The organism is Alcaligenes sp. RM2 (assembly GCF_052931795.1).
In genome coordinates this window covers 747,502-803,631 of the sequence record NZ_JBRFIO010000001.1, presented here as the reverse complement: position 1 = coordinate 803,631, position 56,130 = coordinate 747,502, and the positions used below count along the sequence as shown (strand labels likewise).

Below are 56,130 nucleotides of genomic sequence, written 5' to 3'. Positions count from 1 at the left end.
TGACACGCATGGCCGCCGCAAAAGCAATCATGGCACCGTTATCGGTACAGAATTCCAGCGGTGGAAAGAACACCTCGCCCTTTAAACGCGCCACGGCTTTCTGTAAATAAGCCCGCAAGTGGCGGTTGGCGCCCACACCACCGGCAACCACCAGACGTTTCAAGCCCGTTTGCTTCAAGGCCTTGATCGCCTTGGCGGCCAGCACGTCCACAATGGCGGCCTCGGTCGCAGCAGCCAGATCAGCGCGTTGCTGTTCAGTAATCCCGCCCTCTTCCGCTTCCAGCTTGCGCAAGCGCGTCAGCACGGCAGTTTTCAAACCACTAAAGCTGAAATCCAGATCCTTGCTGTGCATCATGGGACGCGGCAGCTCGTAGACGCTGGGGTCACCCTGTTCAGCCAGACGCGACAAGGCCGGGCCGCCGGGATAACCCAGGCCCATCAGCTTGGCGCTTTTATCAAAGGCTTCGCCTGCTGCATCGTCCAGCGTTTCACCCAGCAATTCATACTGACCCACACCATCTACACGCATCAGCTGAGTGTGGCCACCCGAGACCAGCAAGGCCACAAAGGGAAAGTCGGGACGCGGCTCGGCCAATAAGGGCGAGAGCAAATGACCTTCCAGGTGATGGATAGCAATCGTCGGTTTTTTCAGCGACCAGGCAATCGACTGCGCCACACTGGCTCCCACCAGCAAGGCACCGGCCAGACCGGGGCCGGCGGTATAGGCAATGGCATCGACCTGATCGAGCTGCATATGGCAAGAAGCCAACACCTGCCGTGTCAAAGGCAGGACGCGACGGATATGATCGCGAGAGGCCAGTTCAGGCACCACCCCACCATATTCACGGTGCATGGCGATCTGGCTGTGCAAGGCATGGGCCAGCAGGCCCTGTTCCGTGCTGACCAGCGCCACGCCAGTTTCATCGCAGGAACTTTCAAATCCAAGAATATTCATGGCGCCTATTTTAGCCTGCTGTATTGGGGAAAATAGGAATTTATCCCCTCAAGACAATCAGCGGATAGTGTCTGGGTTGTGCCGATACATCGCGACAAAGGGGGGCGACGCAGTGGCACACTCGTGGTTAAAATCCCGCATCGATAATTTCACGCTCCAATCGCCTAATAATCACAAGGAGGCTGCCCATGTTTGAACGTCTCTTCAAACTCACTGAGCATGGCACCAACGTCCGTACCGAGGTCCTGGCAGGTATCACTACCTTCCTGACCATGTCCTACATTATTTTTGTGAATCCAGACATCCTGTCGTCCACAGGGATGGATCGCAATGCCATTTTTGTAGCCACCTGCCTGGCTGCTGCTCTGGGCACGTTCATCATGGCCTTTGTGGCCAACTGGCCTATCGGCATGGCACCGGGCATGGGCCTGAACGCCTTTTTTGCCTTCACCGTGGTCGCCACCCTGGGCTATACTTGGCAACAGGCACTGGGCGCGGTCTTTATTTCCGGCGTCATCTTCCTGATTCTGACGGTGACTGGCATCCGGTCCTGGCTGATTCGGGGCATTCCCAAATCCCTGCAAAGCGCCATTGCCGCCGGTATCGGCATGTTCCTGGGCCTGATCGCCCTGATGAACTCGGGTATTGTGGTGGCCCACCCTGCCACCAAGATTGGTCTGGGTGACCTGACCCAGCCCGCAGCCCTGTACGCAATTCTGGGTTTCTTTATTATTGCCGCCCTGGACGCGCTGAAGGTGCGCGGTGCAATCCTGATCGGCATTCTGGCCGTGACCATTCTGTCCATGCTGACCGGTCACAGCGAATTTGGTGGTGTCGTCTCCACTCCACCCTCGCTGATGCCCACCTTCATGCAGCTGGACATCATGGGTGCCCTGCACACCGGCTTTGTGCACGTGATTCTGGTTCTGGTTCTGGTTGAGGTGTTTGACGCCACGGGCACCATGATCGGGGTTGCCAAGCGCGCTCGCCTGATTGAAGAAGGCAAGCCCAATCGCCTGGGCCGCGCCCTTCTGGCTGACAGTACCGCCATTGTGGCCGGTTCCATGCTGGGTACCAGCAGCACCACTGCCTATGTGGAAAGCGCCTCGGGTGTGCAAGCAGGTGGCCGTACCGGTCTGACAGCGCTGACCATTGGTGTCCTGTTCCTGCTGGCCCTGTTTTTCTCGCCACTGGCCGCGACCGTTCCCGGTTACGCCACCGCCCCCGCCTTGCTGTATGTGGCGTGCTTGATGATGCGCGAGATCACTGAAGTGAAATGGGACGACATGACCGAGGCCGTGCCTGCTGCCCTGGCTGCCTTCACCATGCCCTTCACCTACTCGATTGCCAACGGTCTGGCCTTTGGTTTTATCAGCTACGTGATCCTGAAGCTGACAACCGGCCGCTGGCGCAGTATCCACCTGGCCACACTGATTGTCGCCATCTTGTTTGTGATCAAGTACGCAATCGCTACGGAATGAAAAACCTTTTAGCAAACTCGTTTGGCGCTTTAGGGCTGCCTGGAAAACGAGTACACTGATTGCATGTTTAACGAAGCGGCTGAACACCATCAGCCGCTTTTTTATTGCGGAGGCTCCCCCATGAGCATCGTCGAACTGAACGAAGAAACATTCCAGGCAGCAGTAGAAGACGGCAAACCCCTGATCATCGACTTCTGGGCTCCTTGGTGCGGTCCATGTCGCCAATTCGCCCCTGTCTTTGACGCAGCAGCGGCCAAGCACCCCGGCGTGACGTTTGGCAAGGTGAACACGGAAGAAGAGCAGGAACTGGCCGCTGGCCTGCGTATTCGCTCCATCCCTACCCTGATGGTTTTCCGTGAAAACGTCTTGCTGTTCTCGCAAGCCGGTGCCCTTTCCGCTGCCCAGCTGGACGATCTGATCGAACAGGTCCAGGCTGTGGACATGGAAAAAGTCCATGCTGAAATTGCTGCCCAGCAAAACCAGCAGCCTGACCAGGCCTGATTTGCCCGGCCCCAGAAAAAACGCCAGACGATTTGTCTGGCGTTTTTTTTGCATGAATGCGATTTAGTCGCAGTTTTCCAACTCGATAATCGCGAAGCCACTGCGTTTGATTTCATTTTCGACCGGCGCAGAAGCCATTTCCGTATGGCAGAAGCGGCACTCGCGCGAGGTGAAGTTTTCCACATTCACCCCTTTGGCCGCCAGATAGCGCTGACCATAACTCAAGACCTTGTCCATATCCTTGGCATCGTCGCTGACCAAGATATCAAAGTGCATACGACGCCCGTCAGGACGCACAACGTAGGTATCAAACACCGCAATCTTCATGACAAACCCTTTTCAGCAAAAAACCTAGTAGGTACAGGTCGGCCCGCAAGAGGAAGAAGCCTGCTTGTCCGCCACCCCCTCTTTCTTGTCTGCTTGCGCCGGGCGGCGAGCAATCAGCTGGCCGACAAACGCACCCAGACGCAGATCGTCCAGATGGCCCAATTCCTTCAGAGCCAGATTGCCATCACGGTCAAAAATAATGGTAGATGGTGTCCCGCCCAGGCCCCACTCCTTCATGGTGCGCGGCAAGGGGCCGCTGTCTGAAGGCTGATCAATGGCGATGGGGAAATTCAAGCGGTACTCATGGGCAAACGCCTGCAAAGCTGCAGGGCCCATCACGTCGTGATGCTCGAACACGCTATGCAGGCCTATGATGCGCAGATCATCGCGCGAGAACAGCGTATCCAGTTTCTTGGCTTGCGGCAGGCTGTTGATGACACAACCAGGGCAAAGCATCTGAAAGGCCGTGACCACCACCACGCGGCCACGCAAGGACGCCAAGCTTAATGGAGCGGTCGTATTGAGCCACTGGCTGGCATGGATCTCGTAGGACATGGCTTACACCCACAATGCTGACTAAACCCGATCATACCCGCAGGCTGGATACAGACTTAGAAGGAATCAGAGGTATTTAGTATGGCCACTGCCTGGACGGTGCAGAGGGATAATCGTCTGGAAAAGATACCTTTTCGTCCAGAAAGCTCAATCAAGGCGGATGGCGACCAGAGGTCCATTGCAGACCTTGGGCAGAACCGAGGATGACTTAGGCTTGCTCCAGGGGTTCACATTCCCCCTGACCACGCGTCATATTGATAAAGGACTGTTGAAAATCAGCTTTATGCTCGAGCGGCAGATTCAACAGCCACTGCACACCTTCAGCATCGAATTGCTCGTCCTGAACCTGAACGCCAAAGCTGTCGAAACGGGATTGAACCAAAGCCAGATCGGCAAAGGAGCAACGGCAGCGCAAAGCCGCCATGGGAATCAGCTCCTGCTTGTCAGCAAGACGCAAACATTGAGCGGCCACGCCGCCATAGGCACGCACCAGGCCACCCGTACCCAGCTTGACGCCCCCAAACCAACGTATCACCAGTACCGCAACACGGTCGCAATCCTGGCCTTCTATGGCTTGCAAAATGGGACGCCCGGCCGTGCCGCCGGGTTCGCCATCATCGTTAAAGCGGTATTCCGACCCGATCTTGTAGGCCCAGCAATTATGCGTGGCATCGGGCACACCCTTGGCCTGGAAAAAAGCCAAAGCCTGGCTGGCACTGTCTACAGGCGCAGCCAGTGCCAGAAAGCGGCTTTTTTTGATGTCCTGCTCGAAGCTGGTGGGCTCACGCAGGGTAAAGACCGCCACCCCTAGCCTCAGTCCTGCTCGCGGCTAGCCAGATAGTCTTCGTAGCCACCGCGGTAATCCACCAGACGGCCTTCTGGCATCACTTCGATAATGCGGGTTGCCACGCCGGAGACGAACTCGCGGTCATGAGACACGAAGATCAGGGTACCTTCAAACTTTTCCATGGCCATCTGCAAGGACTCGATCGATTCCATATCCAGGTGGTTGGTCGGTTCGTCCAGGAGCATGACGTTGTGACGACCCAGCATCAGACGCGAGAAAGTCATGCGGTTTTTCTCGCCACCCGACAGCACTTTCACGGGCTTGATGATGTCATCGGCCGAGAACAACATGCGGCCCAGCACCGAGCGCAAAGACTGATCGTCGTCGCCGGCCTGACGGAACTGGCTGATCCAGTCAAACACATTGTCTTCGGTATCGAACTCGTCCGAGACGTCCTGAGCCATATAGCCGATATCAGCGTTCTCGGACCAGACCACCGAGCCGCTGTCAGGAGTCAGATCACCGGCCAGCAAACGCAGCAAAGTCGTCTTACCCACACCGTTCGCACCCACAATCGCAATTTTCTCGCCCGCTTCAATCATGGCCGAGAAGTTCTTGATGATGGGATGATCGTAGGACTTGCTCAAGCCCTCGACCGTCACGGCCAGGCGGTGCAGAACTTTTTTCTGTTCAAAACGAATAAACGGGTTCTGACGCGAAGAAGGCTTCACTTCGATGGTCTCTGCCTTCAGGCGACCAATCTGTTTCAGGCGCGAGGTAGCCTGACGGGATTTGGACTTGTTGGCGGCAAAACGGCGCACAAAGTCCTGCAGCTCGCCAATACGCTCTTTGGCCTTGGAGTTGGCCGCCAGCACACGTTCACGCGACTGCACCGACGCCAGCATGTAATCGTCGTAGTTGCCGGGGTAGACACGCAGCTCGCCGTAATCCAGGTCAGCCATGTGAGTGCAGACCTGATTCAGGAAGTGACGATCGTGACTGATGATGATCATGGTGCTCTGGTAGCTGTTGAGCACATCTTCCAGCCAACGGATGGTGTTGATATCCAGGTTGTTGGTCGGCTCGTCCAGCAGCAGGACATCCGGGTTGGAGAACAGGGCCTGTGCCAGCAGCACACGCAGTTTCCAGCCCGGAGCCACTTCGCTCATGGGCAACTGATGCTGTTCGACCGGAATTTCCAGACCCATCAGCAATTCACCGGCACGGCTCTCGGCGGTATAACCGTCGTACTCGGCAAAACGGGCCTCCAGTTCGGCGGCCTTCATATAGTCTTCTTCGGTGGCCTCTGGATTGTCGTAGATGGCATCACGCTCTTGCATGGTGTTCCACATTTCTGTGTGGCCCATCAGCACCACGTCCAGCACACGTTTGTCTTCGTAGGCAAACTGGTCCTGACGCAGCTTGCCCAGGCGCACGCCCGGATCCAGCGATACATTACCCCCGCTTGGCTCCAGGTCGCCGCCAATGATTTTCATGAAGGTAGACTTGCCCGACCCGTTGGCACCAATCAGGCCATAGCGGTTGCCTCCGCCCAGTTTGACACTGACGTTTTCAAATAAAGGCTTGGCACCAAACTGGATCGTTAAATTAGCGGTGGAGATCACGTAAACGTACTTTGAAAAAGGTTGAGTTCAACCCAGTAGTGTATCAAGCAGGCGCGAAATCCGTTAGTGTTCGTGCTCATCCAGAACCAGATAAGCCATACCGTCCTCGGTAGCCAGGCCCACTTCCTTGCCAATAGGCAGGCTGACCTTGACGTCCACATGGCCATAAGGCAGGCCCGTTACGACCGGGACTTTGACGGTTTCACGCAACCAGCGCACCACCGAATCCATATCAAAGCCGTTATCCGAAGCGCCTGTCTTGTAAGCCGTAAAACGGCCCAATACCACCGCCATCTGACGATTGAGCACGCCGGCATGCCAGAGCTGCGTCAACATGCGCTCGACTCGGTACGGTGCTTCACCCACGTCTTCCAGGAACAGGATACCGCCGTTGATATTGGGGAAGTACGGCGTGCCCAGCAAGGAGCAAACCAAGGCCAGATTGCCGCCCCACAGAACACCGTGACCATCGACGGCATCCGAACCCTCGGACTCAAAGCTGAACAGCTCCAGCTCGCCACGCATCAATTCGCCAAACAGTTCGGTCGTCAATTCATCGGTTTCATCGCCACCAAAGTCCGCAATGGCGGTGGGGCCGGTGTAGCTGATGGCGCCAGTTTGCGCCAGCAAGGCCAGATTGAAGGCCGTGAAATCCGACATGCCGACAAAACGCTTGCCACTGTCGGCTACCGCGCGCCAGTCGATCTGGCCCAGAATGCGGCTTAAACCGTAGCCACCGCGTGTCGCCATCACAATGGGCTGAGGCTGTTGCAAGGAACGCTGTACCGCGGCCAGACGCTGAGCGTCCGTACCGGCAAAGCGTTCATCCACCGCCAGGGCGTCCGGGTCTATGTCCACGGCAAAGCCCAGCTGGTTCAGGCGCTGGCTTGCCAGCTCCAGGCGCTTGGGTTCAAGGATCTGGCCAGAGGGCGAAAACAGGTAAATGCCCGAACTGTCCTGCTGCCCACAATGGCACTGGCCATGTTCGTGGTGATGGTGATGATGGTCGTGCTCGGGGCTGCTCATGATTAACCTTGAAAATAAAGTGCTGACATTTTAGCGAGACTACTGGGCGCCATCCAGCGGCGATTGGACTGTTTGAGCCTGCTTTTGCAACTTCTTCTGTTCGCGTCGTTCGCGGAAAAAATCCCGCAAGGCCTGGGCCGCCTCTTCGGACATCAAACCACCCGAGACTCGGGTGTGGTGATTCAGAGTGGAATGCAAATGCAAGGACTCCACACTGCCACACACTCCGGTCTTCGGATCGGCTGCGGCCCACACCACCCGCGACAGACGCGCATGCAACAAGGCCCCCAAGCACATCATGCAAGGCTCCAGCGTCACGAACAGGCTGGCTCCGGGCAAACGGTAATTGCCAACTTTACGCGTCGCGGCGCGCAAGGCCACGATCTCGGCATGCTGGGTGGGATCGTGATCACAAACCGTGCGATTGGAGCCCACAGACAGCAACCTGCCGTCCGCATCCAATAGTACGGCACCTACGGGCACCTCGCCGATGCTGGCCGCCAGTTGAGCCTGCTCCAAGGCTAAAGCCATAGCCTGAGCATCACTCAAAACGTCACTCTCTGTTGGCGGTGGTAAGCTAGTTGGCATCGTCAAATCCATTGCGTTATTCAAACCCTGTCGGCACAGCAAAAGGGTCATTTTACTGTCTATGCAGAACACTCCTGATTCTCACGCTATTTTGCGTGTTCGAGGCCTGAGCAAACAATACGCAAACGGGCATCAAGCCCTGCACGCTTTGGACCTGGATATTTGGCGGGGCGAGATTTTTGCCCTGCTCGGCTCCAACGGCGCAGGCAAAACCACCTTGATCAGTATTATCTGCGGGCTGGTCAATCGCAGCAGCGGCACCGTTCTGGTAGATGGCGCAGACAATGTCGCCGACTACAAGCGCGCCCGCCAGAAAATTGGCCTGGTGCCGCAAGAGCTAAGCGCCGATTCCTTCGAGACAGTCTGGAATACCGTCAGCTTCAGCCGTGGCCTGTTTGGCAAAGCCCCCAATCCGGCCCTGATCGAACAGATTCTGAAGGACTTGTCGCTATGGGACAAGAAAGACAGCCCCTTGATTACGCTCTCGGGCGGCATGAAACGCCGCGTCCTGATCGCCAAGGCGCTTTCCCATGAACCGGAAATCCTGTTTCTGGATGAACCTACCGCCGGTGTGGACGTGGCCTTGCGCCAAGGCATGTGGGCCTTGGTGAAACGGCTGCGCAGCCAGGGGGTCACCATTATTCTGACCACCCACTACATCGAAGAAGCCCAGGAGATGGCCGACCGCATCGGCTTCATCAATAAAGGTTCACTGCAACTGGTGGAAACCAAAGACAATCTGATGCGCCGCCTGGGCGGTAAAACCCTGAGCCTGAATCTGGCCGAGCCGATCAGCGCCCTGCCCGCTGCGCTGGAAACGCTGGGACTGCAAAGCACTGCCGACGGCATGAGCCTGCTCTACCCCTTGACCAACCGCGAACAAGGTCATGACTTGAGCAATTTGCTGGCGGCAGTTGGGCAAGCGGGGCTGACCATTACCGACATCCATACTCGCGAGCGCAGTCTGGAAGATATTTACGTTGAGTTTGTAGGGGCACAGTCATGAACTGGTACGCCATCCTGGCCATTTATCGCTACGAAATGTCACGCACCCGACGCACCCTGCTGCAAAGCATCGTAGCCCCCGTGATTTCCACCGCCTTGTATTTTGTGGTGTTTGGCGCTGCCATGGGCCATCGTATCAATGAAATCGGCGGCGTGCCCTATGGCGCGTTTATCGTGCCTGGGCTGACCATGCTGTCGGTGTTGACCCATAGCGTCTCCAACGCCGCCTTCGGAATTTACTTTCCGCGCTTTACGCGCAATATCTACGAGATTCTGTCTGCCCCCATTTCACACTTCGAGGTGACCTTGGCCTTTGTGGGCGCAGCAGCCACCAAGTCACTGTTTCTGGCGGCTATCATCCTGATCACGGCGCGGCTATTTGTGCCTTACGAAATTGCCCACCCTATCTGGATGCTGTGCTTTCTGGCCTTAACCGCCCTGACCTTCAGTCTATTGGGTTTCATTATCGGTATCTGGGCCGACAACTTTGAAAAGCTGCAATTCGTGCCCATGCTGATTCTGACGCCACTGACCTTTTTGGGCGGCACCTTCTATTCCATCGACATGCTGCCCGAGTTCTGGCAAAAACTGACCTTGCTGAACCCGGTGCTGTACCTGATCAGCGGCTTTCGCTGGAGTTTCTTTGATCTGGCCGATGTGAGTGTGTGGCTGAGCCTGGGCATGACACTGCTGTTTTTAAGTGTGTTTCTTGCCGTGGCGGGCTGGATTTTCAAAACGGGCTATCGATTGCGCCCGTAAATAAAAAAGGCCGGGAATATTTCCCGGCCTTTTTTGGGAACTCGAACAGGACACGCAGTCGCTAAATACTGAACGTCCCCTCAGAACAGTTCAATCGGGATGCACAGCGCAATCCATAAAACTGGCTTGCTCTCCATACTGACGCAGCTTTGCTTCCAGCACGGGTGCAGGCACCCCTTCAATCGGCTTGTAGCCCAGACGCTGCCAATAAGCCACGGCAGGCCCCAAGGACACCAGACTGCAGCGACGCAAGCCACGCTGCCAGGCATAGCGGCGACCGGCTTGCAACAAAGCTCCGGCCACCCCACGGCCTTGCGCGCGACGCATCACGGCGCAGTCGTGAATAAACCATTGGTCTGCGGGCGAAGGCAGGCTATTCAACGCATCGCCCAGGGACGGCGGCAAAAGGCCCGCCCAAGGGTAGGACACCAAATAACCCTGCAGTTGATTATCGGTATCACGTGCCACCCAGCAGCTATCCGGAGCCAGATCCAGACGGTTCTGATAGAAGCTGCGGTCTTCCAGAATATCCGCGTCGTACACATCCGCCTGGACTTCCAGCACCTGACCCAGATCGTGCACACGCATTAATTCAATTCGTACATTCATAGCTGATACACGGCGGCGTCACGTCGCCACCGTGCCGTTTCACTCGGTTTAGTCGCGGAAGTTATCGTACTGCAAAGGCAATTCCACATCGGTCTGTTTCAACAAAGCGATGGCAGCCTGCAAGTCGTCCCGTTTCTTGCCGGTTACACGCAGTTTTTCACCTTGAATCTGCGTCTCCACTTTCAGCTTGGCGTTCTTGATGGCGGCGATCAGTTTCTTGGACGTAGGTTGGTCCAGACCTTGACGCACTTTCACTTTCTGCCGCGCGCCGGCCACGTTTTCCAGAACCTTCTCGGTCTCCAGGCAGCGCACATCAATACCGCGGGCAGCAATACGGCCACGCAGAATCTGCATCATTTGCTCGAGCTGAAACACGCTGGGAGCCGATTGCAAAATGGTGTTCTCGTCTTCGAGTTCAAATTTGGCATCCGTACCTTTGAAGTCAAAACGGGTAGCCAGTTCGCGGCTGGCTTGTTCCACTGCATTACGCAGTTCGTGGGTGTTGACCTCGGATACAACGTCAAAAGATGGCATTCCTAACCGTCCTGTTCCTTAAGTGCAGACAGGCCGCATGAAGCGACCTGTGTGCTTTTTAGAAAACGCTGCTCTTAGTCCGAAGCGGCTTGCTTGGCCTGCTGACGCAGCGCGAATTTCTGTATTTTACCTGTTGCCGTTTTGGGCAACTCCATAAAACTGAAATGTCGCGGTATTTTAAAGCCAGCCAAGTACTGACGGCAATGCGCTCGCAGTTCTTCCACCGTCACTTCCGCACCGGGGCGTAGCTCCACATAAACGTGAGGCGCTTCACCCCAACGCTCGTCCGGCTGGGCTACAACGGCCGCCGCCTGCACGGCTGGATGGCGATACATGACGTCTTCAATCTCGATGGAAGAAATGTTCTCGCCCCCGGAAATGATGATGTCCTTGCTGCGGTCCTTGATACGTACGTAGCCGTCCGGCTCGCACACGGCCAGGTCGCCGGTATGGAACCAGCCACCGCCCAGGGATTCCTGGGTGGCCTGCGCGTTCTTCAAATACCCCTTCATGGTGATATTGCCGCGGAACATGATCTCGCCCATAGTCTCGCCATCGGCAGGAACGGGCTCCATGGTTTGCGGATTCAAAACCTGTACGCCCCCTTGCAGGTGATAACGCACACCTTGACGGGCATTGCGCTGCGCACGTTCCTGGATATCCAGTTCACTCCAGGGTGCATGCTGCGCACAGACCGAGGCGGGGCCATAAGTTTCGGTCAGGCCGTAAACGTGGGTCAGCGCAAAGCCCATGCGCTCCATCCCTTCAATCATGGTGGCCGGAGGTGCAGCGCCTGCCACCATGGCCGACACGCCCTTGGGCAGCCGAGACTTCAGCGCTTCGTCGGAGTTGACCAGCAGAGAGTGCACAATCGGCGCACCACAATAGTGGGTGACGCCGTAATCGACCATATTGTCGACCATGGCCTGGGCTTCCACCTTGCGCAAACAGACGTTCACACCAGCACGGGCCGCAATCACCCAGGGGAAAGTCCAACCATTGCAATGAAACATGGGCAGGGTCCACAGATAGACCGCGTGCTTGGGCATGTCCCATTCCAAGACATTGGACAAGGCCCCCAGATACGCGCCACGGTGGTGGTAGACCACGCCTTTGGGCTTGCCGGTGGTACCGCTGGTGTAGTTCAGGGCAATTGCATCCCACTCGTTGGCGGGCAATTGCCAGTCGTAATCCGGGTCACCACCGTCCACGAACTCTTCGTAGGTTTGCGAGCCGATACGTTCTGCGCCGGTGTCAAAATAATTGTCCACGACGTCGATGACCAGAATGGGCTCTTTGCTTTCGCGCAGGCTCAAGGCTTCTTTCATGACGGCGGCAAATTCGCTGTCCACCAGCACCGCACGCGCTTCGCCGTGATCCAGCATATAAGCGATGGTGCTGGCATCCAGACGGGTATTCAAGGTATTCAGTACGGCACCGCACATGGGCACACCAAAGTGTGCCTGAACCATGGGCGGAGTATTGGGCAACATCACGGCCACGGTATCGCCTTTGCCAACCCCAGCCTTGGACAGCGCACTGCCCAGCTGACGAGTACGGGCATACAGCTGCGACCAGCTCATCTTGATGCCGTTTTGGGCGGGCCCGTAAACCAGAGCCGGGTAGTCAGGGTAGACAAAAGCACTGCGCTCGATGAAATCCAGCGGCGACAAAACACGATAATTGGCGTCTGTCTGGGGCAAATCCTGATCGTAAATACTCACCACAAAGTCTCCAAAAAAGGGCGGGCTAACCGAAATTCACGGCGGTCCGTCTGATAATTGCGCTCTTACATTAGCTGGCTACGCGCCTTTGGGCAAGATCGCCTTTTTAGCTATAGAGGCGCATAATGACACGCTATCCTAGGTATATATCGCGACCGGCTGACTGCTCGCTGACAGTTTGCCCCCTACCTGAAGGCTCTTCATGCCCGTAGCCATGCTGTATATTGCCGCCGGTGGTGCCCTGGGCGCATTGGCGCGTTGGTTCCTGAGTCAGGCTTTGAATGCCCTGTTCCCCACCCTGCCCCCCGGTACTTTGCTGGCTAACTTGATTGGCGGCTATTTAATGGGTATCGCAATGGCCTATTTCAGCGGCTTGGGCCTGGGTCACGAAGGCTGGCGCATGTTCGTCATGACGGGCTTTCTGGGTGGCCTGACCACTTTTTCCACCTTTTCCGCCGAGATCATGACCTTGATGATGCAGCAGCGTTATCTGTGGGCCATGGGCGGCATTGCCATCCACGTTGCCGGTTCCCTGCTCATGCTGGGTCTGGGCATGGCCACGTGGAGCCTGTTTCGGGGGCAAGCATGATAGACGTCCATTTTCTTCAGGCCGGCTCCCCTCCTCCTGATGTCGAGCAGCGTTTTGGCAACCAGAATGCCTGGTTCAAACGCGCTTTGCAGCCCCTGGATGTCAATGTCCACACCTGGCGAGTCCATCAGGATGATGCCCTGCCAGCGCCGGACTGCCCCGACCCGGTGGTAATCAGTGGTTCCTGGAACATGGTCACCGACAAACTGGACTGGAGTGAAAACCTGGCCGCCTGGATTCGGGAACGCTATCAGACACAAATGCCTTTGCTGGGTATTTGCTACGGCCATCAGTTAATGGCCCACGCCTTGGGCGGGCGCGTGGATTACCACCCCAAGGGGGCCGAGGTCGGCTACCTGCCCATTCACTTGTCCGAGCAGGCCCACGAGCATGAACTGCTTGCCAATCTGCCCATGCAATTTCCTGCCCTGCTGACGCACCAACAAAGCGTATTGAGCTTGCCCGAGCATGTGGAAATACTGGGCAGCTCTGCGCATGATCCGCATCAAATATTGCGTTATGGCCCCGCGCAGTGGTCGATTCAGTTTCACCCTGAATTTTTTGCCGGCCTGCTACGTTACTGCGTGCTACGCAAGGCCGAATCCTGGCGAGCCCAAGGCATAGATCCCCAAACACTGGCAGACCCTATTCAGGACACGCCCGACGCCCATCGTCTGCTGTGCAATTTTGTACAGGCTTACTCGTCCAGCGGCCCTAATGGCCGACGGAAAAACTCGCCGGGCGTTTGACCCATCAAATCCCGAAAAGCCGCCACAAAGGCCGACATGCTTTCATAGCCACAAGCTAACGCAACATCAGTGACACGCTCTTGCCGCTCCAGCAAAGGCAAGGCACTCATGACGCGCAGTCGCTGACGCCAGACCCGGAACGTCAGCCCGGTCTGCTGACGAAACAGACGGCTCAGGGTTTTTTCTGACAAACCCTGTTGCTCTGCCAAATCCTGCAAACTCCAATCGCCCGAAGGCTGGGCCTGCAATTGTTCGCAGACCTGCAAAAGACGCGGGTCCGAAGGCCAAGGCAGAATCAAACCACTTTCAGGCGCCGCCAGCAAACGATCCAGCAGGACCTGCACCAGACGCCCCTGCGCCCCCTCACGCTCGTACAGCACAGGCAAAAGGCTGAACTCGCGTATCAGCTCGCGCAGCAAACGGTCTACCACAACCACTCGACACGCCGTGGGGGCTTCTGGCAAAGCGCTGACATCGATGTAAAGACTGCGAATCTGCGCATCAGGCGAGCTACGCACCCCATGTTCCACACCCGCAGGCACCCACACCGCCTGCTGAGGCGGCGCCATGAAACGCCCGCTGGCAGTACGCACTTCGATCACCCCCGTCAGCGCATAGGAAAACTGCACCCAGGGATGCCGGTGTGGGCGGGCAATGGCCTGATTGGGCAAGGTACGCTCCTGACCATATAAAGGCCTGGGTAGATAGCGTAACTGCTGCAAACTCTCCGGAATTCGCTCCGCAGGCATCAGAATGTCCGTTTGTCGATAATCCATATCCGTTTAGCGATAAACCCCCAAAAAGGTCTACGGTAAAGTGAGGCCTTTCATAACGCAAGCCTTTCAAGCCTCTAACAAACCCATGTTCTCTCAACTGCGACTGCTTTTTGACAACTTCACCCTGATCCTGATCGGCGTAGTGGCACTGGCAAGTTTCTTTCCCGCCTACGGCCAAGGTGCGGTGTTCTTTGACGTGATCACTGGCCTGGCGATTGCCCTGCTGTTTTTCATGCACGGGGCCAAGCTATCCCGCGAAGCCATCATTGCTGGGGCCACCCACTGGCGTTTGCACCTGCTGGTCTTTGGCTGCACCTTTGTCATGTTCCCCCTGCTGGGCCTGCTGTCCAAGCCCATCTTGCTGCCATTGCTGGGCATGCCCTTGTTTGTGGGCATTCTGTACATGTGCGCCCTGCCCGGCACCGTGCAATCGGCCATTGCCTTTACCTCGATTGCTCGCGGTAACGTGCCTGCCGCGATTTGCAGCGCCTCGGCCTCCAGCCTGATCGGTATTGTGCTCACCCCCGTCTTGTTGAAGTTGCTGCTTGATGCAGACGGTGGTTCGGCCACTTCGACCCTGGACGCCATCAAGAAGATCAGTCTGCAATTGTTGTTGCCTTTTGTGGTCGGCCACTTGATGCGCCCCCTGATTGGCAAATGGATGGATCGCAACCGTAAATGGCTGCGCAGCGTGGACCAGTCCTCCATCTTGCTGGTGGTCTACACCGCTTTCAGCGCCTCGGTGATTGGCGGCCTGTGGCAAGCCGTACCGCCCAAGTCCCTGGCTATCCTGGCCGTAGTCTGCCTGGTCTTGCTGGCCATCATCCTGTTCCTGACCACTTGGCTGGCCCGCAAGCTGGGCTTCAATAAAGAAGACGAAATCACGATTGTCTTCGGTGGCTCCAAGAAAAGTCTGGCCACTGGCGTACCTATGGCCCAAGTGCTGTTTACTGGCGCCGCCATTGGCCCAGCCCTGCTGCCCATCATGATCTTCCACCAGATCCAGTTGATGGCTTGTGCTTTCATTGCGAATAAGTATGCGCAACGGCCTGAGACTCCTGAGGAAGCGATCAGCTTGCAAAAGGCCTGATAGCACTCCATCGTCAGCAGCCCCCCCGACACGTGGGGCTTGCTTTGGAGACAGCGGCACATAAAGAAACCGGCTTGATGCCGGTTTCTTTATTCATAGATTCGAGATGTAGACAAAGATATCGGTGCCGTCGTACTTGAAGGAACCATCGGGATTTTTTTGAGTGAGCACCTTGCGCAAATCGACCGGATGTAGCCAGCCTGCTCCCAGCAAACCGCCATTGATCGCCCGAATTTCGGTCCCTCCAACCGCGACGGCAGCATGGAAGAACTCCATGCCCTTGACTCGACAAAAGCCAATGGCCTTGCCGCCAGGCAAGGAATTCCGACCATCCCACATTCTGCCTTCAGCAAACTTGAATACCGGCAGCCAGTTCTGCGCCGAAATGGAAGTCAGCTGATCAAAACTGATTTTCGCATTATATAAATAACGCATATAGGCAGCGGCGTCATAACACACCCCTTTCATATAAGCCGTAATATCATCTGGCCCATGGATCAAGTGATTATCTGCATAGATAATTCTATCGGACGCTGAAAGCTTCGCCGTCTTCGTTCCTTTCTCTGTCAAATTCATGGCTAAACCCTTGTAAACAGATAAAAAACAAGGGCCTATAGTAGCAGTCGGATTCAGTTAAAAACCTGAAACCAAGCTTGATTATCGATTGAATTAACTAATTGAAAACAAGGCGACAGCCTAATTAGCATCTTTATATTATTTGAATAAAAACTTGTTTATTCAAAAAATAAAAAACAGTCAAAAATAAAAAGAAAAAACCGGAATCAATAGCAGCAAAATATTTCTATTTCAGCTTATTGATCTTGTCGTTCAAGGTTGCAGCAGACAACTCCCCGGCTCGGACATCCACCAAACGTCCCTGCTCGTCCAAAAACAAGGTGGTAGGCAAGCCACGGCTGCGCACGGCCTGGCCCAGCTGCATTTGCGGGTCGCGCCACATATTATCCAGCTCCAGATTCTCGTCTATCAGGTACTTCTGGATCTCGGCCAGTTCCTCGCCCTGGTTCGCAAACACGATATTCACGTCGGACCGGGTGGATTGCACTTGCTTGAAGGCAGGCATTTCGCGGCGGCACGGAGGACACCAGCTGGCCCACAAGTTAACGACCGTGACCTTGCCTTTATACAAATCCAGATTTTGCGGCGCACTGACATCAAGCTGCATAGGGATCAAGTCTATCTCGGGCAATGGCATGGCGGTTTCCACTCCCCCTCGCCCTGTCGCGACCATGATTAGCGAAAATGCCGCAACACCAACGGCCAACCCTCCCGATACAGCAGGCAAAACGGCCTTGTCACGCAGCACGCGCCACAGCACATAGAACCAGCCTGCCGTCACGGCTGCCGGAATCATCAGACCGCCGTCACGCAAATCCAGCCAGCTCAAGGGTTCGCTTTGATAGAACTGCCATTGCTGGATCAGAAAACCCAAACGACCGACCAGCACACCCAGAATCATCGCGCGCCACAGCACCGATTCGGCTCGGGTCTGCTTGCGTCTATCCAGCCAGGCGGCCAGAAACAGCCCCAGCAATGCCGCGACCATAAAAGCAAATAGAGACGTGGCAAAGGTAAAGGGACCGAGCTGTATGCTTTGCATAAACATAAATCCTGACAAGACCAAATAAAGATCGACCCGCCATAAGCGGGTCGGGGCAATAAGTACAGACAGCGTCGCTGCTAAAAGATTCCCTCAATCAGGAGGCGCTACTCAAAATCTGCATGAATTGGCCCATTTTCATTTTGCATTTGATGCCCGGTTCCAGCTCGACTCCACTGCTGACATCAATCGCATAGGGGCGATGCAAGGCGACTCGTTCGGCCACATTGTCGATACGCATGCCTCCGGCAAGGACCAGCGGCGGCAGCCCGTCATGGCCTTCCAGACACGCCTGCAGCCCCTGAATCAGCTCCGGATCAAAAGCCGTACCGGTGCCGCCATAGGCATCGTGATAACCATCCATCAACCAGGCACGGGCATCCTGATACTTCAAGCATTGTTCCAGCAGGCCATCCACTGTATCCAGACCAGGCGCACCGACTCGGAAAGCCTTGATATACGGATGCGCGTAGCGACGGCATTCTTCCGGGCTTTCTTCACCGTGAAATTGCAGCAAGTCCGGTTGCACCTGTTCCAGAATTTCCCGAACAAAGCTCTCGGACGCATTCACAAACAGGCTGACTGCCTGCACAAACGCCGGCACACGGGCGCGCAGGGCAACAGCCTGCTCCGTACTCAGCATACGGGCACTTTTCGGGTAAAAGACAAAACCCACCGCATCCGCGCCCAACTGCACGGCAGCATCAATATCCTGCGCTCGGGTAAAGCCACAAATCTTGACTCGGGTACGGCTGAACATCACACATCCTTGAATAAAAAACGGGGGCCAGATGCCCCCGTGTGAATCATGAAATAAGCTTATTGGAAACTGCTGGCCGCGTCATCCGTTCCAAATCCGTAGCTGTCAGAACCGTAAGTCGATTCCGTACCAAACTGGATTTGCGAATCCTCCAGCAGAACTTCGCCGTGCTTATAGTGCGTAACCAGTCCGGGGAAGACCAGTACCGTTGCCACCATCAACAACTGAATGATAATAAACGGTACCGAGCCCCAGTAAATATCCGTTGTGGCCACACGCTTGATGCGCTCGCCCGTCACCTTGTCGGTGTAGTCCTCTTTGGGGGCCACCGAACGCAGGAAGAACAGCGCAAAACCAAAGGGCGGGTGCATGAAGGAGGTCTGCATATTGACCGCCAGCAAGACACCGAACCAGATCAGGTCAATGCCCATCTTGTCGGCAATCGGCCCGAGCAGCGGCACAATAATGAAGGCCAGCTCAAAGAAGTCCAGGAAGAAAGCCAGCAGAAAGGTCAGGATACTGACGATAATCAGGAAGCCCCACTCGCCACCGGGCATGTCGATCAAGAGGTGTTCCACCCACAGATCGCCATTAATGCCACGGAAGCTCAGGCTAAAGACGGTCGAACCCACCAGAATGAAGACCACGAAGCAGGACAGGCGGGTCGTCGATTCCATGGCCTGACGCAGCAGCTTCCAGGACAGGCGGCCGCGAGATACCGCCATGATGATGGCACCGACCGCCCCCATCGCCCCACCCTCTGTGGGCGTTGCCACCCCAATAAAGATCGTACCCAGCACCAGGAAGATCAGGAACAGCGGGGGCACCATCACAAAGACCACACGCTCGGCGATCTTGGACAGCATTTTCAGCTTGAGCAGCTTGTTGATCAGCGCGATCACCCAGGCCGTTACGCCCCACAACAGCAGCAGCACGACAATGTGCTCGTCCATCGGGATATTGGGATGCGTGGCAAAGTAATGCTGCGAGCCGAAATACGCCACGGCCGAGGCCACAATCGTCAAGGCGATCAGCGAAGTCAAACCACGACTGCCGTTAGGCTCTACATACACACGGGCCTCGGGTGGCAAGGCGGGAGCCGACTTGGGCTTGATGTAAGACATCACCACAATGTACAGAATGTAGATCGCTACCAGCAGCAGACCCGGCAGCATGGCGCCACGGTACATATCACCGATGGAGCGGCCCAGTTGGTCAGCCAGAATGATCAGCACGATGGAGGGCGGGATGATTTGCGACAAGGTGCCTGAGGCGGCAATCACCCCGGTTGCCAGCTTGCGGTCATAGCCGTAGCGCAGCATGATGGGCAAGGAGATCAGGCCCATGGAGATGACGGAGGCCGACACCACACCCGTTGTAGCTGCCAGCATGGCACCGACCAGCACCACAGCAATTGCCAAACCACCACGCAAAGGCCCAAAGAGCTGGCCAATGGTATCGAGCAGATCCTCTGCCATGCCTGATCGCTCTAATATCAGGCCCATCAAGGTAAAGAAGGGAACCGCCAACAAGGTATCGTTCTCGACAATACCAAATACACGTTGAGGCAAGGCCTGGAACAAGGCCGGCTGCATCATGTCCAGTTCAATGGCAACCAGGCCGTACAAAATTCCGATTGCCGACAAGGTGAAGGTAACGGGAAAGCCCAATAGCAAAAATACGATCAAGTTAAAAAACATGATCGGAGCCAGATTATCAACGAGAAATTCCATTATTACTGGCCCTTGGAAACAGAGGTTGTCGCTTCATTTGCCTGGGCCATCTCGCGAATCTCCTGGGCAAGTTCTTCTTCTGCACTCAGTCCGCCATTCCTTAATAAAGGATTAGGACAGGCACCAAGCAAAAAGCCTATGCATTTGATCAGGTGGGATACCCCTGCCAACGCCAACAGAGCAAAGCCGACGGGGATCAGCAACTTGACCGGCCAACGTACCAGCCCCCCCGTATTGGAAGACTGCTCGTTAAGCACATAGGACTGCTCAAAAAATGGAATCGAGAGCCAGAAAATCAGCAAGGTCGCGGGCAGGAGGAAAAAGATCACACCGATAATATCGATCCAGATCTGAACGCGCGGCGGAAAACGTTCGGCCAGGGCATCCACCCGAACATGCTCGTTCACAAAGAAGGTATAACCAGCGGCCAGCAAGAAAATTGCACCGAACAAATACCACTGCAACTCAAGCCACTGATTGGAACTGACGCCGTAGACCTTGCGTACTACAGCGTTAATCGCACTGACCAACACCACGATCAGGGTCAGCCAAGTCACGGACTTACCAACGACCGTATTCAGACGGTCGATCAAACTAGACAATCGTAAGAAGAATTTCATGGCCTTGCTCAGGATATGGTCGCCTTCAGGATTCGCTTGTGGCTAATGCTCGAAGGTGGTCGGCCTTATACAGATAAGAATGTAAGAGAAGAAAATGGCTTCACATTTTATACGATTGAAGCATGTGAAGCCGGTTCGAATACCGGGGATAAACCCTTTAGAAACGGACTGAATCATGATTTTTCTTCAGGCCGTTTCACCAAAACGCAATCCACTTAACTCATAGAGCAAATCGTAGGGATTGCTGGCGGGAATATCAAACTGATCGGGGTAATCCACCCCGGCCAGATACAGACCACTGGCATCGAAGGTCGGGGCTGACAAGCGGCGATCGCGTTGTGCCAATAAATGCAGCGCCCAATCAGGCGGCTGACGACCTTGGCCAATATAAATCAGCATGCCCATCAGATTGCGGATCATGTGATGTAAAAAGGCATTGGCGCTGAAACGGAACAGAAAAAAGTCGCCCTGCTGTTCAATCCGGATCTGCGACATGGTGCGCACCGGACTGGCCGCCTGGCACTGCGAGGAACGAAATGCGCTGAAATCATGTTCGCCCACCAGGTGCTGGGCGGCCTCTTGCATCAGAGCCAGGTCCAAAGGACGAAACACCCAGGCCACTCGACCATGCAGCAAGGGGGAACGCACCCGGTGCTGGCGCAGCAGATAAACGTAATGACGGCCTTGGGCCGAGAAGCGGGCATGAAAATCATCTGGCACTTCGCGTGCCCATTGCACGGATACAGAGTCCGGCAGCAAGGCATTCAAGCCGCGTACCCACGACTCCAGGCTGCGCTCGGCAGCCGTATCCAGATGAACCACTTGATTGAGGGCATGAACGCCAGTGTCGGTGCGACCGGCGCAGATCGTAGAAACAGGCTGGGCCGTAAAACGGCCCAGTGCCTGCTCCAGAACATCTTGAACGGTGTTGCCACCGGCCTGACTTTGCCAACCCAGCCAGGGCGTCCCTTCATAGCAGACACCCAATGCAATACGTCTCATGGTGGGTTTGCCTTACTGACGAACGGGAGGCTCGTCCGAAGGCGGCTGATCCAAGTCCAGATTAATTTTTTCCAGCTTTTCCCGAACCATCGCTTCACTGACAGGCGCAGGGGAATCATCGCCATGGCGATTTTCAGTATTGGCACGACGCAAAACCCAGGTCACCAGGACCACAATCAACGCCAGTACCACGGCCATCACGGCCAACATATTTTCTTGAATCCAGGACACGGTCTTTTTTGCCTTGTTAACTGCACCGGCCATCTTGCCCTGTTCGGGCTCGGACGGCACGGAAATCGCTCCTGCCACGGCGGCAGAAGAAGCGGCGCCTGAGGCGCCAGAAGAAGTACTACCAGTAGCAGCATCGCTGCCGGAGTCACCCAGACCCAGCTCCTGCGCTGAATCCAGGATCAGATCTTTAGCGGCCTCGCCTTGAGACTGCAAGGCACGGCCCAGGGTGGAGACATTCTCTTCCAGCTGCGAGACACGATCGCCGGTCTCGCGCAGCTCGTGCTGCATTTGCTGTTTGGCGTCACGGGCATCTGCCCCTGCCGACAATAGCAAACGATCCTGGCCTTGCACCTGAGCACCTGGCTCGCCGGAGCCTGTTTGTGCTACACCTTGAGACGCATCCGCCTGATCCTGCCCTGCTTGCGCAGCGGAGCGCAAGGCCTGAGCCTGGTCAACATAGAAGCGGCGAGCTTGGGCATCGTCAATGGACAACATGGCCGCCGCATCAGGAATCTGTAGCGTTTGGCCCGCCTTCAGGCGATGCATATTCTGGTCGATGAAGGCATTCGGGTTCTGCTTTTGAACCGCCATCATCCACTGATAAGAGCTGACACCATCCACCGCATGGCGGCGCGCCAGGGCATGCAAGGTATCACCCGATTTCACGCGTACCGCACTTTGGGTCTGCACACTGGATGCAGAGCTCGAAGCAGAAGCCTGCACGGATACCGGTGCCCGATACGCTGCCTGTGGCTGAGCCACTGCCTTCACGGCCACCGGGGCCGGAGCCAGTACGCTGACCTGATGCAGGAACTGCCCGCTATCACTTTGAATCTGCAAGAGCACATCGGCCACCGAGCCCGAGAACATCTGCTCGGAGGACAACCGAATGCGTCGTACTTGCCCCTGCCCATCCCGCTCGATCACGGCCTTCAAGGAGTCCAAGTCAACCGGAGGGGTCAAGCCCGCCTGTTGCCAGGCGGACAAGGGGGCAGGTGTCACCTTCAAGGACAGGCTTTCTTCAGGGCTGATCTGTCGAATGCCCACATCCAGCTTGAAAACCTGATTAGGAGCCGACACAAAACGACTATGACCGATTTCCAGGGCGGAAACCGGCGCAGCCGCCAGCATCCCGGCCAATAGCAGGGCCGAACCCAGCGTACGTACAGGATGCAGGCGGCCAGCCATGATTAGAGCTCGCCCAAAGCGATGCGCAACATGCGGCGCAGCGGTTCAGCCGCACCCCACAGCAACTGGTCGCCAACCGTGAAGGCGCTCAGGTACTCGGGGCCCATGTTCAGCTTGCGCAGACGGCCCACAGGGATATCCAGCGTGCCGGTGACGGCAACTGGAGTCAGCGCTTCGACCGTGGCTTGACGCTCGTTAGGCACAACCTTGGCCCACTTGGACCCTTCAGCCAGGATGTCGGTGATCTCGTCCAGCGGAACATCGCGGGTCAGCTTGATGGTCAGTGCCTGGCTGTGGCAGCGCATGGCACCGATACGCACGCACAGACCGTCGATAGGAATGTGCTTGTCCTGTGCACCACGGCCCAGGATTTTGTTGGTTTCCACACCGCCTTTCCACTCTTCACGCGTCATGCCATTACCCAGATCGGAGTCGATCCAGGGGATCAAGCTACCGCCCAGGGGTACGCCAAAGTTTTTCTGAGGCAGATTGGGGTCGCGTTGTGTCTGCAAGACACCGCGGTCAATATCCAGAATGGCCGATGCGGGATCGTCCAGCAGGCTGGAGACGGACTGGTTGATCAGACCGAACTGAGTCAGCAGTTCGCGCATATGCTGTGCGCCACCACCGGAAGCAGCCTGGTAAGTCATGCTGGTCATCCACTCAACCAGATTCTGGTTGAACAGACCGCCCAGACCCATCAGCATGCAGCTAACCGTACAGTTGCCACCGATGAACTGCTTGCCACCTTTGGCCAGTGCAGCATCGATAACAGGACGGTTGATCGGGTCCAGCACGATCACGGAGTTTTCGTCCATGCGCAGCGTGCTGGCCGCGTCAATCCACAAACCATTCCAGCCAGCGGCACGCAGCTTGGGGTAGATCTGGCTTGTGTAATCTCCACCCTGGGCGGTCACAATAATTGGCAACTTTTTCAAGGCGTCAATATCGTGGGCGTCCTGCAATGGGCCAGCACCGTCAGCCCACGAAGGAGCTGCGCCGCCAGCATTGCTAGTCGAGAAAAACACCGGCTGAAAAAGGGAAAAATCGCCTTCGTCGCGCATGCGCTGCATGAGCACGGAGCCCACCATCCCACGCCAGCCGACCAAACCTACCGCTTGAGTCATGGTAATACCACCTGGATATATAAAAAAATAAAACGATAAAAGATACTATCGCAAAGCCTTGAGCACTGCATCCCCCATAGCACTGGTGCTCAGCAATTGGCAACCGTCTTCGTAGATGTCGCCGGTACGCAAACCTTGTTCGAGCACGCTGGCAACCGCCGCTTCGATACGCTTGGCCTGGTCTTCTGCATTGAGCGAGTAGCGCAGCAACATGGCAGCGGACAAAATGGTGGCCAAAGGATTGGCCTTGTCCTGACCGGCGATATCGGGTGCCGAGCCGTGGCTGGGTTCGTACAAACCTTGCTGGGATGCGTTCAGAGATGCCGAAGGCAACATGCCAATGGAGCCTGTCAACATGGCTGCTTCATCCGATAGGATATCGCCAAACAGGTTGCCTGTGACAATCACGTCAAATTCTTTTGGTGCGCGCACCAACTGCATGGCGGCATTGTCCACGTACATGTGGCTCAATTCCACGTCCGGATACTCACGGGCCACATCAATCATGATGTCACGCCAGAACTGGGATGTTTCCAGCACATTGGATTTATCCACGCTGCACAAGCGCTTCTGACGTTTTTGTGCGGCCTGGAAACCCACGTGAGCGATACGGCGCACTTCGCTTTCAGCATAGTGCATGGTGTCAAAGCCCTGACGCTCGCCCGCGAAGTTGCCCTCTTCCACCGTACGCACGCCACGAGGCTGACCGAAGTAAATATCACCTGTCAGTTCGCGCACGATCAGGATATCCAGACCGGACACAACTTCTGGTTTCAAGGTAGAGGCGTTAGCCAGTTGCGGGTACAGGATGGCGGGACGCAGGTTGGCGAACAGGCCCATGGCACGACGCAAACCCAAAATGGCTTGTTCGGGACGCAGGTGACGCTCCAGCGAGTCGTATTTCCAGTCACCCACGGCGCCGAACAGCACAGCGTCGGAGTTTTGAGCCAGGCTCAGCGTTTCAGGTGGCAGGGGGTGGCCGTGCAAATCGTAAGCGGCGCCGCCCACGGGAGCCACGGTCATTTCCAGATCCATGCCCAGAGCACCCAGTACGCGCTGCGCCTGTTCGGTAATCTCGGGACCGATGCCATCACCGGGCAATACTGCAATTTTATGAGTCATGATGAGTAGGACGTAAAAATTAGGGAATAAGTGTGAAGAACTCCGGCCTGATGGCCGGAGCATCTTGGCTGCCACAGAAAGGCAGCAACAGCGAAGCTTCTACAAAACCTGCGCCCAGGCTCAAGGCTGACCAACCAGCCAGGGGTGACGGGCCAGACGCTCGGCTTCGTACTGACGGATCATGTCCGCTTTCTGCAAGGTCAGGCCAATTTCATCCAGACCATTCAAGAGGCTGTGCTTGCGCGACGCATCGATAGTGAACGGCAATTCACGGCCTTCAGGCGTGATCACGCGCTGTTCGGCCAGATCAATACGCAGCTTGTAGCCGGGGAAAGCTTTGACTTCATCGAACAGGCGGGCAATATCCAGCTCGTTCAGGACGATGGGCAGCAAGCCGTTCTTGAAGCTGTTGTTGAAGAAAATATCGGCAAAAGACGGCGCGATAATGGCGCGAAAACCATATTGCATCAAGGCCCAGGGAGCGTGCTCACGGCTGGAGCCACAACCAAAGTTCTTGCGCGCCAGCAGTACGGAAGCGCCCTGGTAGCGGTCCTGGTTCAGCACAAAGTCCGGGTTCAGCGGGCGGCGGGAATTGTCCATGCCGGGCTCGCCGTGATCCAGATAACGCAACTCATCAAACAAGTTGGGGCCAAAGCCGGTGCGCTTGATGGATTTGAGGAACTGCTTGGGGATGATCAAGTCCGTATCCACGTTCTCCCGATCCAAGGGAGCGACCAGACCTTCATGAGTAGTAAATGCTTGCATGGTGTGGATTTCCTCAGTTGAACGAACGCACGTCGACAAAATGGCCGGCAATGGCGGCAGCCGCTGCCATGGCTGGGCTGACCAGGTGGGTACGACCACCCTGCCCCTGACGTCCTTCAAAGTTACGGTTGGAGGTCGAAGCGCAACGCTCGCCCGGTTCCAGACGGTCAGCGTTCATGGCCAGACACATGGAGCAACCAGGCTCACGCCATTCAAAACCGGCGTTCAGGAAAATCTTGTCCAGACCTTCTTGTTCGGCTTGACGTTTCACCAGACCGGAGCCGGGAACAATCATGGCCTGCTTGACGTTGGAAGCGACTTTGCGACCCTTGGCCACGCTGGCAGCCGCACGCAAGTCCTCGATACGGGCATTGGTACAGGAGCCAATGAACACGCGGTCGATACGGATGTCGGTCAACGGCATATTGGGCGTCAGGCCCATGTACTCCAATGCACGCTCCATGCCATTGCGGGTGACTTCGTCTTTTTCTTTCTCTGGATCGGGTACGCGGCTGTCGATAGGCAAGACCATTTCAGGCGAGGTGCCCCAAGTCAACTGAGGGGTGATCTGACTGGCATCGATGCGAATCACGCGATCAAACTCGGCACCTTCGTCAGTGTGCAAGGTGTTCCAGTAAGCCACAGCCTGATCCCACAACACGCCTTTGGGCGAGTAAGGACGGCCACGCAGATACTGAATGGTTTGCTCGTCCACAGCCACCATGCCTGAACGTGCACCGGCTTCAATCGCCATATTGCACACGGTCATGCGGCCTTCCATAGACAAGGCGCGAATTGCCGAGCCGCCGAACTCAATGGCGTAACCGGTACCACCAGCAGTACCGATCTGACCGATCACGTACAGGATCAGGTCCTTGGCAGTACAGCCAAAAGGCAGCTTGCCGTCCACCTGGATCAGCATGCTTTTGCTTTTCTTCATCAGCAAGGTCTGAGTGGCCAGCGTGTGCTCGACCTCCGAGGTACCAATACCAAAGGCCAAAGCGCCCACGGCACCGTGCGTGCTGGTGTGAGAGTCACCACAAACCACGGTCATGCCGGGCAAGGTCGCGCCCTGCTCGGGGCCGACAATGTGCACAATGCCCTGACGCACGTCGTTCATGCGGAATTCGGTAATGCCGAATTCTTCGCAGTTGGCGTCCAGGGTATCGACCTGCAGGCGGGAGATCGGGTCTTCAATACCGTTCTGACGGGAGGTGGTGGGGACGTTGTGGTCCGCCACAGCCAGGTTGGCACTGATGCGCCAAGGCTTGCGGCCGGCCAGAGTCAAGCCTTCAAAGGCCTGGGGGCTGGTCACTTCATGCAGCAAGTGGCGATCAATGTAGATCAAACAGGTGCCATCCGTGTCCTGATGCACGACGTGTTCGTCGAACAACTTATCGTATAAGGTTTTTGCCATTGCGCTCTCGCGATTCAGTTGAAATTACAGTCCGCACAGAGCGGGCTGCACATAAATTTTTTCTTATTATGACAGGCGTAATAACTGGGACAAGACCAGTGTCCATACTAGTATTGGGACTACCACCCTAAATAGAAACATGCCCCTGAAAAAGGTCCCCCGGAGCCTTGTCAAAGAAAGCTCTGAAAGACCAACATCGTCAGCCTTGGCGATTGCTTCAGGCCGGACTCTTGTTCAAGAAGGTTCAGCAATGGCCAAGCTCAAACGCTCTACCCATTCATCGGCCATGCCCTGATCGCTAATATTGGCAAAGCCCATCAACAGCCCCTTATGCACCGCAGGCGATATTTGCCAGTCGCTCAAAGCCTGAACGGCCAGGCCCTGTTCCTGGGCAGCCTTGGCCAAAGGCCGGTCATCTTCTGCCCTCCTCAAATTGGCAAGCACATGAATCCCGCCTGCCTGGCTTTGCACCTGCAAGCGCTCCCCCAATATCTGTTGCAGCGCCTGTACCAAATAAGCCCGACGTTGTGCATACAAAGCCCGCATCTTGCGCAAGTGCCGCGCAAAGTAGCCCTGCTCCATGAAGTCCGCCACGGTAGCCTGCGTCAGGATGGAACCCGGCCCGCCTGAATAGTGAGCCGCCTGCTGGAAACGCTCCACCTGGGACAAGGGTGCGACCAAGTACGCCAGCCGCAAACCGGGATTCAGAACCTTGCTGAAGGTGGCGGTATAGATCACCCTGTCGTCCCTATCCAGACTTTTCAGGGCAGGCAAAGGACGCCCATGATAGCGAAACTCGCTGTCGTAATCGTCCTCCACAATCCAGGCCTGCTGCTGTCTGGCCCACTCCAGCAATTGCAAACGCCTGGGTAGGGACATGGCCATGCCCATAGGGCTCTGATGAGTGGGGGTCACGATGGCAAAGCGTGCCTGTGGGCAATGCTGCTGCCCGGCTATAAGGTTCAGGCCGTCTTCATCCAGCGGCACCGCATGCACGTGCATGCCGGCCTGCTTCAAGAACTGGCGGGCAAAAATATAGCCAGGATTTTCGTACCAGCCCGCGTCACCCGGATTCAGAACGCTACGACACACGAGCTCCAGCGCCCCCCAATACCCGGCCGTCACAAAGATCTGCTCCGGCAGACAAGCTATGCCGCGCGATACGCCCAAATAAGCCGCAATAGCCCGCCGCAACGGCGCATAGCCCACCGGATCGGGGTAACGCATTGCCACGCCCCCCAAAGAGCGCTGATTCTGGTTGGCCAGTCGTGCCCAGGTCTTGCGCGGAAAGGCATCCAAAGCCGGCAGGCCCAGCTGAAATGGCAAAGGGGGTGAGTCTTCTGCTGGCACATATGGCGAGGCACGCAGGGATGAGGCAGGGACACTGGCATATCTTTTCGCAGCCAAACTGGCCAACTGCGGTGACACCACCGTTCCTGCCGGCCCTCGTGCCAGAAAGTAGCCTTCACCCAGCAAGATTTGATAGGCCTGCTCCACCGTACCCTTGGCCACATTCAGCTCACTGGCCAGACTGCGTATGGATGGCACCCGGTCGCCGGGGCGCAATTGGCCTGCAGCAATCGCATCCCGAAAGCGCTCGTACAACTGCTGATAAACAGGAATGCCTGGTTCCCGGCTGGGTTTCCAGTGGCGTAGATCCATACCCATGTCCTAGTCAATTACTGATTTCTTGTCACTGATGACTGGGACATTACTCAGGGATAATCAACAAGTAAAGCAGATAGCCCGGCTTGATGACTAGACTGCTACAAACAGCGCATCAAACACAGCCACAGAACCAAAGTCTGCCCTGCCCTCTGTCTTACTTTCGATTGGATACGCCATGAGTACACTTCGCCTTCCCTACGACACCCTGTCTCCCAAAGCCTATCAAGGCCTGCTGCAAACGAAGCTTGCTTTGGACAAAAGCACTCTGGGCAAAGAGTTGATTGAGCTGGTTAATTTGCGCATTTCGCAAATCAACGGCTGCTCCTTCTGCCTGGAGATGCACGCAGCCTCCTTGCGCAGCTCGGGCGTGGCCAATGCCAAGATAGACAGCCTGGCAGGCTGGCGTGTCAGTGCGCACTTTAACGAACGCGAACGCGCGGCCCTGGAATGGACAGAATCCGTGGTGGATGTTGCTCACACTCATGCACCCGACGAGCACTTCGAGCCCTTGAAAGCCCATTTCAGCGATACAGAAATTTCGGATCTGAGTTTTGCGATTGCCTTGATGAGCGCCTTCAATCGCTTGGCCATCAGCATGCGCAAGTGAACGCGAAGGATGATTCTGCAGCGGCAAGAATCAAAAACCCTACGCCAGAAGTCAATCGTCAGACGGAATACGACCGTTCAGCGGCAACACTGAACGGTCAGCTTATTTGCCAACAATCCCGCCTTTACCGCAGGCCTTACCGCAAACACATCAAGCGATCCCTGAACTAGCCATGCAGCAAACCCCCGAAGCTTGGAGTAATGTCCAAGTTCCGGGGGGGACAGTTCAGGGGCGGCTCCCCAATCTGCAGGAATGCGACTACTTCAGATCGGCCTTCAGGGTTTCCAGAGCCGCTACGGCGCACGCTTCGTCCAGGTGGCCGCCAGGGGCACCGCCCACGCCGATGGCGCCTATCGTGTCATTGCCGACCTTGACCGGCACGCCGCCGCCCAGCAGCAGAAAGCCCTGGATATCGCCCAGATTGGCGGCACCGGCATTTTTCTGCGAACCCTCTAGCATGGCGCTGGTCAGGCTGCGGGCCGAAGCGGACGTATAGGCCTTGTCGATGCTAGCATTGACCGTATGCGGACCGGCCTGGTCGGCACGTTGGAGCGCACGCAGTACGCCAGCGCGGTCAACCACAGCCGCCGACACGTTGTAACCTTTGGTCGAGCATTGCTTGACGGTTTCGCTAGCCAAACGATTAGCCAGATCCAGGGAGATGTTTTTTTCGGTCAGCACACCCTGGGCCTGGGCGGCACCAGCGGCAAACAACAACGCCATCAAAAGGGAAGAGCGCAACATAGCAGTAATCTCCATTTATCAGTTCCGACAACATTGTCGGCATGGAAAAACTATACTTGCGCCGCCCGAACGGAACTATTCGGGCGCTTACCCTGGCATCTACGTAGTTTTACGGAGAGGCACTCACCAAGCTGGCATAATGCCGAATCAGGTGGGCCAGGTTATCGACCTGCAGTTTGGCAAACAGGTTGGCGCGATGCGTTTCAACTGTACGGGGCGACAGCGACAGCGCACGACCTATCTCCTTGTTGGTCAAGCCCTCGACAATCAGCGCCAGCACCTCGCGCTCGCGCTCGGACAAACTTGTGTAACGTTCACGCACCCACTGGTCGGCCGCAAGACGCTCACGACGGCGCACGTGCTGACGCACGGCCTGCTGAACCGTGTCCAGCAACACATCGTCACTGACCGGCTTTTCCAGGAACTCGACAGCACCCGCCTTGAAGGCGCGCCGGCACATATCCACCGTGCCGTGCCCGGTCAACAGAATGATAGGCTGATCCACGCCTTGTTCAATCAGAGTATCGAGCAAGGTCAATCCACTGATGCCGGGCATGCGCACATCCAGAATCAATGCCCCGATAGACTGCCGATCAAAAGACTCCAGAAACTGCTGCGGATCCGCCCAAGTCTGCACCCGTAACCCGACTGTGCTGATCAGCAAGGACAAGCTTTGACGCACGGCGGCATCATCGTCCAGCAGGTGGATCAAGGGCGACAGGCTAGAGCCATTTTCAGTAGGGTTCATGATGCTTCCTCATCCACGAGTTGCAGTTCCAGCGCAAACACGGCTCCCCCCATGGGATCGTTGAACGCCTTCAAGCCGCCGCCCATGGCCTGAGCCAGCGACTCGCTCAGGCTCAGGCCCAGACCCAGGCCGTCGGAGCGCGTCGTAAAGAAAGGCTCGAACACACGATCCAGATGCTGCGGGACTATTCCCGGGCCATTGTCACGTACGGTCAATTCCACGCGCCCTTGTCGCTGCAACACTTCGAGCCAGATGCGCGGATTGCTGATCTGGGCTACGCCCAAAGCGGATACGGCATTATTGAGCAGATTGTGGATGATTTGTCCGAGCGCCACGGGTTCACCAACAACAACGACATCGTGTGAAGGAAGGCGTTTTTCCAGGGTAATACCATGCCGCTCCAACTCCGGCATCAGCAAATGCACAGCCTCGCCCAACACCCGCGTCAAGGACACCGGGCAGCACTGCTCAGCCAGACCGCTTTCACACAAGCTGTGCCGCAGGCGTGTCAACACGCTGGCCGCACGCTTGATCTGCTCCACCGAATGCGCCATGGCTTCACGTGCCGGCTCCAGGTCGGGGGGATCATCCTGCAAGAGCCGCAGGCTGGCTTGTGTATTGGCCAATACGGAGGTCAAAGGTTGGTTCAATTCATGCGCCAGGCCCGCGGCCATTTCACCGAGCGCATTCAAACGGCCCACCTGACCGATACGCAGCAACTCCTGAGCGCGCAAGGTCTGTTCACGCTGTTTGCGCACATAGATGACCAGCGCCACCAGCAAGGCACTGGCCAGGGCGAACAGTGCCGCCTGTCCCCAAGGCAGGTCGGCATAGCCCACGACGCGACGCGTATGCAATTGAAAGGATTGGCTGGTGGAAGTCATTGTCTTGCCTGACTGGAATACCACAGGCCCGGCATGCTCCAACCCAGGACTGATCACCCATTGTTGGTCCTGCCACTCCAGCACCACGCGCACGGGACTGCCATCACGCCGAAAAGGCCATTCGTCCCAGGCGATGGCGGCATTCAAATCCAGCAGCACGGCAAAGCTGGCCGGATGCGCCGCTACCAGCAGAACATAGCGCCCTTGTGCCAGTTGCACATCCGTCAACACGGCGCGCTCGGCCTTTAGAGACTGCAACTGCGCCTGCTGCCATTGAGGATTGGCCCACGCGACGTCGCTCTCTTCGCGATAGATCGCCATGATCTGGGGAAACATGGCTTTCAGCGTTCCCAGACGTTCAATGCGCTGCACGGGCGGCTGCAACAGGGCCAGCATTTGTAAAATGGCGTCATGCTGGGCCAGACGCTGGCCCAGCAGCCGGTAGGCTATATTGCTTTGCACCGTGAATGCCTCCTGCTGCCGCGCCAGTTCAGCGCGCGTCAACACGATGGCGCCGGCCAAAGACAGGCCGAGCCAAATCAACAAACCATACAGAAAAGTGCGATGGCGCGATTTCATGAGTGCATTGTGAGTATGGGAAACAATCAGATAAATAGGTCGACGGGTCGAGAAACCAGGCTTTCCTATACTAAACAATGTCCCTGTCCCGCGCCGTTGCGAGCGGCAAGGTCTGGATCTCAGTTCCCACTCCATGATGAGAGCTGAGCTTGGCAATCTCCAACAAAGCCTCATCAAGGGTGTTGTTCATTTCAGATCATGAACCTCTGAAGCCAGCCTTTCACGGCTTGGCCGCCTGCTGATACAAGGGCATGACGCGTTCCGAGATCGCCTGCAAATCCGCAATACGGGTTGAGGAAGCCGGGTGAGTAGAGAGGAACTCCGGCTGACTTCTGCCCTGCTCCAGGGCCCCCATCTTCTGCCACAAGCTGACCGCAGCACGCGGGTCGTAGCCTGCACGCGCAGCCAGCTCAACCCCGATCAGATCGGCCTCGGATTCGTGAGTGCGGCTGTTAGGCAGTTCAAACATGACTTCGCTGAGCGTACCGCCCAAATCGTTCACAGCCTGCACACCAGTCAGGGCGGAGAGCACCGTCAAACCGAAAGAAGTCGCCATTTTCTGGGAAACCTGCTCACGCGAATGCTCGCGCAAGGCGTGAGCAATCTCATGCCCAATGACAGCAGCCAGTTCCGCGTCCGTTGGCTGAATCCGTTTGATCAAGCCGCTGTAAACCGCCATCTTGCCGCCCGGCATGCACCAGGCATTAACTTCGTCCTCATTGATGACGTGGACTTCCCAATTCCAGGAACGGGCGTCCGCCCGGAAAACACCGACTTGATCGATCAGGCGTTGGGCAATGGACTTGACCCGACGAGTCTGGGCCGCATCGGTATCCAGCGCCTTTTGCTGCCGAGCCTGGGACAAGACCTGAGCATAATTCTGGGCCGCCGCCTGATTGAGCTCGGCCTCGGACACCAGATTGGAGATAAATTGTTTGCGTTCGACACCTACCGTCCCGCTTTCCGTCGTCTGCACCGTGGCACAGCCCGTCATGGCCAGTATCAACCCCGCCGCCAAAAAGCGTTTTCCTTTCGCAATACCTTTCATGCTCAGCTCCAAAAAACAAACCTGACAAGAAAATGAAGTGCTAGGGTCCTGCGCAAACCCTCAGTTTCAGACGCCGCACTGCGAACGATGACGAAGACAATGATCCATCAAGACAATGGCCAGCAAGGCTTCGGCAATCGGCGTGGCACGAATACCCACACAAGGGTCGTGACGGCCCAGTGTCTGCACTTCAACCGCTTCACCGGCTCGATTCACGGAAGGACGCATGGTACGGATGCTGGCAGTAGGCTTGATCGCCAGAGAAACCGTCACGGCCTGCCCGGAGGAAATACCACCCAATACGCCACCGGCCTGGTTGGTCTTGAAACCATCGGGGTACAGCGCATCACCGTGCTCCGAGCCTTTTTGCGTAATGCAATCAAAGCCAGCGCCAATCGACACGCCTTTAACGGCGTTCAAACCCATCATGGCATGGGCGATATCGGCATCCAGACGGTCGTAAATAGGTTCACCCCAGCCAGCGGGCACGCCTTCGGCCACAACTTCAATGCGTGCGCCAATCGATTCGCCTTCTTTGCGCAGCTCGTCCATATAGGCTTCCAGCTGCGGCACCACGTCCATGTCTGGCGCGTAAAAGGGATTCTGCTCGACCACATCCCAGCTTTTGAAAGGAATGGCGATGGGGCCCAGTTGGCTCATATAGCCGCGAATCTTCACGCCGAAGTGCTCGGCCAGCCACTTCTTGGCAATTGCACCGGCCGCCACGGTAGGCGCAGTCAGGCGAGCTGAAGAGCGACCACCACCACGCGGGTCGCGGTTCTCGAACTTCTTCCAGTAGGTGTAATCCGCATGGCCGGGACGGAAGGTATCCAGCAGATTGCCATAATCCTTGCTGCGCGCATCGGAGTTGCGAATCAGTAGGCTAATGGGCGTGCCAGTTGTACGACCTTCGTAAATACCGGACAGAATTTCAACCTGATCCGGCTCACGGCGCTGAGTCACGTGGCGCGAGGTGCCAGGACGGCGGCGATCCAGTTCAAACTGAATATCCTGTTCAGACAGCTCCAGGCCCGGAGGGCAGCCGTCGATCACTGCGCCGATCGCTGGACCATGAGATTCGCCGTAATTCGTGACGCGGAAGCTTTTACCTAGAGTATTGCCGGACATAGAGAAAGTGAACGCAAAGAAATGAGGAAAAATGAAAGACAGGCACGATTATGGCATTGTTCCCGAATCCGGACATGCGCCGCGCCCGGTCTTTCAGGAAGAGCAACTGACGGCCAGCTCCGCACTGCCTTCTGGCGGCGGCATGGCATAGGCCTCAAAACCGGCCCGCTCGGTGTATGGGTCGCGCAGCAGCTTCAGCAAGGTGTCGATTTCGCTGGCGTCATCCTTGGCAGCAGCCTGGATGGCCTGCTCAGCCAAATGGTTACGCAGCACATATAAAGGATTGACGCGATTCATGGACTCGCGCTGCTCTGGCGTGTCGGAACCGTCCAGCTTCAGACGCTGGCTATAGGCTTGCCACCAGGCCCGGGCCTGATCTTCGGAACCCTCAAACAGGCTCAGGAAAGCCTCGGGTGCCTTGCTGGCCTGTGCCAGAGCACGGAAGGACAAGGTGAAATCCGCCCCGCTGTTGTGCAGCAAGCGCCACCAGTCATCGACCAGTTGCGCGTCATCCGCCTGCCAGGTGCGCAGGCCCAGCTTGGCCTGCAAATTGGCGTGATAGCGCTTCAGAAAACTGGCTTCAAACGTCTGCAAACGCTCTTTCACCGCATCCACATCTGGATCCAGCACCATCAAGGCGCTGGCCAGGCGGTACAGGTTCCAATGCACAATCGCAGGCTGTGCATTCCAGGCGTAACGACCTTGATTGTCGCTGTGATTGCAGACGTGATTCACGCGGAATCGGTCCATGAAGCCGTACGGTCCGTAGTCAATGGTCAGGCCCAGAATGGACATATTGTCGGTATTCATGACGCCGTGGCAAAAGCCGACAGTCTGCCAGTCGGCCACCATTTCTGCGCTGCGATGCGTCACTTCCTGCAAGAAGCGGCAGACGCGCTCCTGCTCCGAATCGCCTTCGACCAGCAGTTCCGGATAGAACTCGCGCAGCACATAGTCCAGCAATTCACGCACACGGCTTGCGTCGTTGGCCCAATGTTCAAACGAGCCAAAACGCACAAAACTGGGGGCAACACGTGTCACAATCGCGCCCGTTTCCACGGTTTCCCGGTACACAGGCGTATCCGAAGTGACCAGGGCCAGGGCCCGGCTGGTGGCAATGCCCAAACCGGCCATGGCCTCACTGGCCAGATATTCGCGCACACTGGATCTCAGCACGGCACGGCCATCGCCCATACGGGAATACGGGGTTTTACCGGCGCCCTTCAACTGCAATTCCTGCGGGCCCGTGGGGGTGTCGATTTGCCCCAGCAAATGCGCGCGGCCATCGCCCAACTGTCCTGCCCAGACACCAAACTGGTGACCGCTATAGACAGCCGACACCGTCAGGCCACCCGGCAAGGGGGCTTGGCCGCTGACTACATCCAGAAATTCCTGTTCCCCCAAACGGGAGACATCCAGACCCAGTTGCGCCGCCAATTCCTTATTGACGTGCAGCAGGCGGGAATTGGCCAGGGGTTGCGGCGGAACCGCCGTATGGAAAGCCGAGGGCAAATCCGCAAAATGATGACTGATGGCCAGGCCATCGAACAAGCTGGACATACAGACCCCCTTAGGCCGATTTGGCGGCTTTGGCAGCCTCGGCTTTTTCGGCCTTGCTGCGCTGCTTGGCCGCTTTCTTGGCTGGCCAAAGATAAAAAATGGCGCAGAAATAATAAATCAGGGACAAGACAATTTCTGCAATCGCCCAGGGCATAACTTCAGCCACCGGGTCCGACCAGGCACGCATGACCCCTTCTGCGAAGTACAGCAGAATCATCATGGACGTCCATTGCAGGGTATATAAATTGCCCTTGAGCACGCTGCGCAGCGGCAGCACCAAAGGAATCACTTTCAGCACCAGCCAGGAGCCACCAGGTTTCAAGGGCGCAAAATGAAGCTCCCAGGCCAGGCACAAAGCAATCAAGGCGACCAAAGCCAGGGCCGCCACTCGATGAAGTATGGGGTTTAAAGGTTCATGCATGCTGTTATTATCACCTGAACCCTGTCGAAAAGCAGCGTCCGCCGCATCAAACCGCTATGAAAAACGACGAGAACTTCCCTATGCCCTCTGAGCAAGCTGAACAAACAGACTTGAACCCAGATAACACCGATCCTGTCTCCGCGCAGGAGCCCCCGCCCGCCCCCACCGCCAAGCATCACTTTTTAAGTGTGGCGCGCTTTGCCATCAAGCGGGTGGCTGAAAAAGATCTGATGAAGGTGGCCTCCAGCCTGACCTACACCACGATCCTGGCCATTGTCCCCATGCTGACGGTGGTACTGGCGCTGTTCACGGCCTTTCCACTGTTCCAGGAATTTGAAAGTGCCCTGGAAGGGTTTTTGACCCGTAACCTGATGCCCGAAGTGGTGTCAGAAAACATCATGTTGTATCTGAACCAGTTTGCCTCCAAAGCGTCAGGCCTGACGGCGGTAGGCAGCTTGTTCCTGATTGTCACGTCCATCATGCTCATCATGACCATTGACGAGACCTTCAACAATATTTTCCAGGTACACGTGCAACGCCCACTGGGACAACGCCTGCTGGTGTACTGGGCCATTATTTCGCTGGGCCCGATTCTGACCGGCGCCAGCCTGTGGGCCACGACCATTCTGGCTCGGGAGTCCTTGGGTTATATCGGCGACTTGTCCGGCATAGTGACCTTTGCCCTGTCTTACGTCCCCTTCCTGTTTACCGCCCTGGGGCTGACGGCGCTGTTCATGTATGTGCCCAACCGCCGCGTATGGTGGCGCGATGCGCTGATTGGCGGGGTGGTTACCGCTGCCTTACTGGAGCTGATGAAGGCCGGTTTCGCCTTTTACCTGACCCGCTTTCCCACCTACACGATTATCTACGGCGCCTTTGCCATCCTGCCGATCTTCCTGCTGTGGATCTACATTTCCTGGCTGATCGTCCTGCTGGGTGCCTCCATGGTGGCGATTCTGCCCGACTGGCGTGGCCGCAACTGGGTCAAGACCAATGTGCCCGGCATCGCCTTTACCGATGCCGTGAACCTGCTCTACCAGCTGTGGCTGAACCGTCAGAGCCAGCAGGGACTTAGCGTACGTGAACTCAGCCACAAGCTGGAACGCGACCCGGACGAGCTCTACAGCATTTTATGCAAGCTCAAGTCCATGGGACTGATTGCTGACACCCAGCAAGACAATGACGAACAGTGGGTACTGAGTTGCGATCTGCGTCAGGTCAGCCTGAAACAACTTACCAAGGCATTTCTGCTGGACCGCTCCCATACCCACGAGGGTCCGCTAGAATATGTATTCAATTATCTTTCTCAGTTTTTCGATCAGCGACTATCCAATCTGGAAGAACTGTTTGAGTCGCCGCAAGGCATTCTGACAGGACAACCAGCCATACTAAACGCCGATCCCGGTCAGGAGACCCAGTATGCTAAAAGTCAGTGAAATCCTGCGTGTCAAGGGAGACACGCTTTATACAGGCACCCCCGAAATGACCGTTGAAAAAGCGGTACAGAGCATGAGCGAGCTGGATATTGGTTCGCTGGTGATCATGGAGCATGGTCAGTTGGTGGGTATGTTGACCTTTCGCGAGATCATTCGCCACTGGCACGCTCAGGGCGACAAGGCCCAGGGCTTTACGGTGCGCAGCATCATGGATGACGCCCCTGTCAGCGTCACCCCCAACACCAGCGCCGACGAGGTGCAGCGCCTGATGCTGAACAACCACGCACGCTATATGCCCGTGATGGACGGTCCCGTGCTGATGGGAGTTATTTCCTTCTTTGATATGGCCCGCGCCATTGTTCACGCCCAGCAGTTCGAGAACAATATGCTCAAAGCCTACATCCGCGACTGGCCTACCGATTCCGAGCAAGCCAGCGCATCCTGATCCCCTGGATCAGGCCGCCTTTACTGACGGCGTTGCAATTCTTCCCAGGCCTGCGCAAGCAGGCCTGGATCGTTTTTGGCCAACCAATTGTGATCTGACAAGGTACGACGCCACTGACGTGCGCCCTTCTTGCCGTGCGGCCAGCCCAACATGCTCTTGATCACAATGCGTAACGGCACACCTGCCTGAACATGGTGCCGGGCATAAGCAATCATCTGCTCCACCACGGCATCCTCGCCCATCAAGGGATGCTCAGGCCACAGCCGACGATGAATCTCGCTTAATACCGCCGGCGTATGCCAGGCTGCCCGGCCCAGCATCACACCATCGAACTGTTCCTCCAGCGCTAGCGCCTGATCCGGCTCCTGAATGCCGCCATTCAAGATGAACAGTGCTTCAGGAAAGTCCTTTTTCAACTGCATGGCCATGTCATAGCGCAAAGGCGGAATCTCCCGATTGTCCTTGGGCGACAAGCCTTTCAAGACCGCATTGCGGGCATGAACCGTAAAGACACGGCACCCGGAATCGAACAAAATCCCCACAAAGTCCCGCACAAAGCCATAGGACTCGTTGTAATCCAGCCCCAGCCTATGCTTGACCGTCACAGGCACAGAGACCGCGTCCTGCATGGCTTTAACGCAGTCTGCCACCAACTGCGGCTCGTTCATCAAACAGGCACCGAAAGCGCCTTTTTGAACCCGCTCCGAGGGGCAGCCACAGTTCAGATTAATTTCGTCGTAGCCCCACTTTTCACCTGCCAGAGCGCTGGTCACCAAGGCGTCCCGGTCGCTGCCCCCCAGTTGCAAGGCAACTGGATGCTCCGCCTGATCAAAATCCAGATGACGTGCCTGATCGCCGTGCGTCAGTGCGCCCGTGGTGATCATTTCAGTAAACAGCAAAGCGCGCGGCGCCAGCAGACGATGAAAAAAGCGGCTGTGGCGGTCAGTCACGTCAATCATGGGCGCCACACTCAAACGCCACATCTGGCTGTCCGGCATCACAAAATTAGTCATAAACAGGGAGCAAATAGCCTGATCGCAGGCTTGGTGAAAAAGGGTAAACACCCATTTTAATGGTTTCAGCCGACCACAGGATGAAGATAAAGCGCGGTAAATCGCCGCAAGGCTCCAAAAAGCGGGCGCACTGGTCTAAAATCGGCCGTTTGACATACTTGCGCGCCTGATAGTGCGCCAACAACCGGACCCTCACTGAAAGCATGGCTGTTTTTACTTCTGTCAGCGAACTTGACGCCCGCGAACTGCTGGAACAATACACAATTGGCGAATTTGTTTCCTTACGTGGTATTACCGCCGGCATTGAAAACACCAATTACTTTCTGAGCACCACCCAGGGCGAGTATGTTCTGACCTTGTTTGAAGTCCTGACGCTGGAACAACTGCCTTTCTATATCGAGCTGATGCACCACCTGGCCGCCAAAGGCGTGCCGGTGCCCGAGCCCATGACACGCCGCGATGGCAAACGCATCTGTGTCATGCACGGCAAGCCGTGCTCGATTGTGACGCGCCTGCGTGGTGGTTACGAGCCCGAGCCCACGGTTGAACATTGTCGCCAGATCGCCCGTACACAAGCTCAGGCCCACCTGGCTGCGCAGGACTTCCCTCTGGAACAACCCAATCTGCGCGGCCTGAGCTGGTGGCAAGCCACCGTTCCCCAGGTTCTGCCCTTTCTGGACGAGAGCCAGTCCGAGCTTATCCAGACCGTCTTGCAAGAGCAAAGCCGTTTTGCCGACAGCGACACCTATCGCGCCTTGCCACAAGGCCCGGCTCACTGCGACCTGTTCCGCGACAACGTGCTGTTTGCCGGCACCTCGGAAGCGCCTCAGATGGGCGGCATCATCGACTTTTACTTTGCCGGTTGCGACACCTGGCTGTTTGACGTGGCCGTGGCCGTGAACGACTGGTGTATCGACCGCCTGAGCGGTGCCCTGAACCTGGAAAAAGCCCAGGCCTGGCTGGAGTCCTACGCCCAGGTGCGCCCCTTTACCGAAGCCGAACACAGCGCCTGGCCTATACTGATCCAGGCCGCCGCGCTGCGCTTCTGGATCTCGCGCCTGTACGACTTTTATCTGCCCCGCCCCGCTCAAACCCTCAAGCCGCATGACCCGCGGCACTTTGAGCGTGTGCTGCGCCAGCGTCGCGACCATGCTGTACCGGCGCTCCCTCGATAAATACGGATACTGATATGCAAGCTGCCAAGCTCCCCTTTCTTTACGGGTGGTACTGGATTCAGGAAGGATTGCGCTTGTTCAAGCTGCAACCGGCTGCTCTGTTCTTCTGGAGCTTGATCACCTCCATCCTGATCAACCTGAGCAATATTTTCCCCATCATCGGCCAGATGGTGCTGATCGTGCTGGTCCCGACCATGACCTTTATCATTCAGAATGCCTGTCGCCGCATTCATGAGGGAGAGGTCATTCGCCTGGGCATGTGGACCGAGCCCTTGAAGCCCGCCCCGGTACGCAACCGCCTGATCAAACTGGGCATCATTTACTTGTTAGCCTGCCTGGTCGTCGGCTTTGTGGCGACTTTCCCTTTTGTGAATGAGCTGTCCCAGTTGATGGACAACAGCAATGCCACTCCACAGGAGGTCATGGCGGCCTTTCGCAAGCCCATCATTTTGTTCTTCGTGCTGTACCTGGGCCTGTCCGCCCTGTTCTGGCACGCTCCGGCCCTGGTAGGCTGGCATGCCATCCCGGTCAAGCAAGCCCTGTTCTTTTCCATGGTGGCTTGCTGGCGCAACAAGGCCGCCTTCCTGCTGTACGGCCTGTGCTGGGCGGCTGCTTTCTTCGCCATCCAGACCCTGGGCGAATTGCTGCTGGGTGCAGGTTTAAGCCCAGGCACGGCCACCATGGTGCTGACGCCTATCAATCTGGCGATGGCTGCCATCCTGTACGCCAGCTTCTACCCGGCTTACCGCAGCGTGTTTGGTGATCCGATGCGCGACGCCGCACAAGGCTAAGCCCGGTCCAGCCATACCCCGCCCCCTGTTTGACGTATTTCCTGCAGGGCGGCGGCCCAGGGCGAAAACTGCTCCGGCCCCGACAGAGAAGTGACCGGCGCCTCCAGTACCGATCTGGCTTTTCTGTGCCAACGTATCGCTCCCGCAGGTACAGCCGGACAAAACCTCAAGGGCTGATCATCTTCATCCAGAAAGCAGATATCCAGAGCCTGCCGCATTCCCCATAGGTGCACCGCCCTACAAGGCCGCAGCCACACCGCAACTGCGAAACTCTTGTTCTGTGGCAATGCCTTCCAGCCACGCCAACGGGCCCAGAAAATATTGGCGTCGAACAGATACAAGGGCTGCTGTGGCACCTGTTGCAGCGGCTGTTTGATCAGTACTGAGATAGACATCGCCCTAGCCTCCCCCTGCCAGCCAAGGGCCTAACAGGCTCATCGCAATCACCAGAAACGTGCAGGGGAAAATGCACACGACCAAAGGGGCCAGCAAATAAACAGGCAGCTTGAGGGCTCTTTGCTCAGCTTCCAAGTGCAAATGACTACGCAATTTTTCAGCTTGAGCGCGTAGCAACAAAGCCAAAGACAAACCCGTGTCCTGTGCCAGTTCCAAAGACAAAGCCAATTCTTCCAGCTCTGCCTGCCTGAAACTCAAAGCGACATTGCGCATGGCTTGCGGCAAACGTCGTCCCGCCCGAACCTCGCCCTGTACCTTGTTCAAGCTGATCAGCAGACTGCCTTGCGGTAGGGCCTGCGTTGCACGCGCCCAGGCTTGCTGCAAGCCCAGTCCGGATTCGACAGCCAGCACCAGCAGATCCAAAAAAAATGGCAAGTCCCGGCGGCAACGGAAATGATACTGACGCTGCAGTTTTCTTCCTCGTGAGATAGCTTGCAGTACGCTCAGGAAGAAGCCAGTCACAGCCAGCCCTGCAAGCTCCATCAATGAGGCTCCCTGAGTTAACAAGAAAGCACTGACAAGACTCGTGAGCAATCCAGTCAAGGCCAAACGTTTGCTTAAAAACCCCCGTACTTCCTTGGCATACGAACCCCACAATCGCTCGGGCCACTCATGCATAAAAGGCAAGGACAGGCAGAGATTCAGAGTTCTGGAAAACGGGGCTTCCCAAGCCTGCCAGGCCGCCTGCCCCAAACTGCTGCCTCCTTGCAGCAAAAGCAGATAACGACCGCGCCAAGCCCACAGGAATGCCATCAGGAACAAGGCTGCACTCAAGGCAGAGAGCATCCAGATCAGTGTGAGCATGATCACCCCTCCCCTCGCAGGATCACTTGCATCCACCACAGCCCCATCAGCAGCATGGCCACTAGCGCCCCCGCCACCCAAACACCCAATGTGTTGAACCAGGCCTGCTCAAATGCCGTGGCATCCAGAAGGTACAAGGCGCCCGCCACAAAACCCGGCAAGCAGAACATGATGCGCGCCTGCAAACGGGCCTGCGTGGTCAAGGCAACAATCTTGTCCTCGATGGTCAGTCGCGCCCGAATGGTTTGCGCCAATATTTTCAAACGCTCCCCCAATCCAGCCCCCGTGCTCTGGCCCATCTGCAAGGCACTGAACAACATGGCCAGTTCTGACACCGGCACTCGATCCAGAAGGTCTTGATACGAGTCCTTGGCACTCACCCCCAAGCGCTGCTGACGCAATAGCAAACGCAGCTCTTGCCCCAAGGGCGCAGGCAAAGATTGAGACAGCTGCTGCAAAGCCGCTTGCAAGGCCAAACCTGCTTGCAGGCTCAAGGCCAAAGACAGAACAAAGTCAGGCAACTGTCGTCGCAAGCTTGCCAAGCGCCGCTGTCCCATCCAGCGCAGAACCAGTAAAGGCGTGACTGCAGCCAGCAGGGCTACCATCGCTGCCAGCCAGAACGACTGCATCAGCCACCAAGCCGTCAAAAAGATCAGGGGCAATAAAGCCCAGGCCCCAAAAGCCAAATACTGACTGCGCACAAATACAAAATGTGATTGCAAACTCTGCTCGGACTGCCTGAGCAGTTGCTGCCTATAACGCTTGGCAAGACGCTGTCCTGAACGTAGCAATACATAGGCCAACGCCGTGGTACCCAAGACAATCAGCAAAATACTGAGAAATCTCATGATTGCCTCTCTGCAGACGAAACATGTTCGGAACGCAAGCCACTGGCGGCAAAACCGAACTCCGGGCGATAGCGGTACAAGGTTTGCAGTTGAATACGCTGCGCCTCGATGCCGGTCACCTCCACAATCTCGTGCACCAAACGCTTGCCATCAGGCAAGCGGCTCAGTTGCACGATAATGTGCAAAGCCCGCGCGATATGCTCTCGCACAACCAGCAAAGGCAAATCCAGACCTGCCATCAACACCATCCCTTCCAGGCGGGACAAAGCATCGCGAGGCGTATTCGCATGCAAGGTCCCCATCGAGCCTTCGTGGCCGGTGTTCATGGCCGACAACATATCGAAAGCTTCTGCGCCCCGGCACTCCCCCACCACAATCCGGTCTGGCCTCATTCGCAAGGCTTGTCGTAACAGGCTCCGTATATCCACTTGCCCCTGACCTTCTGCATTCGCGGGTCGGGACTCCAAAGCCACCCAATTACTGTGCTGCAACTGCAGCTCAGCCGCGTCTTCCAGGGTCACGATTCTTTCACCTGAATCAATGCAGGTGCTAAGCACGTTCAGCAACGTCGTTTTGCCTGTCCCGGTTCCACCCGAAACCAGAATATTGCAGCGTCGCTGCACCGCCTGTTGCAGGAAAGCGGCCATCTCCGGCGACAAACTGCCCGTCTGCAACAGATCCTCCAGCCCCAGGCGTCGTTTGGGGAACTTGCGTATGGTCACGCAGGTTCCCTTGACCGCAATGGGCGACAGTACCGCATGAAAACGCGAGCCATCGGCCAAGCGCCCATCCACTGCGGGCGAGTTGATATCCAGCCGTCTACCCAAGGGAGCCAGGATGCGGTCAATAATCGCCCGCAAGGCCGACTCGCTGCTGAACACCAGGGGATGGGCCTGAAGCCGCCCCGCCTGCTCAACAAATACCCGATCATAATGATTGACCATAATTTCCGAAACCGAGGTATCAGCCAGTAAAGGCTCCAGAGGGCCCAAACCCACCGCCTCGGCACAAACACTGGCTTGCAGGCTGGCTTGCTCATGCTTGGGGACAGCACATTGGGCCTGGATCAAACGACCCAAGCAATCAAAGGCTTCCTGCTTCAACTGTCTGTCTGTGACGCGGGAGAGGTCTCGACGCTCCAATTCCAACGCACTCAACAAGGCTTGATGCAGGCGTTGCTGTTCCTGTCTGAACAGAGCACTATCGGATACCGGAAGATCAGCTTGCCCAGGAGGGAAAAAACCTTGCTCACCCTGTGGTGTCTGACGCGGTTCTTCCCTCGTAAAGGACTGCGGTGTTGAGGTTTCCGGTGGGTTTCCCAAGTCCGAAGCGGCCATGTCAACTCTGGGCAGAACCTTCTGCCCAAAACCGACGATGCGCAACTTGAACCCTCCCAGCACCAGCACATCGCCCAAGCGCAAAGGCCCATCGTCATAAACCCGTTTGCCATTAAGCTGAACGCCCGTCAAAGAGCCATGATCCTGGATGTACACCGCCCCCGCCCGCTTCAGAAAACTGGCATGCTGGCGCGCGATACGCCAGGACGGCAGAACCACATCACAGGCCGGGTCACGCCCTATCAAGGCCGGCAAACTGACCGTGCAGGGGCGCGTCGTCCCCAGCTCCGACTCAAGCTCAAGGTTCAACACGAAATACCTCACTATCAGGTTCTACCCATTGCGACCAGGTGCCTCGCCCTGCTCCCTTGGGGATGGCACGCACAGGTGTATTCAAGCGCGGAGCATCAGGAAAGGTTTGATCCAACCACTGGGCAGCATTCGCCTGCCGAGCCAGCAAATCAGGATGCTCTGCCGCCACCAAAGTCGGCGTCACAAATACCGCCAACTCCGTTTCCTGTCGGGCAAAGCGTTCGGAACGAAACAAGGCGCCCAGCACTGGCAAACTGGCCAATCCCGGTAGACGATCCACATGCCGAGATTCTTCACGCGAGATAAACCCTGCCAGCACCAGCGTTTGTCCTGAACGGACATTGAACTCGGTCGAAGCTCGTCGGGTTTTCAAAGACGGCCCGGCGGGTTGGGACAGGCTGGCGTCAACGGAGCTAACCTCCACCTCGATCTGCGAACGCACCAACCCGCCACGCTCAACTCGCGGCACAATGCGCAGCGACACACCGTAAGGCTTGAAGCTGGTCTTGCTGTTTCCCTTGTCGTCCGTGGTGGTGTAAGGCAGCTCGCCCCCGGCCAGAAACTCGGCTTGAGAACCACTGCGTGCCAATAGCTGCGGTTGCGCCAGTACAACCGCATGTCCTTCCTGTGCCATGGCCTGAACGCGAGCAGACATCAAGGCGCCAACACCAAAGAATGCTGCCCCCTGCTTGGCAGGAAACGCCAAAGGCAAAACAGCTTCACCTGGCCTGTCCAAAAACTGATGAGTAGCCGCATCCCAGGCACCGCCCATACTCAAACCACCCTGAGAGCTCCCATCCCAACGCACTCCCAGCTCTCGCAGACTGTTGCGCGGCACCTCCACTACCTGCACATCCAGCAAGACCATCGGTTCCCAACCGTCCTGCTGCGTGAAATCCAGCAATTGAGGATGCTCCTGACTTAATGCCTGAATGCGTTGCTTGTCCTGATCACTTAAACCTTCTCCTTCCAGCACCAGCTTGCCACCCAGTTCGCTGATGCGTAACTCGGGAATGCGTTCCAGCAAACTTCGTAGCTCCGCCAAGGTTTGCCTATGATTTTCTGGCGACACCTCAATTTGGTAGGACTGGCTTTGCCCGGAATGGGACCAGACTTGCACCACCGTGCTGCCCGTCTTGCGTGCAAACAGAATCAATTCGCCCGATTCCGTGGTGACAGCGTGAACAATATCACCGTCGCCGACAGCCACCCGCTCCACCTGCGTGTCAGGCAGAACCATCAACTCACCGACTTGCAGCCCCAAGCCCTGGGCCTGGCTTTGCAAAGTTGCACTACACAGGGCACCAGACAGCAAACTCACAGCGGCCCGCCTACACCAATAGCGATTTTTGCTCATGGCTGCTGCCCCACAGAAAAGCCGTCCGGCATATCCAGCCAACCCAGACGCTCCACTTCTGTCTGGCCAAGTTGCCCTGCCGGTCTGTTGCCGTACAAAACTTGTACAGGCTGTTTGGGCCTTGCACCCGGCCCCAGACCCAGAATGTCAGCCAGCTCACCCCGCACGGCAGCCTGATGGGGTGTATGGTCATCCGGATTGCGCAGCAAGGCACTGATGCGTCCATGTTGCCTGGCTGCCAGCAACTTCAAGGCATCGTCCGGGCCTACATCCAGGGTCAAGGTGTTGTAGACGTCCTGATCCAATCTGGCCGTGGTCGAGCCTTCACCCGACCTTTGTCCGGTCGCCAGAACCAGAACAGACTGCAGCAAGGGGGCCGTTACCCGCCGCTGCCGATCATCAAAACTGACATAGATATCGATCAGATCTCCTGGCCGGATCAACCCCGACACCGAACTGATCGCATCCACCGGCACAGTCAGGGCACGCCTGCCAGAGAGCAATTGCTGTGAAAATGGACTGCTGACCTCCTGCACATGCGCCTTGCTGATCAAATCCCCTGCCCGCAAAGGCTGGCTGAGCACTTGCCCTAGCAGACTCTCAAACTGCGCTACATCCCAGCTGTCACTAGGCACCAGTTCAGCAGGAAAGGCGCGGGCGGCCAAATGCTCCGCCTGCAACACCGTCCCCGCTGTCAGACTGGAGGCGGCTACCACCCTATCCAATTGCACACGATGCGCCGCTTGCCGCAGAGCCTCTTCCTGCCGGTCCAAGTAACGGCTGCTGGTCCCGGCGGCCATCAAACCAGCCACCAAGGCCAGCAGGCCAAACCCTGCGCTGGGATGACGGCATAGCCACAAGAATTTCGCCCGTATCATGAGGCCTCCTTTCCACAGGCACGGCAGATCAAGAGCAAGTAGCGCTGCCGCTCATGCTCCAGCTCCATGACATCCAGTTCGGCCGGGCCTTTGCGCCAATAACGCTCGCCCGCCTCGGCTCCCCAGTCCTTGCGCCGCAAATCGGCTCGCCATCCAGGCTCGGCCTTCAACAGCCAGCTTTGCACTTGCCCTGGCTGTTCGTGTTGCCACAGGACGGCACCAGCAACGGGTGGCGCTGACCAAACCGATGAGGGGGAAACAGGCTGACTGTGTTCGGAAACACTTAACAAACCCGACAAGGTCGAGGCCTGTATATCCTCCAACCACAAAACGCAATTCCTGCCATCTTTGGCACGCAGAAATACCCATTGCCCTTCCAATCTGATTGCGCCGTAATGAGCTCCACAGAATGGCTCCAAACGAGAAGCCAAAGTCTGCGCATCCAGGTCTGTGCTCAGTCCCCAGCTATACACAGGTCCAACATCGGTCTGTGCCATTTGCCCTTGACCCCACTGAACTTGGGAGTCCTGCAAAGGTAGGAGCAAGGGCCGCGTTTTGGCCGGCAAAGGGCTGAACATCAAGAAAAACAGCAAGATCAAGGCAAGCAGCTGTCTCATGGTCGCTCCTTGGGGCCATGATCCGGCACGTAATCCTGCCACCGGCTCAGCCAATCCAAATCGGCTCGTGTCCGCCCCCAGGCCGCGTCCATAGGCCCTGCCTGCCGTATCGTTTCTCTGGCAGCGGGCCGGCTTGAGGCCATGGCCTCACCCCAAGCAGTCGTACTGTTTTCCAGACGCTGACGTGTTTGTTGTGTACTGCTAGCCTGCCCCGCAGCCGCCCACAGCCGGGATTGGCGCTGCAACTGTGTTTTGATGGACAGAGTTGCCAGCCAACGCGGCCACGGAATGGAAACACGCGACTGTGCCGTCCAGAATCCACTGCGCAAGCTCAAAAGCTCCCATTGCAAGGGCTGGGTTGTCGCTATCGGCGACTCCGAAAAACGGGTCGGTACTGCTTCTTGAACGGGGCTGCTCGCTGCTCGAACTGGCTTGCCATGGGCATCGTGCGTGAACAGGCTCAAGTGTGTACTCTGCTGCATTTGCTGCAAGCGATACTGCTGCTGCATCAGCCAACGTCCCGCCATCACCATCAGGCCCAACACCACACCCAGCAAACAGGCCTCGACCAGTGCGATCCCTTTTTGTCGCGTGTTCATAATTGGCGGCCTCCTGCATCCATCAGCCGTGCCTGCCAAAAGGGCAAAAACAGGCTGGGCTTGGCATCCACACCAGAATCTGCCCTATCCGGTGGCAGGGAGAAAAATGATTGCGCCGCCGCCCGTGTATGAACGGTTTGTCCCCAATGGCCTTGAGCCTGTAATGTCAACACCAGATCGGGGCCTGCTCTCTTTTCAGAATCAGCCAAGGCATACCCGTCTACCCATGACCTTTGACTCCAGGGTCTGGCATCTCGCCGCGCCCAGGATTGCACCACTGTATTGCCTTGAGCCGATAGCAAAGAGCTATTGCCCTGCTCCAGCGCCCACTTCCAGAAGCTCTGCCCTGAAAAGTCGTCTGGCGCATCAATTCCGGACGCATGAGTTGGCGTTTGCAAGGCCCACGCCATGGCATATTCACGGAAATAACAGCCTATCCAACGGTTGGAGCGAACCATATGCATGGACTGCGTATCGTTGGAATGCCAGCGGCCCGAACGGTCAAACTCGGTACGACCAGCACGACGCAAACGATGCTGCCTCAAAGGGCAACGCCGATCGACACCGGGATAAGAGCGAGCCTCGTAATCCCGTGGGGACAGAAACCCGTATAAAGACACCAGATGCGCCAAGCCCGACTGCCATTGGGCTTGTCCGGACTGTAGCAACAGAAACTGCGGCCAGCCGTCCTGCTCAAACTGCCAGCGAATGGCTTGAGCCGGCCAATCCGGCAAACTGCCATCCAAGGTCGCCTGAATAATGGCTTGTCGCCGTTGCGGTAACCCCTCTACCAATTGCTCTTGGGCCTGCGCCAGCACGTCCTGAATCAAACGCTGATGGGCCTGGAAAGCCTGCTCCAAAGCCTGCTGATTGTCTCCAGCAGATCGCGCCTGGGTATACGCCAGTCCATGTGCAGGACCAAACATCATGGCGACCAAGTGCACAGGCGGATTCGCCCTACGCGCTTGCCCGGACTGGGTTTGCGCTGCCCTGTCCCATGTTGCCAAGGTCAATAAATGACCCAAAGCCAGTTGATGCCCCAACTGCGCCCGATTGATATAAGCCAGCAAGTTCAAGGTACGTGCCTGCTCGGTGGCCGCACCATAGGCAGCCGCATCCAGCACCAGGGACAAACGCCCTTGCTGCTCGGCAATCTGGTTCACATGAAAGTAGCCGCCCCAGGCGACAGACAGAAGTGCCAGCGCGATCAGCCCCCAGGCCAACGCCGCCCCCTCTTGTGGTCGGTTGGGCGGCCTCATTGCGCATTGCCCGTAAAGGATTTCAGGCTCTTGGCACTGCCTTGAGCCGCAGCAGCAGAAGCGGCAGATTGCGCTTGCTGAGTCTGCTCGGAGCCATCCTCCCCCGCCAGTTCCTTGGCCATGGCCGCGGTCTGATTACGAATCACCTGACCAAAGGACTGATAAACGGCAATAGCCGCCACCGCGACCAAAGCCACAATAATTAAATACTCGACCATGCCCTGGCCGCGCTGCCGTCTGATGAACTGTCTCATTGGAATCTCCCAAAAGTCAGTTCACAGTCTGCCCCTTGGCAGCGGGCCAGAATATTCGCAAAAGCCGAGCGGGATGGGTTTGTCCGGCTTTAATACCTATGGGCTCATTACGCCCCGAAAAGCATGTTACTCATGAGTAGTGACCGCGTACCCCAAAAAACAACTTGCTCACTGCACGGCCAATAAAAATGCCAGTCAGTGTTAACTGACTGGCATTACGCCTGGAGGCGATTTTTTCTTCAAGCCGATGGTTTAGACCAGACGCACCTCTATGCTACCCAGACCGTCGATCGCCCCGTGCATCACATCGCCACGTTCCACCGAGCCGACACCGGCTGGGGTTCCCGTGAAAATGATGTCGCCTGGGAACAATTCGAACAGGCCCGACAGGTAAGCGATGGACTCAGCCACATTCCAGATCAGCTGATTCAAATCGCCGGTCTGGCGACGCTCGCCGTTGACGTCCAGGGTGATAGCACCTTGGGACAGCTCGCCAATACGGCTGCGTGGGACCAGAGGGCCGGTCGGCGCGGAGTGGTCAAAGGCTTTGCCCACTTCCCAGGGACGACCAGCTTTTTTAGCTTGCGTCTGCAAATCCCGGCGGGTCATGTCCAGACCCACCGCGTATCCCCACACACATTCAGCAGCCTGCTCCACAGTCAGATCACGCCCGCCCTTGGACAAAGCCACGACGAGTTCGATCTCGTGATGCAGATCCTGGGTGCGAGAGGGATAAGGCATGTCGCAGACCTGGCCGGGCAGCACGTTCAAGATGGAGTCCGCCGGTTTGCAGAAGAAAAAAGGATCTTCGCGACCGGTAAAGCCCATTTCCTGTGCATGCTCGACGTAATTGCGGCCGACGCAGTAAATGCGGCGTACAGGAAAAACCTGCTCACTGCCCTGTACGTTCAGAGCCGCAACGGCGGGTGCGGGGATGACGGTACTCATTTTGCCTGGCCGTCAGCAAAGCGCTTGGCACCGTCTACCAGCTCTTTCTTGGCAGCTTCGATACCGTCCCAGCCCTTGACCTTGACCCATTTACCTTTTTCGATGTCTTTGTAGTGCTCGAAAAAGTGCTTGATGCGCTCCAGCTCTTCAGGCTGCAGATCTTCAGGCGACTTCACGTTGCGGTACAGGGGGTACAGCTTGTCGGTAGGCACGGCCAGCAGTTTGGCATCGCCACCGCCTTCGTCGTCCATATGCAGCACGCCGATAGGACGGCAAGGAATCACGGCACCGATCTGGATTGGGAAAGGAGCAATCACCAGCACGTCAACCGGGTCGCCATCGTCCGAAATGGTTTGTGGAACGTAGCCGTAGTTGCAGGGGTAGTGCATGGCGGTCAGCATGAAACGGTCCACAAAAACCACGCCGTTCTCGTCAACTTCGTATTTGACGGGGTCCGAGTTCATGGGGATTTCGATGACTACGTTGATCTCGTCGGGCAGTTTCTTGCCAGCAGGTACTTGGGCGAGGCTCATTCGTGCAAACCTTTAAAAATAAAAGAAATTAATCGTTGGAGCGTCGAGGACGATCCGAAGTTTGAGAGAGATCGACCCCAGGGATGGGAGCCGTATCAAAGTAATCATCCAGATCCGAAGAGGAGCTCAAGCTGTCTTGCGAAGGCGTGGCAGCAGGAGGCACTGGCTCGGCCACCACAGGCAATGGACGGCCCTGATCTGGCAGGTCCTCGGCCACGACGCTGGCGGCATAGGTGTAATGCGGCAGATCGTCGTCATCCTGCGATGGCAGGCTGTCCGCATCGGTATGGCTAGGGTCATGACGAGTATCCGCTGCTGGCAAAGCCGTGCTGACCGCCAGAATCGGTAAGGTGCCGGCCATGGAGGCGGCCTTGCGCCAGTAAGAGACGGCTTCGTCGTGGCGACCCAGGCTGTCGTACAGATTACCCAGCAAAGCATGATTACGCAGATCGCCCTGGATTTTCAGGCTACGCAACAGGTAATGCTCGCCCTGCCCCCACAATTGGCTGGTCAGGCACAGATGGCCCAAGGTGGACAGCAAGACCGGATTGTTGGGCTGACTGCGCAGCCACTCTTCGGCCTTGGCCAAGCGGCGGCCCACATATTCAGGTGGGCACTGGGCGTAGGCTTCCAGCAAGCGGCTGTCGAAACTGACTGCAATCGCAGGCTCCAGGATACGACCGGCTTCTTCGTAATTACCTTCATGTTCTTGAATCAGGGCAGCTTCCAGCGCGACGCCGGGCAGGATCTTTTCTTCGGACTTCAGATCCGACCATAAGGCCTTGAACTGTTCAGCACCACCCACACGCAAACGAGCAGCAGCGGCAAATTCGATGTGGTTCAGTGCCTCTTGACGTTCGATCCCACTGCGGCGCACCAGCAAACGGGTCAACTCGTAAACACGTTCAGCATTACCTTGCTGACGATAGGCGCGCAACAACAAACGAGTGGCGTGCAAGTGGCGCGAACTGGCATCCTGCAAATCCTGCAGCAGCTCGATGGCTTCTTCGGTACGATTCTGATCCAGGTACAGCTCGGCCGAAGCCACGGCACTGGCCTCTTTCAAACGAGCATCATCGCCAGCGGCAGCACGAGCGGCGGCCAAGGCTTCGTCACGTTGAGCAATCTGACCTTGATAATGCGCAGCACGCGCTGCTGCCAAACCTGCCACGACCTTGCTGGACTGCGAGCGGGTTTTGCTCATCAGCTTCATCAAGTCTTTTTCAGCTTGCTCGTAACGACCTTCCAGAATGCTGATCCATCCAGTTTCCAGCAAAGCCTGGTCACGGCGTTGAGCGCGACGACCACGCCACAGGCGGAAACGCTCCGGACCATCGCTGAACCAGGCCAGCAGGCGCAGCAGTACGTACAGCACGATGAACAGCCCCAGCGTGCACAGAACCACGTAAGTCAGCGAGGCGCGCGCCAAATAATGCGGCGTGACTAAATAGACGTTACCGGCGTGTTCACGCAAGACCAGAGCCAGCGCGACTGCGGCGATAAATAAGATGAGAGTCCAGAACCAAGTACGCATACCTTACCCCTGCGCCTGAGCGGGCTGTTCCGTCTCGGACTGAGCGGGAGTCGCAGACTCAGTCTGTTCGGCAGCAGGAGCAGCGGGCTCCTCCTGGCTGGCAGGCTCTGTGGATTGAGGAGGGTCGGACAAAACAGGATCCGTATCGCCCTGCTCGGTCTTGGTGTCGTCGGCATTATCCTGACTGCGACCGGCCTGAGCCTGACGCAGGCTTTCAATAGCCGCCAAGGTGTTATTCACGGTAGGCAAACGAGCACCGATGCGGGTGTCCTGCAATTGGCGTGTCAGACGCAAGGCCTGCTGAACCTGACCGGACTGCGTATCAAAACGTTTTTCCAGCGCTGTCGCTATTGCATTCAGCTCGGTCTGCCAAACGGCGGACTGGTTCATCATCATGGCCAGTTGGGCGGCCATAATGCGCAGACGCAGGTTCTCTCGCAGACGGGCAGCCTGATCCGGCGACATCAGCAAGGCGGCGGCATCGTCGACACGGCGGATGGAGACAAACTGCCCCAGATCGTGGCTGACCGAGCGCCAGGCGCTGCTACCCCACTGTTCCACCGTATTCCAGCTGCGCTCCCACCAAGGGGCATCAGCGGCCAGTTCTGTCGGTTCCTGAACGTCGGGCTGCAAGTCCAGCGCTTCAGTATTCGCACCACCGGCAACGTCATCCGGCACCAGCAAAGGCGCTTCCGAGATGTAGCGCGACAAGGTGTCCAGTTGACGCGACAAGGAGGCCACATCCACCGTGGCAGCGGCGCGCAGGCGTTCCAGATCGCCATTCAGTGTTTGTTGCAAGGAAGCCAGACCGACGCGATTGGCCCGTGCCAATTGCGCCTGAGCAGCTTCCAGAGAAACGATGGCATTGGCCACATTGCCACCCAGCATCAACTGTTGCTGCGCAATCGTAGCGAGGTGATCAATATCGTTCAGCAAAACCAGTTCCGACCCGCTGTCTGTCATGGTCTGGAAGGCTTGGCTCAGATCATGAAACTGTTCGGTGGAATCGTTAAAGGATTTTTCCAGCTGGGCAAGCTTGTCGGATTGACGCTGCGCCAGGGCCAGGGCCTGCTGCGCGGTTTGGCGCGCCTGCTCTGTGGTGTTGATATTGGTTGCCAGCTGGGCTTGCAGCTCGGCCTTATGCTTTTCCAGCAATGAATTCTGGTACCAAAGACCGGCAGCGGCCAGCACCACCACAACAGCCGTCAAAGCATAAGCCGGACCCGCGCCACTTTTACGCTTCTGCGGCGCAGTAGTGCTGTCTTTGGGTTCGGAATACGGACGAGGAGCCGCTGTATTGGCTGGGCTGGAAATAGGAGTCTCCGGTTCGCTTGCGGATGCGTTCTCTGTTTTATCGTTCATGGCAAGATTGTAATCCGTGTGAGGCTAATCGCGCGAGAGCACCGCCATCAAGGCAGCGACAATGTCATCATCGTCTGGCGTACACCTTTTTACCATTGGTGGCGCTGCGATTCCAGCCTGCAACAATAAGGACTGTAAATGTTCTTCAATACGCGGATGTATGACCACATAGGCACATTGCGCCCAAACATCCAGTAAACCCAGGCTTTGTACATTGGCGAAAACCGCATCGGCGCTTTGAGAACTGCTGAGCAACACGGCCAGACGGCCCGCCTGCAAACTGTCACGAATTTGACGGCCCTGCTCTGTACTCCACTGGGCGGGGCTACGCTGGTAAATCGCCAGGCGCTGGACCTGAATACCGTGATTTTCCAGCTGCTGTCCCAACCATTCACGACCGCTATGACCGCGCACAATCAGAACCCGCTCAAATTGCGCCAGTCGAGGCTCCAGCACCGCCCACAGAGCCTCTGAGTCCTGCAAGGAATCCGTATTTTCAGGGTGAAGTACGGCATCTGGGGAAACGCCCGGCTGGGCGCGCAAACAGGCGGCGGTAGCAAAACCAACAGCAGCCAGCAATACCTTGTCAGGCCAGCGTTGGCCGCGCGCTTGCAAAGCCGCAAAGTAAAAATTGACCGCACTGCTGCTTACAAAGAGCACCAGGTCAAAATCCTTGGGATCTTGCCATTGTTCTTCGGACAGGTTTTGCGCTTCCAGGCTCAAGGCGGGCATAAGCAAGGAAGAAAAACCCTGCGCGGCCAAGGCAGCCGACAGGGTTTCGTTCCGTCCCGCGGGGCGGGTCAATAATACACTGGGCAGGTTCATGCCGCTTTACTCGCCTTCTGCGGGCTGTTCCGTAAGCAAGCGATCCAGAATGGCTTGAGCACCTTGCTGCTTCAGATCTTCCGCCAGCGACAGGCCCAAGGCTTCCGCATATTTGGCCGCACCCGTGATGTGAGCGCGGTACACCGTGGAGCCATCAGGTTCGGCAACCAGGCCGCTCAGGCTCAGCTCCTCGCCATTCAGGGTGGCATAAGCCGCCAATGGCACCTGACAGGAACCACCCAAGGCACGCGATACGGCGCGCTCGGCCAAGGCACATACGTGGCTGGTGGAATGCGCCAAAGGCGCCAACCATTGAGCCACATCGGTACGAGTTTTCAGGATCTCGATACCCAAGGCCCCCTGCCCGGCGGCAGGCAAGCTGTCTTCGGTCGAGATGTAATCGCGAATACGCTCGGCCAATTCCAGACGACGCAAACCAGCCGAAGCCAGAATAATGGCGTCGTAATCACCACGATCCAGCTTGGACAAACGGGTCTGGACATTGCCACGCAGGGGACGGATGTCCAGGTGCGGGTAGCGCTCTCGAATCTGAGACTCGCGGCGCAAACTGGAAGTGCCTACGATGGCACCAGCAGGTAAAGCCGCAAGATTGGGATAAGTATTGGAAACAAAAGCATCGCGTGGGTCGTCCCGCTCCATGATGATGGGCAGGTCAAAGGACTCGGGCAACACCACC

59 protein-coding genes (2 of these 59 cut by a window edge) are annotated in these 56,130 nt (G+C 56.9%); 12 read left to right on the top strand and 47 right to left on the bottom strand.

Translation table 11 applies throughout. The features are described from left to right. Positions 1-955: the 5' portion of a tRNA (adenosine(37)-N6)-threonylcarbamoyltransferase complex transferase subunit TsaD gene (tsaD, locus tag ACU6HM_RS03695; RefSeq protein WP_009462097.1), read on the bottom strand. The gene continues 104 nt to the left of window position 1, outside the view; only the first 955 of its 1,059 coding nucleotides appear in the window; its start codon is at positions 953-955; its stop codon lies beyond the left edge, outside the window. A 188-nt stretch (positions 956-1,143) separates the two neighbouring features. Here tsaD and ACU6HM_RS03690 point away from each other — a divergent pair, with 188 nt between their 5' ends. Next, positions 1,144-2,436, top strand: a complete 1,293-nt coding sequence (locus ACU6HM_RS03690; RefSeq protein ID WP_021446536.1) for an NCS2 family permease — start codon at positions 1,144-1,146, stop codon at positions 2,434-2,436. Between the two features lie 120 nt (positions 2,437-2,556). Continuing rightward, positions 2,557-2,937, top strand: a complete 381-nt coding sequence (trxA, locus tag ACU6HM_RS03685) for a thioredoxin (RefSeq protein ID WP_009462103.1) — start codon at positions 2,557-2,559, stop codon at positions 2,935-2,937. Between the two features lie 63 nt (positions 2,938-3,000). On the opposite strand, the gene ACU6HM_RS03680 is transcribed toward trxA, so the two are convergent. The 6 genes from ACU6HM_RS03680 to tadA all read right to left on the bottom strand — a co-directional run bounded on the left by ACU6HM_RS03680 (position 3,001) and on the right by tadA (position 7,845). After that, positions 3,001-3,264 carry a DUF2024 family protein gene (locus ACU6HM_RS03680; RefSeq protein ID WP_009462104.1) on the bottom strand — a complete coding sequence of 88 codons (264 nt, stop codon included), beginning with the start codon at positions 3,262-3,264 and terminating at the stop codon, positions 3,001-3,003. A 24-nt stretch (positions 3,265-3,288) separates the two neighbouring features. Continuing rightward, complete coding sequence (locus ACU6HM_RS03675; RefSeq protein WP_446763352.1) at positions 3,289-3,819, bottom strand: peroxiredoxin family protein; 531 nt, start codon at positions 3,817-3,819, stop codon at positions 3,289-3,291. Between the two features lie 208 nt (positions 3,820-4,027). Then, on the bottom strand, positions 4,028-4,624 hold the full coding sequence (locus ACU6HM_RS03670) for an IMPACT family protein (RefSeq protein ID WP_203145786.1): 597 nt from the start codon (positions 4,622-4,624) through the stop codon (positions 4,028-4,030). 8 nt (positions 4,625-4,632) lie between these two features. Continuing rightward, positions 4,633-6,231, bottom strand: coding sequence for an ABC-F family ATPase (locus tag ACU6HM_RS03665; RefSeq protein WP_009462110.1), 1,599 nt, complete (start codon positions 6,229-6,231; stop codon positions 4,633-4,635). Positions 6,232-6,294: 63 nt separating this feature from the next. Beyond that, positions 6,295-7,257: an LD-carboxypeptidase gene (locus ACU6HM_RS03660; RefSeq protein ID WP_021446533.1), complete on the bottom strand. Its 963-nt coding sequence runs from the start codon at positions 7,255-7,257 to the stop codon at positions 6,295-6,297. A 39-nt stretch (positions 7,258-7,296) separates the two neighbouring features. After that, on the bottom strand, positions 7,297-7,845 hold the full coding sequence (gene tadA / locus ACU6HM_RS03655; protein ID WP_051316269.1) for a tRNA adenosine(34) deaminase TadA: 549 nt from the start codon (positions 7,843-7,845) through the stop codon (positions 7,297-7,299). A 61-nt stretch (positions 7,846-7,906) separates the two neighbouring features. On the opposite strand from tadA, the gene ACU6HM_RS03650 reads away from it, so the two are divergent. After that, positions 7,907-8,851: an ABC transporter ATP-binding protein gene (locus ACU6HM_RS03650; RefSeq protein ID WP_009462116.1), complete on the top strand. Its 945-nt coding sequence runs from the start codon at positions 7,907-7,909 to the stop codon at positions 8,849-8,851. Beyond that, complete coding sequence (locus ACU6HM_RS03645; RefSeq protein WP_369326910.1) at positions 8,848-9,609, top strand: ABC transporter permease; 762 nt, start codon at positions 8,848-8,850, stop codon at positions 9,607-9,609. The genes ACU6HM_RS03650 and ACU6HM_RS03645 overlap by 4 nt, the downstream gene beginning before the upstream one ends. Before the next feature lie 90 nt (positions 9,610-9,699). On the opposite strand, the gene ACU6HM_RS03640 is transcribed toward ACU6HM_RS03645, so the two are convergent. From ACU6HM_RS03640 to ACU6HM_RS03630, 3 genes are all read right to left on the bottom strand, one after another. Then, complete coding sequence (locus ACU6HM_RS03640; RefSeq protein ID WP_420869931.1) at positions 9,700-10,218, bottom strand: GNAT family N-acetyltransferase; 519 nt, start codon at positions 10,216-10,218, stop codon at positions 9,700-9,702. 48 nt (positions 10,219-10,266) lie between these two features. Further along, entirely contained in the window at positions 10,267-10,752 is a 486-nt protein-coding gene (locus ACU6HM_RS03635; RefSeq protein ID WP_009462123.1) for a YajQ family cyclic di-GMP-binding protein, read from the bottom strand. A 74-nt stretch (positions 10,753-10,826) separates the two neighbouring features. Continuing rightward, on the bottom strand, positions 10,827-12,479 hold the full coding sequence (locus tag ACU6HM_RS03630; RefSeq protein WP_009462125.1) for an acyl-CoA synthetase: 1,653 nt from the start codon (positions 12,477-12,479) through the stop codon (positions 10,827-10,829). Positions 12,480-12,678: 199 nt separating this feature from the next. On the opposite strand from ACU6HM_RS03630, the gene crcB reads away from it, so the two are divergent. Both crcB and ACU6HM_RS03620 read left to right on the top strand, forming a co-directional pair. Beyond that, on the top strand, positions 12,679-13,065 hold the full coding sequence (gene crcB / locus ACU6HM_RS03625) for a fluoride efflux transporter CrcB (RefSeq protein ID WP_009462127.1): 387 nt from the start codon (positions 12,679-12,681) through the stop codon (positions 13,063-13,065). Continuing rightward, complete coding sequence (locus ACU6HM_RS03620) at positions 13,062-13,814, top strand: glutamine amidotransferase (protein ID WP_009462129.1); 753 nt, start codon at positions 13,062-13,064, stop codon at positions 13,812-13,814. The genes crcB and ACU6HM_RS03620 overlap by 4 nt, the downstream gene beginning before the upstream one ends. Here ACU6HM_RS03620 and ACU6HM_RS03615 read toward each other — a convergent pair. Next, entirely contained in the window at positions 13,763-14,590 is an 828-nt protein-coding gene (locus ACU6HM_RS03615; RefSeq protein ID WP_446763351.1) for an AraC family transcriptional regulator, read from the bottom strand. The two genes, ACU6HM_RS03620 and ACU6HM_RS03615, sit on opposite strands and share 52 nt — an antisense overlap. An 85-nt stretch (positions 14,591-14,675) precedes the next feature. Between ACU6HM_RS03615 and ACU6HM_RS03610 the strand changes: the two genes are divergently transcribed. After that, positions 14,676-15,680 carry a bile acid:sodium symporter family protein gene (locus ACU6HM_RS03610; RefSeq protein ID WP_060185163.1) on the top strand — a complete coding sequence of 335 codons (1,005 nt, stop codon included), beginning with the start codon at positions 14,676-14,678 and terminating at the stop codon, positions 15,678-15,680. Positions 15,681-15,773: 93 nt separating this feature from the next. On the opposite strand, the gene ACU6HM_RS03605 is transcribed toward ACU6HM_RS03610, so the two are convergent. From ACU6HM_RS03605 to pdxR, 12 genes are all read right to left on the bottom strand, one after another. Then, the gene (locus ACU6HM_RS03605; RefSeq protein WP_022983149.1) at positions 15,774-16,256 is read right to left on the bottom strand and encodes a hypothetical protein; all 483 of its coding nucleotides are present in this window, start codon (positions 16,254-16,256) and stop codon (positions 15,774-15,776) included. 226 nt (positions 16,257-16,482) lie between these two features. Beyond that, positions 16,483-17,298 carry a prolipoprotein diacylglyceryl transferase family protein gene (locus ACU6HM_RS03600; protein ID WP_446763350.1) on the bottom strand — a complete coding sequence of 272 codons (816 nt, stop codon included), beginning with the start codon at positions 17,296-17,298 and terminating at the stop codon, positions 16,483-16,485. Positions 17,299-17,395: 97 nt separating this feature from the next. After that, positions 17,396-18,058 (bottom strand): phosphoribosylanthranilate isomerase, encoded by a 663-nt coding sequence (locus ACU6HM_RS03595; protein ID WP_009462139.1) that lies wholly within the window; start codon positions 18,056-18,058, stop codon positions 17,396-17,398. A 59-nt stretch (positions 18,059-18,117) separates the two neighbouring features. Next, positions 18,118-19,791, bottom strand: a complete 1,674-nt coding sequence (locus tag ACU6HM_RS03590) for a TRAP transporter large permease (protein WP_021446531.1) — start codon at positions 19,789-19,791, stop codon at positions 18,118-18,120. Positions 19,792-19,793: 2 nt separating this feature from the next. After that, entirely contained in the window at positions 19,794-20,411 is a 618-nt protein-coding gene (locus ACU6HM_RS03585) for a TRAP transporter small permease subunit (protein ID WP_009462141.1), read from the bottom strand. Positions 20,412-20,597: 186 nt separating this feature from the next. After that, positions 20,598-21,413: a tRNA pseudouridine(38-40) synthase TruA gene (gene truA / locus ACU6HM_RS03580; RefSeq protein WP_026483363.1), complete on the bottom strand. Its 816-nt coding sequence runs from the start codon at positions 21,411-21,413 to the stop codon at positions 20,598-20,600. Between the two features lie 12 nt (positions 21,414-21,425). Then, on the bottom strand, positions 21,426-22,832 hold the full coding sequence (locus tag ACU6HM_RS03575; RefSeq protein ID WP_021446530.1) for a type IV pilus assembly protein FimV: 1,407 nt from the start codon (positions 22,830-22,832) through the stop codon (positions 21,426-21,428). A 2-nt stretch (positions 22,833-22,834) separates the two neighbouring features. Further along, positions 22,835-23,959 (bottom strand): aspartate-semialdehyde dehydrogenase, encoded by a 1,125-nt coding sequence (gene asd / locus ACU6HM_RS03570; protein WP_026483365.1) that lies wholly within the window; start codon positions 23,957-23,959, stop codon positions 22,835-22,837. 45 nt (positions 23,960-24,004) lie between these two features. Further along, positions 24,005-25,081, bottom strand: a complete 1,077-nt coding sequence (gene leuB / locus ACU6HM_RS03565) for a 3-isopropylmalate dehydrogenase (RefSeq protein ID WP_009462147.1) — start codon at positions 25,079-25,081, stop codon at positions 24,005-24,007. Between the two features lie 120 nt (positions 25,082-25,201). After that, positions 25,202-25,846, bottom strand: coding sequence for a 3-isopropylmalate dehydratase small subunit (gene leuD, locus ACU6HM_RS03560; protein ID WP_009462149.1), 645 nt, complete (start codon positions 25,844-25,846; stop codon positions 25,202-25,204). 13 nt (positions 25,847-25,859) lie between these two features. Beyond that, the gene (gene leuC, locus ACU6HM_RS03555; protein ID WP_009462151.1) at positions 25,860-27,263 is read right to left on the bottom strand and encodes a 3-isopropylmalate dehydratase large subunit; all 1,404 of its coding nucleotides are present in this window, start codon (positions 27,261-27,263) and stop codon (positions 25,860-25,862) included. 234 nt (positions 27,264-27,497) lie between these two features. Then, positions 27,498-28,925, bottom strand: a complete 1,428-nt coding sequence (gene pdxR, locus ACU6HM_RS03550; protein ID WP_446763349.1) for a MocR-like pyridoxine biosynthesis transcription factor PdxR — start codon at positions 28,923-28,925, stop codon at positions 27,498-27,500. A gap of 181 nt (positions 28,926-29,106) precedes the next feature. On the opposite strand from pdxR, the gene ACU6HM_RS03545 reads away from it, so the two are divergent. Continuing rightward, positions 29,107-29,538, top strand: coding sequence for a carboxymuconolactone decarboxylase family protein (locus ACU6HM_RS03545; RefSeq protein ID WP_088450159.1), 432 nt, complete (start codon positions 29,107-29,109; stop codon positions 29,536-29,538). Between the two features lie 258 nt (positions 29,539-29,796). Here ACU6HM_RS03545 and ACU6HM_RS03540 read toward each other — a convergent pair whose 3' ends face one another. The 7 genes from ACU6HM_RS03540 to ACU6HM_RS03510 all read right to left on the bottom strand — a co-directional run bounded on the left by ACU6HM_RS03540 (position 29,797) and on the right by ACU6HM_RS03510 (position 36,650). After that, complete coding sequence (locus tag ACU6HM_RS03540; RefSeq protein WP_196784024.1) at positions 29,797-30,297, bottom strand: GlcG/HbpS family heme-binding protein; 501 nt, start codon at positions 30,295-30,297, stop codon at positions 29,797-29,799. Between the two features lie 94 nt (positions 30,298-30,391). Continuing rightward, entirely contained in the window at positions 30,392-31,030 is a 639-nt protein-coding gene (locus tag ACU6HM_RS03535; protein WP_088450161.1) for a response regulator transcription factor, read from the bottom strand. Continuing rightward, positions 31,027-32,493: a sensor histidine kinase gene (locus ACU6HM_RS03530; protein ID WP_446763348.1), complete on the bottom strand. Its 1,467-nt coding sequence runs from the start codon at positions 32,491-32,493 to the stop codon at positions 31,027-31,029. The genes ACU6HM_RS03535 and ACU6HM_RS03530 overlap by 4 nt, the downstream gene beginning before the upstream one ends. A gap of 220 nt (positions 32,494-32,713) precedes the next feature. Continuing rightward, entirely contained in the window at positions 32,714-33,541 is an 828-nt protein-coding gene (locus ACU6HM_RS03525; protein ID WP_009462160.1) for a M48 family metallopeptidase, read from the bottom strand. A 66-nt stretch (positions 33,542-33,607) separates the two neighbouring features. After that, positions 33,608-34,669 carry a chorismate synthase gene (gene aroC, locus ACU6HM_RS03520; protein ID WP_021446527.1) on the bottom strand — a complete coding sequence of 354 codons (1,062 nt, stop codon included), beginning with the start codon at positions 34,667-34,669 and terminating at the stop codon, positions 33,608-33,610. 93 nt (positions 34,670-34,762) lie between these two features. Beyond that, entirely contained in the window at positions 34,763-36,229 is a 1,467-nt protein-coding gene (locus tag ACU6HM_RS03515; protein ID WP_446763347.1) for a protein adenylyltransferase SelO, read from the bottom strand. 10 nt (positions 36,230-36,239) lie between these two features. Next, entirely contained in the window at positions 36,240-36,650 is a 411-nt protein-coding gene (locus tag ACU6HM_RS03510) for a DUF2069 domain-containing protein (protein ID WP_009462169.1), read from the bottom strand. Positions 36,651-36,706: 56 nt separating this feature from the next. On the opposite strand from ACU6HM_RS03510, the gene ACU6HM_RS03505 reads away from it, so the two are divergent. Both ACU6HM_RS03505 and ACU6HM_RS03500 read left to right on the top strand, forming a co-directional pair. After that, a complete protein-coding gene (locus ACU6HM_RS03505) occupies positions 36,707-38,086 on the top strand; it encodes a YihY family inner membrane protein (RefSeq protein WP_009462171.1) in 1,380 nt (459 codons plus the stop codon). Then, positions 38,070-38,531 (top strand): CBS domain-containing protein, encoded by a 462-nt coding sequence (locus ACU6HM_RS03500; protein ID WP_009462173.1) that lies wholly within the window; start codon positions 38,070-38,072, stop codon positions 38,529-38,531. Before ACU6HM_RS03505 ends, ACU6HM_RS03500 begins: the two co-directional genes overlap by 17 nt. A 20-nt stretch (positions 38,532-38,551) precedes the next feature. Here the strand turns inward: ACU6HM_RS03500 and dusA are convergent, their stop codons facing one another. Then, positions 38,552-39,544: a tRNA dihydrouridine(20/20a) synthase DusA gene (dusA, locus tag ACU6HM_RS03495; protein WP_446763346.1), complete on the bottom strand. Its 993-nt coding sequence runs from the start codon at positions 39,542-39,544 to the stop codon at positions 38,552-38,554. A 203-nt stretch (positions 39,545-39,747) separates the two neighbouring features. Between dusA and ACU6HM_RS03490 the strand changes: the two genes are divergently transcribed. Both ACU6HM_RS03490 and ACU6HM_RS03485 read left to right on the top strand, forming a co-directional pair. Beyond that, positions 39,748-40,719: a homoserine kinase gene (locus tag ACU6HM_RS03490; protein ID WP_021446523.1), complete on the top strand. Its 972-nt coding sequence runs from the start codon at positions 39,748-39,750 to the stop codon at positions 40,717-40,719. Between the two features lie 14 nt (positions 40,720-40,733). Continuing rightward, positions 40,734-41,510, top strand: a complete 777-nt coding sequence (locus ACU6HM_RS03485; protein ID WP_026483380.1) for a BPSS1780 family membrane protein — start codon at positions 40,734-40,736, stop codon at positions 41,508-41,510. Here the strand turns inward: ACU6HM_RS03485 and ACU6HM_RS03480 are convergent. The 16 genes from ACU6HM_RS03480 to hemC all read right to left on the bottom strand — a co-directional run. After that, positions 41,507-41,905, bottom strand: a complete 399-nt coding sequence (locus tag ACU6HM_RS03480; protein WP_250755793.1) for a hypothetical protein — start codon at positions 41,903-41,905, stop codon at positions 41,507-41,509. The genes ACU6HM_RS03485 and ACU6HM_RS03480 overlap by 4 nt on opposite strands. Before the next feature lie 4 nt (positions 41,906-41,909). Next, entirely contained in the window at positions 41,910-42,770 is an 861-nt protein-coding gene (locus tag ACU6HM_RS03475) for a type II secretion system F family protein (protein ID WP_250755795.1), read from the bottom strand. Positions 42,771-42,772: 2 nt separating this feature from the next. Continuing rightward, positions 42,773-43,618 (bottom strand): type II secretion system F family protein, encoded by an 846-nt coding sequence (locus ACU6HM_RS03470; protein WP_254499145.1) that lies wholly within the window; start codon positions 43,616-43,618, stop codon positions 42,773-42,775. Beyond that, positions 43,615-45,264, bottom strand: coding sequence for an ATPase, T2SS/T4P/T4SS family (locus tag ACU6HM_RS03465; RefSeq protein WP_446763345.1), 1,650 nt, complete (start codon positions 45,262-45,264; stop codon positions 43,615-43,617). Before ACU6HM_RS03465 ends, ACU6HM_RS03470 begins: the two co-directional genes overlap by 4 nt. Further along, a complete protein-coding gene (locus ACU6HM_RS03460) occupies positions 45,254-46,624 on the bottom strand; it encodes a type II and III secretion system protein family protein (protein WP_439108638.1) in 1,371 nt (456 codons plus the stop codon). The genes ACU6HM_RS03465 and ACU6HM_RS03460 overlap by 11 nt, the downstream gene beginning before the upstream one ends. Then, entirely contained in the window at positions 46,621-47,502 is an 882-nt protein-coding gene (gene cpaB, locus ACU6HM_RS03455) for a Flp pilus assembly protein CpaB (RefSeq protein ID WP_009462189.1), read from the bottom strand. Before cpaB ends, ACU6HM_RS03460 begins: the two co-directional genes overlap by 4 nt. After that, a complete protein-coding gene (locus tag ACU6HM_RS03450) occupies positions 47,499-48,119 on the bottom strand; it encodes a hypothetical protein (RefSeq protein WP_250755804.1) in 621 nt (206 codons plus the stop codon). Before ACU6HM_RS03450 ends, cpaB begins: the two co-directional genes overlap by 4 nt. Continuing rightward, positions 48,116-48,718, bottom strand: coding sequence for a pilus assembly protein TadE (locus ACU6HM_RS03445; RefSeq protein WP_254499141.1), 603 nt, complete (start codon positions 48,716-48,718; stop codon positions 48,116-48,118). Before ACU6HM_RS03445 ends, ACU6HM_RS03450 begins: the two co-directional genes overlap by 4 nt. Further along, the gene (locus ACU6HM_RS03440; protein ID WP_446763344.1) at positions 48,715-49,977 is read right to left on the bottom strand and encodes a hypothetical protein; all 1,263 of its coding nucleotides are present in this window, start codon (positions 49,975-49,977) and stop codon (positions 48,715-48,717) included. The genes ACU6HM_RS03445 and ACU6HM_RS03440 overlap by 4 nt, the downstream gene beginning before the upstream one ends. Continuing rightward, entirely contained in the window at positions 49,974-50,231 is a 258-nt protein-coding gene (locus ACU6HM_RS03435) for a hypothetical protein (RefSeq protein ID WP_009462197.1), read from the bottom strand. Before ACU6HM_RS03435 ends, ACU6HM_RS03440 begins: the two co-directional genes overlap by 4 nt. 252 nt (positions 50,232-50,483) lie before the next feature. Then, the gene (locus ACU6HM_RS03430) at positions 50,484-51,179 is read right to left on the bottom strand and encodes a fumarylacetoacetate hydrolase family protein (protein ID WP_009462199.1); all 696 of its coding nucleotides are present in this window, start codon (positions 51,177-51,179) and stop codon (positions 50,484-50,486) included. Then, positions 51,176-51,712 (bottom strand): inorganic diphosphatase, encoded by a 537-nt coding sequence (gene ppa, locus ACU6HM_RS03425; RefSeq protein WP_009462201.1) that lies wholly within the window; start codon positions 51,710-51,712, stop codon positions 51,176-51,178. Before ppa ends, ACU6HM_RS03430 begins: the two co-directional genes overlap by 4 nt. Positions 51,713-51,740: 28 nt before the next feature. Beyond that, positions 51,741-53,246 carry a heme biosynthesis HemY N-terminal domain-containing protein gene (locus ACU6HM_RS03420; RefSeq protein WP_250755809.1) on the bottom strand — a complete coding sequence of 502 codons (1,506 nt, stop codon included), beginning with the start codon at positions 53,244-53,246 and terminating at the stop codon, positions 51,741-51,743. A gap of 3 nt (positions 53,247-53,249) precedes the next feature. After that, positions 53,250-54,608 carry a uroporphyrinogen-III C-methyltransferase gene (locus tag ACU6HM_RS03415; RefSeq protein WP_369326924.1) on the bottom strand — a complete coding sequence of 453 codons (1,359 nt, stop codon included), beginning with the start codon at positions 54,606-54,608 and terminating at the stop codon, positions 53,250-53,252. Between the two features lie 24 nt (positions 54,609-54,632). Next, a complete protein-coding gene (locus ACU6HM_RS03410) occupies positions 54,633-55,433 on the bottom strand; it encodes a uroporphyrinogen-III synthase (protein ID WP_250755812.1) in 801 nt (266 codons plus the stop codon). 6 nt (positions 55,434-55,439) lie between these two features. Further along, positions 55,440-56,130, bottom strand: the 3' portion of a protein-coding gene (hemC, locus tag ACU6HM_RS03405) for a hydroxymethylbilane synthase (protein ID WP_446763343.1). The gene runs 272 nt beyond the window's last position; the window shows 691 of its 963 coding nt (coding positions 273-963); its start codon lies beyond the right edge, outside the window; it ends in the stop codon at positions 55,440-55,442.

Excerpts from the sequence above, each read along its gene's own strand:
- ACU6HM_RS03690 (WP_021446536.1), top strand. The coding sequence starts at position 1,144 with ATGTTTGAACGTCTCTTCAAACTCACTGAGCATGGCACCAACGTCCGT.
- trxA (WP_009462103.1), top strand. The coding sequence starts at position 2,557 with ATGAGCATCGTCGAACTGAACGAAGAAACATTCCAGGCAGCAGTAGAA.
- ACU6HM_RS03680 (WP_009462104.1), bottom strand. The coding sequence starts at position 3,264 with ATGAAGATTGCGGTGTTTGATACCTACGTTGTGCGTCCTGACGGGCGT.
- ACU6HM_RS03675 (WP_446763352.1), bottom strand. The coding sequence starts at position 3,819 with ATGTCCTACGAGATCCATGCCAGCCAGTGGCTCAATACGACCGCTCCA.
- ACU6HM_RS03660 (WP_021446533.1), bottom strand. The coding sequence starts at position 7,257 with ATGAGCAGCCCCGAGCACGACCATCATCACCATCACCACGAACATGGC.
- tadA (WP_051316269.1), bottom strand. The coding sequence starts at position 7,845 with ATGCCAACTAGCTTACCACCGCCAACAGAGAGTGACGTTTTGAGTGAT.
- ACU6HM_RS03650 (WP_009462116.1), top strand. The coding sequence starts at position 7,907 with ATGCAGAACACTCCTGATTCTCACGCTATTTTGCGTGTTCGAGGCCTG.
- ACU6HM_RS03645 (WP_369326910.1), top strand. The coding sequence starts at position 8,848 with ATGAACTGGTACGCCATCCTGGCCATTTATCGCTACGAAATGTCACGC.
- ACU6HM_RS03640 (WP_420869931.1), bottom strand. The coding sequence starts at position 10,218 with ATGAATGTACGAATTGAATTAATGCGTGTGCACGATCTGGGTCAGGTG.
- ACU6HM_RS03635 (WP_009462123.1), bottom strand. The coding sequence starts at position 10,752 with ATGCCATCTTTTGACGTTGTATCCGAGGTCAACACCCACGAACTGCGT.
- crcB (WP_009462127.1), top strand. The coding sequence starts at position 12,679 with ATGCCCGTAGCCATGCTGTATATTGCCGCCGGTGGTGCCCTGGGCGCA.
- ACU6HM_RS03620 (WP_009462129.1), top strand. The coding sequence starts at position 13,062 with ATGATAGACGTCCATTTTCTTCAGGCCGGCTCCCCTCCTCCTGATGTC.
- ACU6HM_RS03615 (WP_446763351.1), bottom strand. The coding sequence starts at position 14,590 with ATGGATTATCGACAAACGGACATTCTGATGCCTGCGGAGCGAATTCCG.
- ACU6HM_RS03610 (WP_060185163.1), top strand. The coding sequence starts at position 14,676 with ATGTTCTCTCAACTGCGACTGCTTTTTGACAACTTCACCCTGATCCTG.
- ACU6HM_RS03605 (WP_022983149.1), bottom strand. The coding sequence starts at position 16,256 with ATGAATTTGACAGAGAAAGGAACGAAGACGGCGAAGCTTTCAGCGTCC.
- ACU6HM_RS03600 (WP_446763350.1), bottom strand. The coding sequence starts at position 17,298 with ATGCAAAGCATACAGCTCGGTCCCTTTACCTTTGCCACGTCTCTATTT.
- ACU6HM_RS03595 (WP_009462139.1), bottom strand. The coding sequence starts at position 18,058 with ATGTTCAGCCGTACCCGAGTCAAGATTTGTGGCTTTACCCGAGCGCAG.
- ACU6HM_RS03590 (WP_021446531.1), bottom strand. The coding sequence starts at position 19,791 with ATGGAATTTCTCGTTGATAATCTGGCTCCGATCATGTTTTTTAACTTG.
- ACU6HM_RS03585 (WP_009462141.1), bottom strand. The coding sequence starts at position 20,411 with ATGAAATTCTTCTTACGATTGTCTAGTTTGATCGACCGTCTGAATACG.
- truA (WP_026483363.1), bottom strand. The coding sequence starts at position 21,413 with ATGAGACGTATTGCATTGGGTGTCTGCTATGAAGGGACGCCCTGGCTG.
- ACU6HM_RS03575 (WP_021446530.1), bottom strand. The coding sequence starts at position 22,832 with ATGGCTGGCCGCCTGCATCCTGTACGTACGCTGGGTTCGGCCCTGCTA.
- asd (WP_026483365.1), bottom strand. The coding sequence starts at position 23,959 with ATGACTCAAGCGGTAGGTTTGGTCGGCTGGCGTGGGATGGTGGGCTCC.
- leuB (WP_009462147.1), bottom strand. The coding sequence starts at position 25,081 with ATGACTCATAAAATTGCAGTATTGCCCGGTGATGGCATCGGTCCCGAG.
- leuD (WP_009462149.1), bottom strand. The coding sequence starts at position 25,846 with ATGCAAGCATTTACTACTCATGAAGGTCTGGTCGCTCCCTTGGATCGG.
- leuC (WP_009462151.1), bottom strand. The coding sequence starts at position 27,263 with ATGGCAAAAACCTTATACGATAAGTTGTTCGACGAACACGTCGTGCAT.
- pdxR (WP_446763349.1), bottom strand. The coding sequence starts at position 28,925 with ATGGATCTACGCCACTGGAAACCCAGCCGGGAACCAGGCATTCCTGTT.
- ACU6HM_RS03545 (WP_088450159.1), top strand. The coding sequence starts at position 29,107 with ATGAGTACACTTCGCCTTCCCTACGACACCCTGTCTCCCAAAGCCTAT.
- ACU6HM_RS03540 (WP_196784024.1), bottom strand. The coding sequence starts at position 30,297 with ATGGAGATTACTGCTATGTTGCGCTCTTCCCTTTTGATGGCGTTGTTG.
- ACU6HM_RS03535 (WP_088450161.1), bottom strand. The coding sequence starts at position 31,030 with ATGAACCCTACTGAAAATGGCTCTAGCCTGTCGCCCTTGATCCACCTG.
- ACU6HM_RS03530 (WP_446763348.1), bottom strand. The coding sequence starts at position 32,493 with ATGAAATCGCGCCATCGCACTTTTCTGTATGGTTTGTTGATTTGGCTC.
- ACU6HM_RS03525 (WP_009462160.1), bottom strand. The coding sequence starts at position 33,541 with ATGAAAGGTATTGCGAAAGGAAAACGCTTTTTGGCGGCGGGGTTGATA.
- aroC (WP_021446527.1), bottom strand. The coding sequence starts at position 34,669 with ATGTCCGGCAATACTCTAGGTAAAAGCTTCCGCGTCACGAATTACGGC.
- ACU6HM_RS03515 (WP_446763347.1), bottom strand. The coding sequence starts at position 36,229 with ATGTCCAGCTTGTTCGATGGCCTGGCCATCAGTCATCATTTTGCGGAT.
- ACU6HM_RS03510 (WP_009462169.1), bottom strand. The coding sequence starts at position 36,650 with ATGCATGAACCTTTAAACCCCATACTTCATCGAGTGGCGGCCCTGGCT.
- ACU6HM_RS03505 (WP_009462171.1), top strand. The coding sequence starts at position 36,707 with ATGAAAAACGACGAGAACTTCCCTATGCCCTCTGAGCAAGCTGAACAA.
- ACU6HM_RS03500 (WP_009462173.1), top strand. The coding sequence starts at position 38,070 with ATGCTAAAAGTCAGTGAAATCCTGCGTGTCAAGGGAGACACGCTTTAT.
- dusA (WP_446763346.1), bottom strand. The coding sequence starts at position 39,544 with ATGACTAATTTTGTGATGCCGGACAGCCAGATGTGGCGTTTGAGTGTG.
- ACU6HM_RS03490 (WP_021446523.1), top strand. The coding sequence starts at position 39,748 with ATGGCTGTTTTTACTTCTGTCAGCGAACTTGACGCCCGCGAACTGCTG.
- ACU6HM_RS03485 (WP_026483380.1), top strand. The coding sequence starts at position 40,734 with ATGCAAGCTGCCAAGCTCCCCTTTCTTTACGGGTGGTACTGGATTCAG.
- ACU6HM_RS03480 (WP_250755793.1), bottom strand. The coding sequence starts at position 41,905 with ATGTCTATCTCAGTACTGATCAAACAGCCGCTGCAACAGGTGCCACAG.
- ACU6HM_RS03475 (WP_250755795.1), bottom strand. The coding sequence starts at position 42,770 with ATGCTCACACTGATCTGGATGCTCTCTGCCTTGAGTGCAGCCTTGTTC.
- ACU6HM_RS03470 (WP_254499145.1), bottom strand. The coding sequence starts at position 43,618 with ATGAGATTTCTCAGTATTTTGCTGATTGTCTTGGGTACCACGGCGTTG.
- ACU6HM_RS03460 (WP_439108638.1), bottom strand. The coding sequence starts at position 46,624 with ATGAGCAAAAATCGCTATTGGTGTAGGCGGGCCGCTGTGAGTTTGCTG.
- cpaB (WP_009462189.1), bottom strand. The coding sequence starts at position 47,502 with ATGATACGGGCGAAATTCTTGTGGCTATGCCGTCATCCCAGCGCAGGG.
- ACU6HM_RS03450 (WP_250755804.1), bottom strand. The coding sequence starts at position 48,119 with ATGAGACAGCTGCTTGCCTTGATCTTGCTGTTTTTCTTGATGTTCAGC.
- ACU6HM_RS03445 (WP_254499141.1), bottom strand. The coding sequence starts at position 48,718 with ATGAACACGCGACAAAAAGGGATCGCACTGGTCGAGGCCTGTTTGCTG.
- ACU6HM_RS03440 (WP_446763344.1), bottom strand. The coding sequence starts at position 49,977 with ATGAGGCCGCCCAACCGACCACAAGAGGGGGCGGCGTTGGCCTGGGGG.
- ACU6HM_RS03435 (WP_009462197.1), bottom strand. The coding sequence starts at position 50,231 with ATGAGACAGTTCATCAGACGGCAGCGCGGCCAGGGCATGGTCGAGTAT.
- ACU6HM_RS03430 (WP_009462199.1), bottom strand. The coding sequence starts at position 51,179 with ATGAGTACCGTCATCCCCGCACCCGCCGTTGCGGCTCTGAACGTACAG.
- ppa (WP_009462201.1), bottom strand. The coding sequence starts at position 51,712 with ATGAGCCTCGCCCAAGTACCTGCTGGCAAGAAACTGCCCGACGAGATC.
- ACU6HM_RS03420 (WP_250755809.1), bottom strand. The coding sequence starts at position 53,246 with ATGCGTACTTGGTTCTGGACTCTCATCTTATTTATCGCCGCAGTCGCG.
- ACU6HM_RS03415 (WP_369326924.1), bottom strand. The coding sequence starts at position 54,608 with ATGAACGATAAAACAGAGAACGCATCCGCAAGCGAACCGGAGACTCCT.
- ACU6HM_RS03410 (WP_250755812.1), bottom strand. The coding sequence starts at position 55,433 with ATGAACCTGCCCAGTGTATTATTGACCCGCCCCGCGGGACGGAACGAA.